Below are 56,297 nucleotides of genomic sequence, written 5' to 3'. Positions count from 1 at the left end.
TCCACCACCCGACCGTGCTCGTCCAGCACGGTGCAGCGCGACGCGTCGTCGTCGAGCACCAGGCCGGCCCGGGCACCGTGCTGCAGCACGGCACCGCGCACCTGGTCGACCCCGGGCCCGTCGGTGCGCACCAGAGCGACGCCCACGGTCACCAGCACGGCCTCCACCAACGCCGGGCTCAGCGGCCCCGCCGCACCCACCACGACGAGGAGACCCTCGGCCGCCACGGGGGCCAGGTCGCGCAGCTGGCGGGCGTAGTCGGCCAGGGTGTCGTCGGCGCCGAGGCTGCCGCGCGGCTCCAGCTCCACCAGGCCGTCGGCCAGGAACTGCTCGATGCGCTCCACCACCACCGCCGTGGTGGCCGGGTCGGCGGGCGTGGCATCGGGCAGCAGGAAGGTGAGCCCATTGCTCTGCTCGTCGCCGCCCGGAGCGCCGACATGCACGCCGTGCACCTCGAGCAGTCCGGCGTCGAAGGCCAGATGGTCCAGGCTCGCCAGCCCCATGTCGACGACGTGGGCACCGCGCGATCGGGCGCCGTCGGCGACGGCACGGGAGAGTTCCTGCCCGCCGGCCCGGGTGTCATGGGCCAGGACGAGGCTCTGGCCTGCCAGCCGGGCGACATCGGCATAGGCGGCGCCCGCCAGGCGGGCGAGGTCTGCGTCCAGTTCTGGCTCGGCACCGGTGGTCCGGCCGCGCAGCCCGCCGAGCACCAGCAGCGGCGCCACCGCGCGGGCGTGCTGGACACCCGTCCTGATCCCCGTGGACGACGTCAGTGAACTGTTCCCCATGGCCCATCCCCCGATTGGCGTGGTCGTTGCGCCCGGCTCCCCAGCCGGTCGTCTGTCTGATCTTGGCAGGCATCGCCCGTTTGCAGAAGTCAAGACCCCGGATCGGACGGCTCTTCAGCAGATCCGCTGCCTGTTGCGGGGCCGTTCAGCGCGCCTGCGGATCCGCGTCCGCGATCATCCTCAGGTGGCGCCGCTCGGCCAGCACCACCACCTCGGCGCCCTCCGGCTGCGGCACCGAGGCGGGCAGCACCTCGTCGTGGCGCAGCCCCACCGCGCGTACCGCGTCGGCCAGGGCCATCAGGTCGTCACCGCTGGCAGCCGGCGGGACGTCGGTGATGTCCGGCAGCCGGATCACCTCCCAGCCGCGCGGCACGCCCATCGCCTCGCAGTGCACGTGGCACAGGTCGTAGGAGCCGGGCACGTGCTCGGGCGCCAGCGGTCCGAGCACGGCGGTGGAGTCCGCGTAGACATAGGTGAGGGTCGCCACGGCAGGGGCATTGCAGCCGGTCTTGGTGCAGCGTCTCGACGTCACCGGGCGAGGCTATCAAGACGCGTACAGTGTCGGGCATGCCTCGCCGACGTGACCGCCATGACCGTGGCCTGCGCGGACCCATCGCGCTGCCCAATCCCTACACCGGCAGGGTGGTTCCGCTGCGTCGCAGCATGGGCCGGCAGGACTTCTTCACCGGCGCGGTGACCGAGGCCGTGGCCCGGATCGGGCGCACCTACCCGGGCGGTCTGGACGGCGTCGACGTGGGCGTCGAGGAGGTCCCCTACCTGGCCACGATGTGGTCGGGCGACCGGGTTCCGTTGGGGGTCTGCGTCGAGGCCACCAGCCTGCGCCCCGCCCAGATCGTGGTCTACCGACGGCCGCTGGAGCACCGCGCAGCCACCCGCGGCGAGCTGCGGGACCTGGTGCATCGCACCCTGGTGGAGCAGTTGGCCGCGCTCACCGCGCAGCACGTGCGCGACATCGACCCCGAACTGGACGACGAGGACTGGTAGGACTCAGCGCAGCCCCGGCTCGACCTGCAGCGGCTCGCGCTGGCGCACCGCGCCGACGCCCTGGGAGCCGCCCATCGCCAGGCCGCCCTGTGTCCAGGAGGCCGCGGCCTGCACCGGGCCCTCGGCGCTCCAGCGCACCAGCACCGGCTGGTTCGGCAGCGCCACCGGGACCGAGCTGCCGCCCGGCAGCTGGACGCTGCGCTCGATCCCCCCGGCCAGCGTGACCGTGGTGGCCTGCTCGGCAGGATTGGACAGCAGCAGCGTGCCGGCGCCCGGGGAGACCAGTTGGCCAGCGGTCGCGGTCGGATGAGCGGCACCGGCGGCCAGGTCCTTGCCCTGCTGGGCCACGGCGGCCATCGCGACGTCCTGGTCGCTGCTGAAGCCCAGTGAGACCTGCTCGCCGGCCTGGGCTGCACTGATGTCCACCATCTGGCTGGTACCGGCCTCCAGCACCACGCGCTCGGCGCCACTGGGCACCACGGGACCGTGCGCGGTGTACATCACCAGCCTGGCCGTGGCGCGCTGCTCGCCGGGATTGGCCAGCAGCACCAGGCTGCGCTCGGCGGCGGGGAGCGCCCCCAGCACACCGTTGCGGCCGGCCTCGGTGGAGCCGGCGTAGTCGCGCCCGGTCTCGCCCTCCATCACACCCCAGGCGGAGACCCGGCCCTGGCTGGCCACCACCCGCGCCGCGAAGGGCGTCTGCTGGGGCACCTGCACCGACAGCGGCACGACCCGCTGGCCGTGCGCCGGGACCGTGATGCCACTGGTGCCGACGGCCTGCACCCGCCCCTCGGTGGCCAGCAGCGTGATGTCGACGCGGGCGTCGTCGTCGCCGGGGTTGGCCAGCAGCAGGCTGGTTCCCTGCGAGTCGGGCAGCAGGACGAGCTGTTCCTGGGCGGGCGCCTGGCACTCGCCCCACCAGCGGATCGCCCCGGCCGAGGCCTGCACGCCGCCGGCAGGCTGTGGGTCTCCGGCCGGCAGGGCGCTGGCCTGTGCGGGGGCCGCGGCGCTGCTGGTCGCACCGCCCTTCGCGGTCACCAGCAGGGCGTCGCTGGTTCGGCGTGGGGCCGACGGGCAGGCGAGCGTCCGGCTCACCATGGTGCCGCCGGGGTCGGGTGCGGGCACGCGTGGTGCCTGGTACAGGCCAAGGCTTGCGGCAGCCAGGCCGCCGATCGCCAGCGCGGCCACGGTGGCGGCTCGTCTCATCGGGCCACTCCCCTCGTCGGGCGGCTGTCCTCACGGGCCCGGCGCGGTCCCGCGGCCGGCTGTGAGCTGGGTGCGGCGAGCAGCAGCAGTGCGGCGCTGCACAGTCCCAGCAAACCGGCAGGCCACCAGGCCCGGGGGCCGTACCAGTCGTGCTGGCGGGTCACCGGACCCACCACGGTCCAGGTGGTGTCACGGCCCACCTGCTCGGCCGGACCGAGCCCGGGGCTGTCGGAGATGGCCGCCACCAGGTCCTCGTCCGCTCCGCGGATCCACAGGTGACCGATGTCCAGCGCGGTGGCACGGCGGGCCAGCTGGTCGGAGCTGGCGCCGGAGAGCAGTTCGTGCACCAGGGACTCCAGCTCGCCACGGGCGCCGGCCTCCGGGACGACGGGCTGCTCGGCGCTGCCCCACCGCGGTTGGTCGTCGGCCACCAGGTTCCAGCCATGCCGGTCCAGGTCGATGGCCAGGGCCCGGCTGCGGCGCACGGAGTCCTGCACGGCGACGACGTGGGCCGGGAGCTCGCTGCCGCTGCGGTGCACCCCGGCACCTGCCCAGCCGGCCCACCACAGCGCCGCCAGGGCGACGAACAGGGCCAGCAGGGCCGCGACGGCCTGCCCCAGCCGCGCCACCAGCGGCAACAGTCCGCCGTTGGGCAGCGCGCTCCAGCCCTGCAGCGCCATGGCCAGCAGGGTGAGGCAGGCGATCAGCAGCCAGCCGTCGCCATCGGGACGCAGGTCGGCGGCGCGACCGGGCAGCCACAGCTTCGGCAGCACCGTTCCCAGTGCCCAGGCGACCACGGCCAGCGCCACCAGCCAGGGCTGGGGGCGGCGCCAGCTGCCGGCCAGCGCGGCCAACCAGAGCAGCAGGGCGCCGGGCAGCAGCACCCACCACGGGGCGCCGTCGGCCACCAGCCGCGGGTCGCTGCCGGTGAGCAGCCGGGCAGGCTCGCCGGCGCAGCGCACCAGCCAGGGCGCCAGGGCCAGCAGCGGCACCAGCAGCACCGCCAACCGGCTCCACTCGCCACGGCGACGGGCGACCACGACGGCTGCCACCAGGGCGACCAGCCACAGCACGGGGACGGCGGCGCTCGCCAACAGGGTGCACAGCGCCAGCCCGGCCGGGGCGCGCCAGGACTCGACGCCGGAACTGTCCTGCTGCCACCAGGCCAGCAGGCAGGCCGCGGCGAGCGGCAGCACGACGGCCAGCAGCAGCGAGCTGGGGCGCCCGCTGCCGGTCAGGCCCAGCACGGGCTGCACCAGGCCCCAGGCGGCGGCGAGCAGGGCGAGCTGTTGGCTGCGGCGGCGGCGCAGCAGGGTGGGGGTGCGCTCCGCGTCGGGCTCACGGCGCGGCAGCAGGCGACGCCACAGCGGGAGGCTGGCCAGCATCGCCAGCGGCACGGCCAGCAGCTGGCCGGCGACGGCGAACCAGTCGGGGCGGCCCAGCGCGAGCAGCGAGCCGAGCGCGCCGATCCCCAGCCAGGTGGGGTTCGCGCCCTGCGCGCCGTGCGGGCTGCGCAGCCAGGCATCCAGGGCGCCGGTGAGGTGCGCTGGCGCGGGGGCCAGAGCGGGACCGCTCAGCTCCCCCAGGCCGAAGAGCCGACGCCCGGCCACGGCGGTGAGCAGCACGACGGCGGCCACCAACCAGGCCAGGGCATGGCTGCGCCGGTTCTCGTGCACCACCGCGTCCTCGCCAGCAGTGAGCTCGTCGAGGCTCACCTCGTTCTCCGCTTCCGGCAGCAGCCGGTCGGCCACCCATCCGGCCAGCCGGTCGGTGCGGTGGCGCAGCATGTGCCACCGCGGTGGACGCAACGCATCCACGGGGAGCACCTCGCCGCGGGCGGCCAGCCGCTGGTGCAGCGCCGCGGTCTCGCGTCGGCTGGAGAGCAGGTCGCGCACGGCCCCCAGGGCATCGGCGCTGGCGCCGGGCGCCTTGCCGAGCAGGTGACCCAGGGCGTCCAGCAGGCCACCCAGCGCGAGGCGCAGGGTGGTGAGCGCAGGCCGGGCGCTGTGGGCCGCCACCAGCCGGTGGCCGAGCATGCGGTCGGTACGGTCGGGCCGCGGGGCCAGGGCGGACTCGCGCACCTGGGTGCGGCCCGCGCGTCGATGGTGGATGGCCGCGGCGGGGCAGGTCACCACGCGCAGGCCGGCCTCGTTGGCGCGCCAGCCCAGCTCCACGCCGTCGCGGAAGAGCGGGATCGCGGGGTCCATCCCGCCCAGCTGCTGCCAGGCGCTGCGACGCACCAGCAGGCCGGCGCTGGAACCGCCCAGGACCTCGGTGGCCGTGGTCTGCTGCTGGTCCAGGTCGCCGTCGTCGACGGCCAGCACGCGGTGTCCCCCGGCGGAGATGGTCTGGCCCACCTCGGCGATCCGGTCGGGATGGTTGCGGCGGCGCGGCTGCAGCAGCTTGGGGATGACCAGGTCAGGGGCGGGCTCGGTGGTGGTGCAGCGCAGCAGCTCGTCCAGGCTGCTGCGCTGGGGCTCCACGTCGTCGTGGAGCAGCCAGAGCCAGCTGCGGTGCTCGTCGAGCTGGTCGACGGCCTCTTGCACGGCCCGGCCGAAGCCCCAGCTGGCGTCGCCGGTGAGGATCGCGCTCACCAGGCCCTCGGCCCGCGCCTTGTCGAGCAGCTCGCGGCTGCCGTCGGTGGAGCCGTTGTCCACGGCCACCAGATGGCGAAGGTTCTCCAGCCGGCCCAGCGCCACCAATGTGCGGGCCAGCCATTCCTCGGCGTTGTGGACCACGAGGATGGTGGCCAGGATGTCCGGGTCGATCGGTCTCGGGTCGATCGGTCCGTCCTGGTGCGCCCAGCTCCAGTCCTGCTCGCTGAGGGTCACGGATCAGGCGCGACGCTTGAGCTTGCGGCGCTCGCGCTCGGACAGCCCGCCCCAGATGCCGAAGCGCTCGTCATTGGCCAGCGCGTACTCGAGGCACTCCGCCTTGACCTCACAGGTCTGGCAGACCCGCTTGGCCTCGCGGGTGGAGCCACCCTTCTCCGGGAAGAAGGCCTCCGGATCGGTCTGGGCGCACAGCGCTCGTTCCTGCCAACCGAGGACGCCGTCCTCGACGTCCGCGATCAGTGTCAGCAGCTCACCCATGCTCAATCCTCTCGACCCCGCACCTGTTCGGTGCAACGAAAAAGGGGCGCCAACAACGCGTCCCCCTGCGAGAATTACACGCGTGTAACTGGCTGGGAGTCAAGCCGGAGTGTTCATTTGACAAACACCATGGACACGGTTCAGCCGCCCTTCAGGTTGGGCCGCCGCGTCGTTCAGTTGGATTCAGTTGCGCGGGGCCGGATCCCAGCCACCACGGGGCTTCTGGACATCTGCCTGTTCATCCGCCCCGATCTCGGCCTCGGGAGCGATCTGCTCGGCCTTCGACGGGTCGGTGGCGAGCTCGCCGGCGGTGGCCCACGGGCCGCGAGCAGCGGGCTTGGCGGGAGCCTCCAGCTCGGGCTGCTGCAGGGCGGCATCCCAGCCGGAATGCCTGCCGGACTGGCCGTAGCCACTGGCCTGGGCCCCGCTGGCGGCATCTCCGGCGCGGGTCCAGACCGCACCCACCGCATCCTCGGCATCCCAGCTGGCCCGGCGCGCGGGCGCGGGGGGCGTCTCGGCGACAGGCTCGACGGCGGCACGCTCCGGTTCCGGCGTGGAGCGGGCGGCCCGCCACAGCAGGCTGGCCGCCAGGGCCTTGAGGGCCACCTCCAGCGCTCCGCCCAGCACCTCCAGCACCAGCCCGAAGATCCCCTTCGGGGCGCCGAACAGACCGGCCAGCAGGAAGATGGCCTGCAGCAGGGCAGCCAGGCCCACCAGCAGGGCGGCGGTGCGCACGATGGTGCGGGCCCGCCCGGTGGCCGGGCGGATCAGGGCGCAGGCCAGGGCCGCGACCAGGCAGATCAGCACCAGCGGGATGCTCAGCGAGCTGCCCCCGACGCCGCGGGAGGCCTCCGCCAGACCGGCTCCACGGCTCAGCGCATGGCCCCAGCGCACCAGGGAGATCACGATGTAGAGGGCGCTGACGCCCAGCACCAGCCAGGCCGCGCTCTCGCGGTGCCGCTTCAGGGTTTCTGCCATGGCACAAGACTAGGGCCGGCGCCCGACAGTTCCGGGCAGCCGGACCGGCGCGGGTCCCAGCCCGTTCTCAGGCCAGTTCGGGACCGACCTGCTCGGCCACCAGCCCCACCAGCTCCTTGACGCGCTGGGACTGCTCCAGCGGCACCACCAGGGTGGCCTGCGGCGTGACGCAGACCACCATCCGGCTGATGCCGGCCACGGCCACCACGGAGCCCGGGTTGCCCCGGTTGATGACCAGGTTGTTGCTGGCGTCCAGCGCGACGGTGACGCCCTCGCGGGCATTGCCGTGCTCGTCGGTGGCGATCTGCTCGGCCAGGGCGGCGAAACCGCCCAGGTCGTACCACTCGATCTCCAGCGGCACGGCCACGACGTGCGCGCTGCCGCGCCCTTGGCTGACCGGCTCCATGATCGCGTAGTCCACCGAGGTCTTCTCAAGCACCGGGTAGATCTCGTCGAGCAGCTCGGGACGCTCGGCCAGCTCCAGCACCTGGCGGTGGGTCTCGGGCAGCAACAGGCGCAGCTGCTCCAGCACGGTGGTGGCCTGCCAGACGAACATGCCGGAGTTCCACCAGTAGTTGCCGCTGGCCACATAGCTGGTGGCCACCTCGAGCGAGGGCTTCTCCTTGAACTCCACCACCTCGCTGGCCTGCGGGAAGGCGGCCAGCGCCTCGCCCCGCTTCAGGTAGCCGTAGCCGGTGTGCGGGCTGTCGGGCACGACGCCGAAGGTCACCAGCGCACTGGCATCGGCCTCGGCCACCCGGAAGGCCTGCTCCAAGGCGTCGGTGAAGGCCTCGACGGGGGTGATGATCTGGTCCGCGGTGAGCACCGCCACCACGGCCTCGGGATCACGGCGGGCCAGCACCGCGGCCGGCCAGGCCACGGCATTGAGCGAGTCCCGTCCCACCGGTTCGCCCAGCAGGTTCTCGACGGGCAGCTCCGGCAGCTGCCGGGCCACCACGTCGGTATAGCCGGCGCCGCAGCAGACCAGGATGTTGGCATCGTCCACCATCCCGGCCACGCGCTCGTAGGCGAGCCTGAGCAGGCTCTTGCCGTCGACCAGGTCGAGCAGCTGCTTCGGCTCCCCCTTGCGGGACAGCGGCCACAGCCTGGTCCCCGAGCCTCCGGCCATGATCACCACATGTCTCATGGCCACGAGACTAGTGGACCCCGGCTGTACGCAGGCTGTGCCGACGGCCCCACCGCCCCCTACCATGGGGTGAATGCGGACCCCCAACGATCCCGTCGCCGCGCTGGAGCGCCGCGTCGCCAGCGACGGGGCGCAGCCCCTGCTGACCTGCTACGACACCGCCGACGGTTCCCGGGTGGAGTTCAGCGCCCGCACCTTCGCCAACTGGGTGGACAAGACCGCGAACCTGATCGGCTCGCTGGGCCTGGAGGACGGCGGCGACGTGGCGCTGCCCCTGCTGCTCACCCACCCGGGCCATTGGGTCTCGCTGGTGTGGACCATGGCCGTGTGGCAGTCCGGCGGCACCGTGATGGCGCTCTCCCGTGACGAGCTGGACCGCGTCGAGCTGGCGGTGACCGGCCCGCAGCAGTCCCATCCCGTGCCGGGCGTGGAGACGGTGGTCTGCTCGCTGCACCCGCTGGGCGCCGGCCTGCAGCAGCCGGTGGCAGGGGTCACCGACTACGCCGAGGTGCTCAGCCAGCCCGACGTGCACTGGCGCAATGATCCGCCGGAGACCTGGCTGGACGATGCTCGCTCCCCGCGCGGCGCCGAGGCCCTCGACGCGGTGGGCCCGAGTGCGGCCCGCCTGCTGCAGGTGCCCGGCGAGGACCCGTGGGCCACGGTCTGCGACCTGCTGGTGGCGCCCCTGCTGGGCGGCGGCTCCACGGTCGTGGTGCGTGGTGAGGCCTCGCTCGAGGAGCTGGCCCGGATCGCCGCCGATGAGCGGGCCACCCTGCTCTGAGCCGTCGGCGCGGCCCCGCGCCGCTCAGGCGTCGGGGTCGGTGGCAGCCTCGCGCTCGGCCACCGGGAGGCCGCGCAGCGCCCCGGTACCCCAGGCCATGTGCATCACGGTGAGCACCAGCGGCAGGCGTGCTCGGACCGCGGGCTCCATCTCACGTCGCATCAGGGCGGCCGCCCCGGTCACGCCGGCCAGGTAACCGGCCGGGGCGGCCAGGCCCCAGCGCAGCCAGCGCGGGCCACCGGCCAGGCCGGCCGCGCCCGCCAGGCTGCCACCGGCGATCAGCAGCACCGCCACCGGCGGCGCCAGGTAGCGGGCGCTGACGGTGTCGCGATTGCGCCGCATCACCTCACGGCGCCACTGGCCGGTGCGGAAGAACTGTCGGGCCAGGGCCTTCACGTCCGAACGGGGCCGGTAGGTGACCTGGAGCTCCGGGGAGAACCAGACGGTCTCCCCCATCTTGCGCAGCCGGTAGTTGAGATCCCAGTCCTGGGCGCGCAGCAGGCTCGGGTCGTAGCCACCCACCGCCTCCAGCGCGTCGCGACGGAAGACGCCCAGGAAGACGGTCTCGGCCGGGCCCTCCTTGGAGTTCTCCAGGTGGAAGCTGCCCCCGCCCAGGCCCACCGGCGAGGTGTAGGCCACCGCCACCGCCTTCTCGAAGGGGGTGCGTCCGCGGGCGGCCATGTGACCGCCCACATTGGCGGCACCGGTGCGCTCCAGCAGGTCCACGGCGGTGCGGATGTAGCCAGGCCCCAGCTCCCCGTGCGCGTCCACTCGCACGATGATCTCGTGGTGGCTGGCCGCGATGGCGAGGTTGAGCGCGTCGGGGGTGGTGCCGCTGGTATTGCGCAGCACGTGGATCCGCTCGTCGGCGGCGGCCAGCTGCTGCGCGATCTCCCAGGTGCGGTCGGTGCAGGGCCCCACGGCGAGGATGATCTCCATCGGGTGGTCCTGGTCCAGCACGCCGGCCACCGAGGCCGCCAGGTGCCGCTCCTCGTTGAGCACCGGCATCACCACACTGACCGGGCGCCGGTGGTCCGCGACGCTGACCGGGCGCCGGACGTCGGCGGAGGGGGCTGGCGAAGTCATGGCCCCGATTCTTCCAGCCCCGCACCTCGGGGGCGTGTCGGCTCGCCGCACGTCCTCAGCCGGGGCTTGGCCCCTGATGGGTAGTTTGGTCGCCATGGACCCACGAGACGACCCGCGCCGTCAGGCGGACATGGACTGGCTCTACGGCTCCGAACGTCCGAATCCGGACCGCACCCGGATCCTCGACGACAAGGAGATGGCCGAGCTGGACCGGCGTCGCGCCAGTGCCGCGCAGACCGGCGCCCAGGCCGCCCAGGCGGCACAGGAGGCTTCCCAGGAAGCGGCCGCGGCGCCTCGTCGGGACCGTGTGGTGCACTCGGAGAAGGACTTCGCGCCCGCCGCAACCCCCTCCTCCTCCCGCAGCCTGTCCGACGACCTCTCGCGCCGCGCCGCCCCGTCGCCCTCCTCGCGCCCGGCGGCCGCCACGCCCCCTCCCCCGGTCCGCCCCACCGAGCGGCGGTCCGCCGCCGCCCCGAAGCCTCCCCGTCCGGTGCGCGCCCCGCGCGCCAGTCGCAGGCGCGGCTGGCTGCGCTGGCTGGTGCTCGCCCTGGTGGCCTGGCTGGTCTGGCTGGCCGTGGTGCCCATGCTGGCGCTGGCACGCACCGCACGGCTCGACGAGCAGCCGTCCGCGGACCGGCCGCCCGAGCAGCCCGGCACCACCACCCTGCTGGTGGGCTCGGATGCCCGCGAGAACCTGAGCGCGGAGCAGCAGAAGGAACTGGGCACCGGCACCGAGGGGGGCAAGCGCACGGACACGATGATGCTGCTCTACACCCCGCCCTCGGGAAAGCCCGCCCTGGTGAGCCTGCCGCGTGACTCCTATGTCTCCATCCCGGGCCACAACAAGAACAAGCTGAACGCCGCCTATTCCATCGGCGGCCCGGAGCTGCTGGTGCAGACCGTGGAGCAGGACACCGGGCTGCGGATCGACAACTACATGGAGGTGGGCTTCGACGGCTTCGCCAACGTGGTGGACGCGGTCGGCGGCATCAAGGTCTGCCTGGACAACCCGATCAAGGACAAGGACTCCCACCTGGACCTGCCCGCGGGCTGCCAGACGCTGGACGGCACCGACTCGCTGGGTTACGTGCGGATGCGCAAGGCCGATCCCACCGGCGACCTGGGCCGCACCAAGCGGCAGCGCCAGGTTATGGGCCTGATCGCCAAGAAGGCGGCCAGCCCGATGACCTTCATCAACCCGATCCGCTACTGGCGGCTCAACATGGCCGTCGGCAGCGCCGTGACCCGCGGCCAGGAGACCGGCGCCGGCGACGTGGCCGGCGTGGCCAGCGCCATGCTCAAGATGTCGAGCGGCGACGGCCACACCCTGGCCGTGCCGGTCACCACCACCAACACCACCACCGCGGCCGGCTCCTCGGTGCTGTGGGACGAGCAGGCCGCGGCCGACATGTTCGGCCAGATGGCGCGCGGCTCCACCGACGGCCTGGAGAAGTACGCCAAGTAGACGCTGACCTGCGCTGACACGGCCCGGGCCCCTGCTGGGGTGCCGGGCCGTGCCATGTCACGGGGAGCCTGTGGTGTAACACCCGCGGGGGCCGCGACATCTCTGGGTGTCAGCACGATCGACGGACCGCAGGGCCCGTGGTCGCCAGCCGTGAACCCAGGAGAGACCATGAACACCAGCACCCAGCACGACAGCCTCACCGACGCCTCCGGCCTGGTCGGCGCCCCGGCGACCCCACGCCGCTCGCCGCTGGCGCGGCTCGGCGTCGGCGCCCTGGCGCTGCTCGCCGTCGGCGGCCTCGGCTACGGCGCCATGACCGCGCAGCAGGACCAGACCACCCCCGGCGCGGCCCCGGCCCACATCGCCCCGGCCCGCACCGAGGTCACCGCGGTGCGCTCCATCCCGCAGGGCCGCTTCCTGGTGGAGTCGGTGCGCGAGGTGCAGAAGGCGGACCAGGGCGCCATCACCGGTGCCCCCAACGGCAGCCACCAGACCCGCGACGTCACCCGCACCACCGCCATCGACTCGTCGAAGCGGATGACCATCCGCTTCGACGGCAAGGGCTTCGACGGCAGCGACGTCTCCGGCAACGCCAGACCCGCCCCCGCCGCCCCGGGCCGTGACTACGCCGCCGCCCCCACCGATCCCGCCGCGCTGCGCGCGTGGCTGCTGGCCTCCCGGCAGAAGGGCAACGAGCGCGGCGACGCCGACGTGGTCTTCACCGCCGCCACCGACGCGATGCGCGACCCCTTCACCAGTACCCAGTTCCGCCAGCTGCTGGCGGCGAGCCTGCGCGAGGACCCGCAGACCACCACCAGCCAGGTCACCCTCGCCGGCCGAGCAGCGGTGCGCCTGTCCAACACCGTGACCTGCGCCGCGGACGGCGCCCACCCGGCCAGCGTGGAGGTGCGGACCATGACCCTGGACGCCAGCAGCATGGCGGTGCTCGGCGAGACCAGCACCGTGCGCACCGCCGACGGCCAGCTGGTGAGCGAGTACCACGCCACCGCCACCAGGCCCCTCACCCTGGCCGCCACCGCCCAGGGCTGAGCAGGACGACGACGGCCCCGGACCAGCAGGTCCGGGGCCGTCGCACGCGTGGGGCTCAGTGGTTGTGCTGGCGCACCGTCTCGCCCTTGGCCAGCGCGACCTCGCGCAGCGAGGCCTGGAAGTCGAGCATCCGCTGGGTCAGCTCGGCATCGCCCGCGGCGATCATCCGGGCCGCCAGCAGGCCGGCATTGCGGGCATTGCCGATGCTCACCGTGGCCACCGGCACACCGGCCGGCATCTGCACGATGGACAGCAGCGAGTCCATCCCGTCGAGGTACTTCAGCGGGACCGGCACGCCGATCACCGGCAGCGGCGTCAGGGCGGCCAGCATGCCGGGCAGGTGCGCCGCTCCCCCGGCACCGGCGATGATCGCGCGCAGCCCTCGGGTGTGGGCCTCGCGGCCGTAGGTCACCATGTCCTCCGGCATCCGGTGGGCGCTGACCACGTCGGCCTGCCAGGCGATGCCGAACTCGTCGAGGGCCTGGGTGGCGGCCTGCATGGTGGGCCAGTCGGAGTCGGAACCCATCACGATTCCCACCAGGGGCTGCTCAGGCATTGGGGTCTCCCATCAGGTAGCCGGCGGCGTGCCGGGCGCGCTTGGTGACCTCGTCGAGGTCCTCGCCACAGGTGGTGACATGGCCCACCTTGCGGCCGGGCTTGACGTCCTTGCCGTAGAGCTCGACGCGCAGCCGACGGTCCCGCGCGAAGCAGTGCTGCAGGGCACCGGTGAGGTCCTCCTCGGTGCCGCCCAGCACATTGGCCATCACGACGTACGGGGCGCGCAGTCCGGGATCGCCCAGCGGCAGGTCCAGCACGGCGCGCAGGTGGTTCTCGAACTGCGAGGTGTTGGCCCCGTCGATGCTCCAGTGCCCGGTGTTGTGCGGGCGCATGGCCAGCTCGTTGACCACCACGGAGCCGTCGGTGCGCTGCATCAGCTCCACGGCGAGCAGGCCCACCACGCCGAGTTCCTGCGCGATCCGCAGCGCCAGCTGCTGCAGCTCGCTGGCCTGCTCCTCGGCCATGCCGGGGGCAGGGGTGGTGGTCTCGGTGCAGATGCCGCCGGTCTGGACGGTCTCGCTGATCGGGTAGGCGACGGCCTGGCCGGCGGGGCTGCGCACCACCAGGGCGGACAGCTCACGGGCGAAGTCGACGAACTCCTCGCCGATCACCACGGTGCCCTGCCGCTCGATCACGCCACCGTCGACGGTGGTGGCCTGCTGGGCCAGCGCCGCGAAGGGTTCGCCGGCCTGCTCGGGCCCGTCGATCTTCCACACGCCCTTGCCGTCGTAGCCGCCGCGCGAGGTCTTGGCGATCACCGGCCAGCCGATCCGCTCGCCGAAGGCCACCAGGGCGGCCTCGTCATCACAGACCTCGAAGACCGGGTTCGGCGCGCCGAGCTCGGCCATCCGGCGTCGCATCACGGCCTTGTCCTGGGCGTGCTCCAGGGCGTCGGGCCCGGGGCGCACGGCGATCCCCTCGGCCTCCAGGGCGCGCAGCAGGTGGGTGGGCACGTGCTCGTGGTCGAAGGTGATCACGTCGCAGCCGCGGGCGAAGTCGGTGAGCACCTGCGCGTCGGTGTAGTCACCGACGGTGACCTCGCGCACCACCTGCGCGGCCGAGACGTCGGGCCCCTCGGCCAGCAGCCGCACCCGGACACCCAGCCCGATCGCTGCCTGGTGCATCATGCGGGCCAGCTGTCCGCCGCCGACGATTCCGATGGTGTAGGAACGACTCACCCGAGTGACCCTACCGGTGTCCTGTGCTCAGCGGATCCAGTCCATCCCGGTGACGGTGGTGGGCGGGCTGACCACCCGGGTGGTGGTGGCCGAGGCGTACTCGTGGACCAGGCTGCCGCCGGCGACGTCCACCTCCACCATCCGCAGCAGGGCGTCGGTGAGGTTGTCGTAGTTGTTCTGCAGGGCGACGACGCGGTGCCCGGGGAAGTCCTCCACCAGGGCGCGGTCGACGCCGACGTGGCCGCACAGCACCAGCTTCACGTTGGGATGCGGTGCCACCAGCCGCTGCCGCACGGCGCTGACCGGCAGGTCGCCGTAGCCGCCGTTGTCGCTGGCCACCCGGCCGTCGCCGGCCAGGTAGTTGTGGGTGAGCAGGATGACGTTGTGCTGCGGGTGCTGGGCCACCACCTGCTCGGCCCAGGCCAGCTTGTCCTCGCGCGGCCACAGCTCCAGGGTGAGCACCAGGAAGTCGGCGCCGGCGGCACGGAAGGTGTGGAAGGAGTTGTCCTCGACGCCCGGGCTCTCGGTACCGCGCCGCAGCACGAAGCTGGAGGCGTCGAAGTAGCGGTTGTAGACGGAGGTCTCGCGCAGGGCGGCACGGGTGTCGACGCCGGGCCGGGCGCTGCCGCCGGGCCCGGTGGCCTGGGCGTCGTGGTTGCCGATGGTGCCCACCCAGGGCAGGCCGGCGCGCTCCAGCACGGCCATCCCCTGCTCGGCGCGCTGGTACTGGTCATGCTCGGCGGTGTCCCAGTTGACGATGTCGCCCACCTGCAGCGCCACCCGCGTGTCACGCGAGGCCCGCTGGGCCAGGATCTGCTGGTTGCGCGCCACCATCCGCTGCAGCCCCGTGGCACTGGTGGTCTCGTTCTGGGTGTCGGGGATGACGGCCAGGCTGAAGCGACCGTCGGCATCCTGCGGCGCGAGCCCGGGATCGGCCGGGAGCGGCGCCGGGTCAGCGGCCGGCTGCGCCGCCGGTGAGCCGCCCTGCGCGGGCGCCACCCGGTAGCCGACGCCCTGGTCTGCCCAGCCAGCGGCCACCAGCAGGTCCAGCTCGTCGTCGGTGGCCTCGCGGGTGACACCGTCCTTGACGACGCGGTGCATGGCGGTGCCACAGCCGGCCGCCGCGGGGGCGGCATGGAAGCTGACGCCGTGGTCACGCCAGCCCTGCGCCACCAGCGCGGCCACCTCGGACTCGGCGGCGGTGCGGAACTGCGCCGTGCGCCACAGCCGGTGCACCGCCACCAGCCCGGAGGCGGGCCTGGTGGCGACCCGACCCACCGTGCCCTGGCCGACGTAGTGGTGCGCGGCCAACCCGTCGTACTCCTTCGGCCAGGCCGTCAGCAGGCTGTTGTGGCTGGTCTCCTGCAGGCCCTGGTAGAGAGTGCTGGACATGGCCTCGCACGGCGTTGCCGCCCGGGCCACCGGAGCGGTCAGCGATGTCACCGAGGCGAGCACGCCGGCGGCGACCGGAAGGGCGAGCAGCCGCACTGCGGTGGGGTGGATCATGGTGGCTCCCGGTGGGTGGGTGGTGGCCCGGCGGCCACCCGCGACACGCTAAGGGCCCGGCCCAGGCCTCCAGGCCACCTGTCGGGACCTGACACCAAGAGTTCATCCAGACGATGCCGCGATGGGTCGCGCCACGAGGCTGGCGCGGGGGTGTTCGGCACGGTGCCCCTGCCCCGCGCTGGCGCCCAGCTCAGCGGGTGAAGACGGCGTCCACCTCACGGATCCGGGAGCGGTAACCCTCCAGCAGCTGGCGACCCACCGGCACCGAGTCCACCAGCGGATGCAAGCTGAAGGCCGCCACCGCGTCGCGGACCGAGCCGGTGGTGGCGGCGCGGATGGTCAGTTCCTCCACGGCCTTCACCTGCTGCACCAGGCCGAGCATGGAACGGCCCACCGCCCCGTCATCGAGCGGGCGGGTCACCAGCGGCACCACGCCGCTGGCCGAGACCGCGCAGGGAACCTCCACCACGGCGTCATCGGGCAGACCCGCGACGGCGCCCTGGTTGCGCACGTTGAGCAGCATCTGGGAGCGCTCACCGCGGGCGATGGCGGCCATCAGGGCCAGCGCCACACCCTCGTAGCCGCCGGAGTCCATGTCGCTCTCGTCGCGCTCCTCGCCCTCGGCGCGGGCCTCGGCCATGTAGCTGGCCTCCCGCTCGGCGCGGGCCGCATTCCAGCGGGCCAGCGCGCTGCCCGGATCGGCGGCCACCTGCTGGTAGAAGGCGGTCTGCTGGTCCAGCAGGAATTCCCCGCGGGTGTGCGGGGCTCCCTTGATGGCGGCCACCGCCTCGCGCGTGCAGTAGTAGTAGTACAGGTACTCGTTGGGGATGGCGCCCAGGGTCTGGATCCACTCGGCGCCGAACAGCCGTCCCTCCTCCATCCGGTCGAGCGCCTCGGCATCGGCCACCAGGCCCGGCAGCAGGTCGGTGCCGCCCACCCGCATCCCCCGCAGCCAGCCCAGGTGGTTCAGCCCGACATAGTCCAGGGCCGCGCGGTCGGCGTCGACGCCGAGCAGCCCGGCGGCCCGTCGGGCCAGCCCGATCGGCGAGTCGCAGATGCCCACCACGCGATCGCCCAGCACCTGCTGCATCGCCTGGGTCACCATGCCGGCCGGGTTGGTGAAGTTGATCACCCAGGCCTGCGGCGCGAGCTCGGCCACCCGAAGGGCCACCTGCAGCGCCACGGGGATGGTGCGCAGGCCGTAGGCCAGGCCCCCGGGGCCGGTGGTCTCCTGGCCCAGCACGCCCAGGTCGAGGGCCACGCGCTCGTCGCAGGTGCGCCCGTGCAGCCCGCCCACGCGCATCGCGGAGAAGACGAAGTCGGCCTCGCGCACCGCCTCGTCCAGGTCCGTGGTGGTGCTGATCCGCACCGGGAGCGCCCCGGCGCGCACCGCGGCCTCGCCCTGCTGGCGCACCACGTGGCCCATCGCCTCCAGCCGGTGCGCATCGGCGTCGAAGAGCACCACCTCGTCAACCCGGTCAGCATGCTCGTCGCGCAACAGCGCGCCGTGCACCAGGGGGACCCGGAATCCACCACCACCAAGCAGAGCGAGCTTCATGGCCCCGACGCTAGGCCCCGCCATCGCCCGGGGCAAGCCCGCCGAGGTCCTTGTCAGCAGCCTGCCCGGCGGTGAGGATGGAGGCGTGACCACCACGCCCTACGACCCGCTGGCCGCGCTGCGCGGGCCCGACCAGCCGCCCTTCGACGTCTTCCTGCACGGGATGGTCTTCCTGGACATCATCTTCACCGGCATGGCGAAGATGCCGGGCGACGGGGAGGAGATCTGGGCCGAGGGGATGGGCTCGTGCCCCGGCGGCATCGCGAACCTGGCGGTGGCCGCCAGCCGGCTGGGTCTGCGCACCACGCTGGGCGCCGCCTTCGGCGACGACGACTACGGCGAGTTCTGCTGGCGCACCCTGGAGCAGCAGGAGCACGTGGACCTGTCCAGCTCGCGCCGCTACCCCGGCTGGCACTCGCCGGTCACCGTGTCGATGGCGATGGGCGACGACCGTTCCATGGTCACCCATGGCCACCAGGCGCCGGAGTCGGCGACGGCGATGATCGGCAGGCCACCGCTGGCCCGCGCCGTCCTGCTGGACCTCAAGCCGGACGTGCCGCTCACCGAGGACGCGGAGCTGACCTGGGCCGCCCAGGCCCGCCAGGCCGGCTCCCTGCTCTTCGCCGACGTCGGCTTCGACCAGTCCGGCCGGTGGTCCACCACGGTGCTGGACCAGCTGCAGCACTGCCACGCCTTCATGCCCAATGCCGTCGAGGCGATGGCCTACACCCGCACCGACACCCCGCAGGACGCGCTCTACGTGATCGCCGACCACGTGCCGCTGGCGGTGGTCACCGACGGCGCCCGCGGGGCACTGGCCATCGACTCCACCAGCGGTGAGGAGGCGCGGGTGCCCTCCTTGCGCGTGCGCGCGATCGACGCCACCGGCGCCGGTGACGTCTTCGGCGCCGCCATGACCCTGGGCACCCTGGCCGGCTGGCCGCTGGAGCACCGGCTGGCCTTCTCCGCGCTGTGCTCCTCGCTCGCGGTGCAGCAGGTGGGCGGCTCGCTCGCGGCCCCCGGCTGGGGCGACATCGCCGACTGGTGGCACACCATGCGCACCGCGACCGCCGACGAACAGCACCCGCGCGCCTACCTGGACTCGGTGCGTCGTCGCTACGCCTTCCTCGACGACATCGTGCCCCACGTCCCGCACGGTGCGGTGCGTCGCGCAGCAGCCACCATCGCCCGCCTCTCCGACGCCTGAGCGGAGCTGACCGGGGCCGCGGCTAGTCTGGCTGCATGGCACGAGTGGAGCGGCTGCTGGGCACCGACGAGGACCTGGTGCGCCAGATGCACACCCATGCGAAGGCGCTGGTGGGGCCGGTGATGCTGCTCCTGCTGTGCGCCATCGGGCTGGGTGCCGGACTGGCCGTGATGCCGGCCGGTTGGCAGCCGTGGGGCGGCTGGGTACTGGCGGCCCTGCTGGCACTGGTGGTGCTGGTGGGCGTGCTGGTGCCGGTGCTGCGCTGGCGGGCCAACACCTACATCCTCACCACCCGGCGCATCATCCACCGCGCCGGGATCCTGCGCCGCACCAGCCACGACCTGCCGCTGGGCCGGATCAACGACGTCGCCAGCGAACGCGGCCTGGTGGACCGGTTGTTCGGCTGCGGGACGCTGAAGCTCACCACCGCCGCGGAGGACCCGGTGCTGCTGCACGACGTGCCCGACGTGGAGCGGGTGCACCTGATGCTCTCCGAACTGCTCTTCGGCGATCCCTCCGGCCTGCTGGACCAGCGCGACGAGCGTCGCGACTAGGGGGCCTGCCGTCCTGAGGCCGCTGTGCCCGGGGACCGGACGTCGCCGGCTGGCCCTCCGGACCGGTCCTAGCCTTGCCGGGTGCGCAGACTCCCGGTCCACCCCGCCTGGTTCGTGGCCGGTGTCACGCTCTTCTCGCTGCTGGCCGCCGCGGCCTTCCGCTCCTCGATGGGTGTGCTGCTGGAGCCCTGGGAGCAGGACTTCGGCTGGTCGCGCGCCACCACGTCCGAGGCCGCCAGCCTGAACCTGGTGCTCTTCGGGCTGACCGCGCCGCTGGCCGCCGCCGTGATGGAGCAGTGGGGGCTGCGACGCACCGTCACCGCCTCGCTGGCCGTCGCCGGCTCCGCGGCTACCGCCTCGCTGTGGATGACCCAGGCCTGGCAGCTGTGGCTGCTCTGGGGCGTGGTGATCGGCATCGGCACCGGTGCCCTGGCGCTCACCTTCGGCGCCATCGTCGCCAACCGCTGGTTCGAGACCCACCGCGGTTTCGTCACCGGCCTGTTCTCGGCGGCCTCCGCGGCCGGCCAGGTGGTCTTCGTGCCGCTGGTGGCGCAGTCGGTGAGCCGGCAGGGCTGGCAGAGCGCCGTGGCCATCATCGCTGCCGCCTGCCTGCTGGCGGCCCTGCTCTGCCTGGTGCTGCTGCGCGACCGGCCCGAGCAGCTGGGCGTGCGTCCCCTGGGTGCCGCGCACCCGCATCCCGAACGGCCGGTGGTGGCGGGGCTGGAGGCCGACGTCGAGCCGTCCGTCGGGACCGCCGGCAGCCCGCTGCGCGCCACCCTCGCGGTGCTGGTCGCGAACTGGCGCACCCGTGCCCTGGTGGGTCTGCTGGTCACCTTCATGATCTGCGGCTGGTCCACCAATGGCATCATCCAGACCCACTTCGTGCCCGCCGCCCACGACCACCACATGCCCATGCACCTGGCCGCCAATGTGCTGGGCCTGATCGGGATCTTCGACGTGGTGGGCACCGTCGCCTCGGGCTGGCTCACCGACCGCTACGACCCCCGCCTGCTGCTGGCCACCTACTACGGCCTGCGCGGTCTCTCGCTGGTGCCGATCAACTACCTGCTCGACGCCCACATCACCCCCAGCATGTGGCTGTTCATCATCTTCTACGGCCTGGACTGGACCGCCACCGTGCCGCCCACCGTCGCCCTGTGCCGTGAGCACTTCGGCCTGAAGGACTCCGGCATTGCCTTCGGCTGGGTCTACGCCAGCCACATGGTGGGCGCCGGTCTGGGCGCCAGCGTCTCCGGCAGCCTGCGCGCCGCCGACGGCAGCTACACCCGCGCCTGGGTGCTCACCTGCCTGCTCTGCCTGGCCGCGGCCGCCGTCTCGCTGTGGATTCCGCGCCACCGGGCCGGAAGTCAGACCGTGGTGGCACAGGGCGACAGACCCTGAGCCGACGCGTAACGCTGGTCAGTCGACCTAGCCTGAGGTCGTGGACACCCCGACCGAGCCGCTGAGCGACGAGGAGTGGCTCGCCTGCCGCGACCGCCTCACCCCTCACGGCAGCACGCCCGCCCCGCGCCCCGACCGCGCGCGGCTGGACCGTCGCCACCTGCTCATCGGAGGTGCCGGTGCCCTCGGGCTGGGGCTGCTGGGCACCGCGGCCGCCCGCGCGGTGGAGCACGGCCTGCCGTCGAGCAGCGACTGGGTCCCGGGCGCCGGCGACGGCGGACCTGCCGGTCCCCATGCCTCCTGCGTCGACGCCTCCGCCCTGACGCCCAGCGCCCGGATCGGCCGCGCGAAGATCATCTACGAGCCCAGCCAGACCGCCAGGACGATGCGCTTCGACCCCGGCTTCCTGCGCCAGCTGGAGCGCTGGATGGCCGACTGGGACGCCACCTCGCGCTACGGCGGCGCCACCCAGCTCTGGAGCTATGGCGCCCACGTGCTCAAGGACGAGTGCCGCTCCTGGCATGCCAACGGCCGCGCCCTCGACATCTCCCGGCTCCGCTCCGGCGGACAGCTGCTGGTCAGTGCCCGCACCGACCTGTGGGCCCAGGCACCCGCCGCCCAGCAGGCCCGGCTGCGGCGCCGCTACTGGACCCTGGCAGCCTCACTGCACCTGCACTTCGCCTATGTCCTGACCCACCACTTCGACGACTTGCACCGCAACCACCTGCACGTCGACAACGCGCTGTCCGGCTCGGGGATGAGCCGCTTCGACCGCTCCTCACGGGTGCAGAACCAGGCGGTGCAGGCCATCTGCCAGACCATCTGGCAGCGTTCCGGCGAGATCAGCGGCGAGTGGGCCGACAGCCGAGCCCAGGTGGGCCCGGTGCTCGACCAGCTCGGCCTGTCCGACCTGCGCAAGCAGGCCACCTGGCAGGCCTTCCTGCGGGCCTCGGTGGAACGGGGCTGAGCTCAGGCCTGCTGCAGCCGCAGGTGGAAGACATCGCCCGCGCTGAAGGCCTGCAGCCCCTGCGGGGTGCGCACCACCAGCCGGCCGTACTCGTCCACCGAGTGCCCGGTGCCCAGCACCTGGGTCTGCTCGTCGACCATCACCCGCAGCGGCGCCCCCACCGAGGAGCAGCGCCACTGGTACTCGTCGTGCACCTCACCGTCACGCTCCCAGAGCTGGTAGAGCCGGGCGAACTCGGTGAGGATCTCGGCCATCAGGGTGGTCTTGTCCTGGTCCAGTCCGGCCAGCCGCAGCGAGGTGCCGGTGGGCACCGGGATCTCGTCGGCCTCCAGCGAGACATTGATGCCGAAGCCCACCACCGCGGCCGCCCCGTGCTCCGACTCGACGCGCTCGGACAGGATGCCGCAGATCTTCTTGCCGTCGAGCAGGACGTCATTGGGCCACTTCAGCTGCACCCGGCCCGGTTCGGCACCGGTGGCGCGCTCCACGCCGGTGGCCACCGCCATCCCGGTGAGCAGGCTCAGCCAGCCCCAGGCCAGCGACGGCTGACTGGGACGCAGCAGCAGGGAGCAGGCCACGCAGGCCCCGGCAGGGCTCTCCCAGCGACGGTCGAAGCGGCCCCGGCCGGCGGTCTGCTCCTCGCTGATCCGCACCACGCCCGTCTCGGCATCCGAGCGGGCCCGGGCGGCCAGGTCGGCATTGGTGGAGCCGGTGGAGGCCACCCATTCCACCTTCTCCCACAGGGGTTGGGAGGCCAGCAGGGCCTCCAGGCGGGCGGGCTCGAGCGGTGCGCTGCTGGGCATGGTGGACAGGCTAGTCCGAGGTGTGGAAATGCACACCTCGCCTCTCGGCAACACCCCCGCTGTGACGCTAGGGTTCCCCCATGGAGATCGACATCCACACCACTGCTGGAAAGATCGCCGATCTGGGACGCCGCATTGACGCCGCTGTCAATGCCGCTTCGCCGGCGGCCGTCGAGAAGCAGCATGCCAAGGGAAAAATGACCGCTCGCGAGCGTGTGCTCGCCCTGCTCGACGAAGGCAGCTTCGCGGAACTCGACGAGTTCAGCCGGCACCGTTCCACCGCCTTCGGGATGGAGAAGAACCGTCCCTACGGTGACGGCGTCATCATCGGCGTCGGCGCCATCCACGGCCGCCCGGTCTGTGTCTTCAGCCAGGACGTCGCCATCTTCGGTGGCGCGCTCGGCCAGGTCTACGGCGAGAAGATCGTGAAGATCATCGACTTCGCCATCAAGACCGGCTGCCCGCTGATCGGCATCAACGAGGGTGGCGGCGCCCGCATCCAGGAGGGCGTGGTCTCGCTCGGCCTGTACGGCGAGATCTTCCGCCGCAACACCCACGCCTCCGGCGTGATCCCCCAGATCAGCCTGATCATGGGCGCGGCCGCCGGCGGCCACGTCTACTCCCCCGCGCTCACCGACTTCACCGTCATGGTGGACCAGACCTCGCAGATGTTCATCACCGGCCCCGCGGTCATCAAGACCGTCACCGGCGAGGACGTCACCCTGGAGGAGCTGGGCGGCGCGCGCACCCACAACACCAAGTCGGGCGCGGCCCACTACCTGGCCGCCGACGAGAACGACGCCCTGGAGTACGTGCGCGAGCTGATCAGCTACCTGCCGCAGAACAACCTCGAGGACCCGCCGATCTACGACGACGAGGAGGTGGACCTGACCATCACGGACCACGACCGGCAGCTCAACACGCTGATCCCGGACTCCCCGAACCAGCCCTATGACATGCGCGAGGTGATCCGCTGCGTGCTGGACGACGACGAGTTCCTGGAGGTGCAGGAGCTCTTCGCGCAGAACATCATCTGCGGCTTCGGCCGGATCGAGGGCCGCTCCATCGGCATCGTCGCCAACCAGCCCACCCAGTTCGCCGGCTGCCTGGACATCGACGCCTCCGAGAAGGCCGCCCGTTTCGTGCGCACCTGCGACTGCTTCAACATCCCGGTGCTGACCTTCGTCGACACCCCCGGCTTCCTGCCGGGTGTCAGCCAGGAGCACACCGGCATCATCCGTCGCGGCGCCAAGCTGATCTACGCCTACGCCGAGGCCACCGTGCCGCTGCTCACCGTCATCACCCGCAAGGCTTACGGCGGCGCCTACGACGTGATGGGCTCCAAGCACCTGGGTGCCGACATCAACCTCGCCTGGCCCACCGCCCAGATCGCGGTGATGGGTGCCGAGGGAGCCGTCGACATCCTGTACAAGAAGGAGCTCGCCGGCATCGAGGAGGCCGACGCCAAGGCCTCGCGTCGCAAGGAACTGATCGACGAGTACAACGACGAGCTGGCCAACCCCTATGTCGCCTCCGAGCGCGGCTATGTGGACCAGATCATCTACCCGCACGAGACCCGTGCCGAGGTGATCCGCGTGCTGCGCCTGCTGCGCACCAAGCGTGAGGTCCTGCCACCCAAGAAGCACGGCAACATCCCGCTCTGATCGAGGAGACCAACATGGCAGAGCCCAGCACCGAACAGGGTGTCGAGGAGGTCGCCGAACCACTGCGCATCGAGGTGGTCGGCGGCAATCCCAGCGACGACGAGGTCGGCGCGGTGATGGCCGTGCTGCAGGCGGCGATGGCCGCCGGCGCCCCGGCCCAGAAGAACGACGACCGTCCACTGGCCGGTGGCTGGAAGTCGTACACCCGCACGATTCGTCGCCAGGTGATGCCCGGCCGCGAGGCCTGGCGTTTCAGCGGCCGTCCCTGAGGCCGCACCCGGTCGATCTCCGCAGCTCCCGCGCAGGACTTTCCTGCGCGGGAGCTGTACCTTTCGGGGCGTGTGTCCGCCATCGGCCGAAAACTGCCAGCCGGACACATGATCTGTGCCAGCCTTGTCCCGAACGCCGTGGCCGCCGGCCACGAACAGAAAGGACACGCATGAGCGCCCTGAACGACATCCTGAACACGCTGCCGATCAACCAGCTCGCCGAGCAGCTCGGTGCCGAGCCGCAGCAGGTGGAGCAGGCCGCGGTGCCCGCCGTGACCTCGATCCTCGGTGGCCTGACCCAGAACGCGCAGGACCCGCAGGGCGAGCTGTCGCTGGCGGAGGCGCTGAACCAGCACACCGAGAGCCCGCTGCAGGCCGGTGACCAGGTGGCCCTGGACCAGGTCGACACCAACGAGGGCGAGAAGATCCTGGGCCACGTCTTCGGCAACCAGACCGAGGGCGTCGCGCAGGCCCTCAGCTCGCAGGCCGGCGTCAGCGACGCGCTGATCAAGAAGATGCTGCCCATCCTGGCTCCCATCGTGCTGAGCTACCTGGCCAAGCAGCTGGGCGGCTCCAACAGCGCCGCCGGCAACATCCTCGGCCAGGTGCTGGGTGGCGCGGGCCAGCAGGCCGGCACCCAGGCCAACACCGGCATCCTCGGTGGCGTCCTGTCCCAGGTGCTGGGTCAGGTGCTGAACCCGCAGGCCGCCGGCACCGGCAACCCCTTCGACACCACCAATGCGCAGGCCACCACCCAGCAGGCGCAGACCCAGGGCGGCGACATCGTCAGCCAGATCCTGGGTGGCCTGCTGGGCAAGAAGTGACCTGCTGAGCCACACCGCACGACCACGCCCGGCTCGCCCGGGCACCGGCACCCGTCCGGCCTCCTAGGCTGGGCGGGTGCCTTCGCCATCTCTCCAGCTCGTGCTCGCCTCCGCCTCCCCCGCCCGGCTCGCCACCCTGCGCGCCGCCGGCCTGGATCCCAGCGTGCTGGTCACCGGCGCCGACGAGGACCAGGTCCGTGCTGACTCCCCCGTCTCCCTGGTGGCTGCTCTGGCCGAGCTGAAGGCGGATACCGCCACCGCCATGCTGGGCGCGCCGCAGCAGCGCACCCTGCTGCTGGCCTGCGACTCGATGATGGAGCTCGACGGCCAGGCCGTCGGCAAACCGGGTGACGAGCAGGCCGCGGTGGAGCTGTGGCGCCGGATGCGGGGCCGCAAGGTGCTGCTGCACACCGGCCACGTGGCCCGGCTGCTGGGCGCGGACCAGCCCACCTCGCTGACCCGGGTGGCCACCACGGTGGTCCGCTTCGCGGAGGTCGACGACGAGGAGGTCGCCGCCTACGCCAGGACGGGCGAACCCGCCCGGGTGGCGGGCGGGTTCGCGATCAATGGCCTGGCCGGGCCCTTCGTGGCCGGCATCGAGGGTGACCACCACAACGTGGTGGGCATCAGCCTGCCGCTGCTGCGCACCATGCTGGCCGAGCTCGGCGTGGCCTGGCCGACGCTGTGGGGGAACTAGTCGCGCTTGTGCGCCATGCCGCGCACGATGGCGTCGCCGATGGACTGGATCAGCTGCACGATGACGATCAGCACCACCACGCTGACCAGCAGCACCGGGGTGTTGAAGCGCTGGTAGCCGTAGCGGATGGCGAAGTCGCCCACGCCGCCGCCACCGATGGTGCCGGCCATGGCCGAGTAGCCGATCAGCATCACCAGGGTGAGCGTGGCGCCGGCCACCAGCGGGCTCATCGCCTCGGGCAGCAGCACCTTGCGCACGATCTGCGCGGTGCTGGCGCCCATCACCTGGGCCGCCTCCACCTTGCCGGGTGAGACCTCACGCAGTGCGCTCTCCACCACCCGTCCGAAGAAGGGGATGGCGCCCAGTGCCAGCGGCACGACCGCGGCGGTGGGGCCGTAGGCGGTGCCCACCACCAGCCGGGTGAGCGGGATCACCGCGATCAGCAGGATCAGGAAGGGCAGCGAGCGCCCGATGTTCACGATCGCGCCGAAGACCCGGTTGAAGGTGCGGTTGGGCGTCAGACCGTCGGGGGCGGTGAGGCGCAGCAGGATGCCGGTGAGCGTGCCCAGGACCAGGGTGATCAGGAAGCTCAGCAGCACCATCCAGGCCGTCTCGCCGAGGGCTGCCCACAGCTCGGGCAGCGAGTCGCGGATGCTGGTCTTGTTCATCGGCTCACCTTCACGCCTCGGCTGGAGAAGAAGTCCTGGATGATGGCCTCGTCCACCTCGCCGTGCGGGTGGTCGAAGGCGACGCGCAGGCGTCCCACCTTGTGGCCGGCGATCTGCTCCACCGAGCCGCCCAGGATGGCGACGTCGATGCCGGTCTGGCGGGTGAAGCTGGACAGCACCGGCTCGTTGACGCCGGAGTTGACGAAGCTGAGCAGCTGGCTGGGGCCGGTGACCGCGTCATTGGCGCGTCCCAGCGGGATCAGCTGGTCGGCGATCCGGGAGTCGGGGTCGGCCACCAGGTCGAGCAGGCTGCCCTGCTCCACAACGCGGCCGCCCTCCATCAGCGCGGCGGCATCGCAGATCCGGCGCACCACGTCGGACTCGTGGGTGATGAGCAGCACGGTGAGCCCCATCCGGTCGCGCAGGTCCTTGACCAGGTCCAGGATCTGCTCGGTGGTGGTGGGGTCGAGCGCGCTGGTGGCCTCGTCCATCAGCAGCACCGACGGGCGGGTGGCCAGCGCGCGGGCGATGCCGACCCGCTGCTTCTGGCCTCCGGAGAGCTGGGAGGGGTAGGCACCGGCCTTGTCGGGCAGGCCCACCAGGTCCAGCAGCTCGGTGACGCGGGGACCGATCTCGGCCTTGGGCGCGCCGGCGATCTCCAGGCCGAAGGCCACGTTGTCGGCCACGGTGCGCGAGGCCAGGAGGTTGAAGTGCTGGAAGATGGTGCCCATCCGGCGCCGTTGCTTGCGCAGCTCTTCTCCCTTCAGGCTGGTCCAGTCGACCCCGTCGACGGTGATGGTGCCCTGGGTGACGGGCTCCAGTGCGTTGAGGCAGCGCAGCAGGGTGGTCTTGCCGGCTCCGGAGCGGCCCAGGATGCCGAAGATCTGGCCCTGGGCCACCTCGAGGCTGACGTCGTCGAGGGCGACGACGGGGTCCGGCCCCGCGGCACCCTTGCGGGTGCCGCGGGGCTGGTAGACCTTGGTGACGTGGTCGAAGCTGATCATCAGGCCTTCTTGGCCGGCAGCACCGAACCGGAGTAGTTGCTCTCGATCCACGTGGCCAGCTCGGGGCTCTGCAGGGCCTCGGCCAGCTTCTTCACGCGGGGATCGTCCTTCTTGTCCGCCTTGACCACCAGCACGTTGGCATAGGGGTTGTCGGTGGCGCTCTCCAGCTGCAGCGCGTCGGTGGAGGGCTTCAGGCCGGCCTCGAGGGCGTTGGCGCCGTTGATCACGCTGACGGTGACCTTGGCATCGTCCAGGGTGGCGGGCAGCTGCGGGCGGTCGATCTCCACGAACTTCAGGTTCTTCGGGTTCGCGGTGATGTTCTTCTCGGTGATCTGCGCGTAGTCCAGGCCCTTGTCGGTGGACTTCACGTCGAGGGTCAGCAGCTTGGCGTCCTGCAGCAGCATCAGGCCACGGGCGAAGTTGGTGGGATCGGCGGCCAGCGCGAAGGTGGCGCCGTTGGGGACCTCGGTGAGGCTCTTGACCTTCTTGGAGTAGATGCCCAGCGGCTCGACGTGGGTGGTGGCCACGGCCTCCAGGTCGGTCACGCCCTTCTCCTTCTCCCAGGACTCCAGGTAGGGGACGTGCTGGAAGAAGTTGGCGTCGACGTCGCCGGACTGGACGAGCTGGTTCGGGTCGATGTCGCCGACGATGCCCTTGACCTCGATCTTGGTCTCGCCCAGCAGGCCGAGCTCCTGGACCTTGGTGAGGATCTCGGTGTGCGGGGTGGCATCGGCCATCACGACCAGCGGCTTGCTGTCGGAGGAGCCGGAACCGGCGCCGCAGGCGGTCAGGCCCAGGGTGAGGACGGCGAGGACGCCGGCGAGCAGGAGGCGGAGGTACTTGGTCATGGTGGTCTTTCGGTGTGGTGGCCCGAAGAGGGCACATTGGTCATGGGGAGAGTGCTGGTCCAAGCGGGATTCTCTGACAACACCATCCGGGAGCCGTGCTCGACCGGGACCTGCGGGCAGGTTTGGGTGGCGTTGTCAGCCGAGCATTCGCATCATGCGGGCGCAGACGACGACGGGCATGGTGTGCCCGGTCATGGTCTCGCACTTGCACGGCATGGCGCCCAATCTATCCGCGGAGCGGTTCAGCCCACAAAATCGCCCGGATGGCGGACCAGGCCCCGGCTCACTGGTTGCGCAGGGTCAGCGCGCAGCTGGTGCGGCTGCAGGTGAAGGCACCCTGCCAGGGCTCGCCGTCGACGTCGTCGTCGTGGAAGAGCATCGAGGTCTCCCGGGCGGCGTCCACGCTCCACCCGTTGGCGGGCAGGGTGCTGGTGAGCCACTCGGCCAGCTGCTCGCCCTGTCCGACGGGGAAGGTGAGGGTGACCACATTGGGCTGGTCGATCCGGCTGGTGGTGCTCACGTCGCCGGGCAGCACCAGGCTGCTGGGGCCGTTGACCAGCATCATCTCGCGCAGGGTGGTGGCCCCGGCGGGAAGAGAGAACGTGGTGGCGGGCGTCGGCGCGGTGGTGTTGGTGGAGGCCTCGGGGGCCGAGGAGCAGCCGGCGACGAGCGTTGCGAGCAGCATGGCCAGGCAGAGCGCGCGGGGCTCGGGTCGGGGGCTCACCCGCACCACCCTAGCCGTGAAAACTGTCGGAGGGCTGCCCTAGGCTCGGCGCCATGAATGATCGTCCCGTCCTGCTGGTCACCGGCGGCAGCCGCGGCATCGGCCGCGCCGTCGCCCTGCGGCTGGCCACCACGCACCACGTGCTGGTGGGTGGCCGCAGCGCCGAGTCCGTCACCCCGGTCGTGGAGGAGGTGCGCGCCCTGGAGGGCGGCAGTGCCGAGGGCTTCGTCGCGGACCTCGACGATGCGCAGGCCACCGCCCGCGCCGTGGCGGACCTGGGCCGGGTGGACGTGCTGGTGCACTCCGCCGGGGTGGCCTGGCACAGCAGCGTGGTGGAGGCCTCTCGTGAGGACTGGCGCGCCATGTTCGAGACCAATGTGGTGGCGGTGGCGGACCTGACCCGGTTGCTGCTGCCCACCCTGCGCGAGCACCGCGGGCAGGTGGTGACCATCAACTCCGGGGCGGGCTACAGCTCGGGAAGCGGCTATGCCCTGTACTCGGGCACCAAGTTCGCGCTGCGGGCCTTCACCGATGCGCTGCGCGAGGAGGAGCGAGGCGTGGTGCGGGTCAGCTCGATCCACCCGGGACGGGTGGACACCGACATGCAGGTGGCGCTGCAGGCGCAGCTCGGGCGTGACTACGTGCCGGACGAGCACCTGCGCCCCGAGTCGGTGGCCGAGGCGGTGGCGCTGGCGGTGCTGGCCTCGCCGGAGGCGACGGTCGAGTCGGTCAGCATCCGGCCCGCCTGATGAAGCTGCCCGAGGACCTCTCGCTGGCGCGGATCGTCGCGCAGCGGCTCACCGAGCCGTTGCCGGGGCCGCTGGAGGCGGTGCGGCACCTGGGCTGCGTGCAGGGCCAGGACCTGCCCGGGGCGATGGTCTCGGTGGCCCTGCGCACCTGGTCGCGGAGCCTGGCCGAGGTGGCCGACGCCTTCGAGCGCGGCGAGCTGGTGCGCAACTGGACCATGCGCGGCACGCTGCACGTGGTGGATGCCCGGCACAACGGATGGATCCTGGGGCTGACCGGGCCACGGATGGAGTCGGGGCAGGCGGCGCGCCACCGGCAGCTCGGCATCGACGAGGCGCTGGTGGGCCAGGCTCGCACCGTCGCCGAGGAGCTGTTGGCGAAGCAGTCACGGGTGACCCGGCAGGAGCTCTTCGCGGCCTGGGACCGCCACGAGCTGCTCGAGGAGGTCGCGCAGCGCGGCATCCACCTGCTCAGCCTGCTGTGCCGTCGTGGGGTGCTGGTGCTGGGGCCGCTGCGGCCCACCCGCACCGGCTGGGAGCAGCTGGTGGTGCTGGCCGAGGGATGGTTGGGTCCCCAGGATCAGCCCGATCTGGAGGAGGCGCTGGTGGGCTGGGCGCAGGCCTTCTTCTCCGGCCACGGGCCTGCCACCGAGGCCGACCTGGCTCGCTGGACCGGCCTGGCCCTGGGGCGGGTGCGTCGAGCCATGGCAGCCACCACGGGCCTGCTGCGCGTCGAGCAGGACAGGGAGGTCTGGCTGATGGATGCGTCGCTGCCCGACCGGCTGGCCGAGCAACGACAGGCAGCACGCGAGGTGCTGCTGCTGCCCGGTTTCGACGAGCTGGTGCTGGGCTACAAGGACCGCTCCCCCGTCGTGCCGCCACAGCATGCCGAGGCCATCGTGCCCGGCAACAACGGGATGTTCCGCGCCACCGTGGTCCGTGACGGCCGGGTGGTGGGCACCTGGCGCAGGGGCACGCCCCGCACCAAGGACCCGCATCCTTCGCCCGTCGTGACCTGGATGACCGAACCGGATGCCGACCTGCTCGCCGGTGTGGAGGTTGCTGCCCGCGCCCTGCCGCGGTAGGACGGGCACCACGGCTCCGGGCTGCGAGACTGGCCCGATGAGCGAGGTCGAGCTGGTCAGCTTCACCCCGGACGAGGACGAGCAGTGGCAGGCGCACGGGCCCGCGGCCAATGCCGTGCTGCGGGAGACCTTCGGCCCGCACAGCCCCGCCGTCGACGCCGACTCCCTGCGGGAGGCGCTGGCCGGGGAGGCGAATCGCCGACGGCTCCGCCGCGACTCCGAGGCCTTCGTCAAGCAGGTGGACCTTCCGCTGGCCGCCTGTCCGTCCACGTCGGAGGGCTACCGGATCGAGGTGCTGAGCGGCGAACCTGACCCGTCGCTCTTCGACGACCTGCGCACCCTGAAGCAGGCGATGAACAGCGACATCCCCCGGGGCGAGGCCGGCCTGCCCGTGCAGCACTGGAGCGACAAGCGGCTCCGTGCCGCCTACCGGGTGCGTTCCGGCGACCGGCTCTGGCTGGCGCTGGCCCGCGACCACCAGGGACGCATCGCCGGCTTCACCGAGCTCCGCAACCACGACGACGCCGACAACCGGGAGTTGCTGCTGCAGGGCGACACCCTCGTGCTGGCCGAGCACCGCGGTCACGGTCTGGGCCGCAGCCTCAAGATCGCGGCCATGACCCAGGCCTGTGCAGATGCGCCGTGGATGGTGCGCGCGGAGACCTCCAACGACGCCACGAACCTGCCGATGGCGCGCGTGAACGAGGAACTGGGCTTCCGCTCAGTCTGCCGCGTGGAGACCTGGATCCGGGAGCTGTAGGGGTCGGGGCTGCTCACCCGCCGGCCCAGCGCCGATGCCGACCCGTCTCAGCCTCCGGGAGGTCTGAGGGAGCGCGGCCGTGGGCTGGGCCTGTCCGTCTCCGATGCTCGCGTTCCTTCGTGACAACGGCGAGCTGCTCAAGGGGCGTGCCAGGCGGCTCGACGGCTCACGTCCGACCCCGAACCCGCGCAAGCGCGAGCACGTTCCCGCTCGAGAACGCCCGCGAAAGCTCCGGTTAGACCGGATCCACTCCGCCCTGCCGCTCCTCCCCCGCTCGCGCCAAGACGCAGCGACATCCCCATTTCGAACGACCGAAAATCGTATCCCCACCCCTTGCCAGAGTCGAGATCGCGAACTAGAATTAGAACACAGATTCGACAACGGAGAGGCGACGCGAGGGGGCGAGCATGACCAGCACAGTGATCGGTCAGGTCGTGCCGCTGGCTGCGCATCCGGCGGAGCTGGTGTCCTCCGCGCAGACCGTCGACGCGATGATGACGGCGCGGCGCCGCGCCTGGATGGCCGAAGCGGAATCGTTCATGCTGGCTGCTCACTTCGCCGACCTGCACGCCGTGGTCGACGCCAGCGGCATCGCGCTGCCCGGCGCGGAACGCCTCGTCCGGCTGGGCGGTGATGGGACGCCGGAGGTGGCGGAGTTCGCGCCCCTGGAGATCGCCGCCGCCCTCACCATCAGCGTCGAGGCGGCCCGGGTGATGATCGGCGACGCGCTCGACCTGCGCCACCGCTTCCCCGCGCTGTGGAACCTGCTCGGCGACGGGCAGCTGCGCGTCGGCACCGCCCGCCAGATCGTCAACCTCGCCCGACAACTCCCACTGCCCCAGGCCCGCGAGTTGGATGCCCGCCTCGCGCCGCTGGCCGGTGGCATCAGCACCACCCGGCTGCTGACGATCACCGAGGGTCTGGTGCTGGAACTGCTGCCCGCCGACCTGGCCGAAGCCCGACGCCTGGCCGCTCTCGACGCGCGGCGGGTCGATGTCGGCTCCTCCCGCGACGGGGTCACCGACGTGTGGGCCGTGCTCGATGCCGGCGATGCCAGGTTCCTCGACGCGCAGGTGGACCGGCTCGCCGCCATCCTCGCCGACGGCGGCTCCACCGACAGCCTCGATGCCCGACGCGCCCTGGGCCTGGGGCTGCTCGCCACCCCGGCGAGGGCGCTGCAGCTGCTGCAGGCCAGCCTGCTCGACCAGATCCCCACCCTCACCGCCGATGGTGACCTGGATGCTGGGTGCCCGGCGCGCGGTCAGCGCGGCCACACCTGCGGCACCATCACCGTCGAGCCCGACAAGCTGCTGCCCAAGGCCGACCTCGTGGTGCACATCTCGGCGAACACGGCCTGCGAACTGGACGGGATCGCCCGGATCGAGAAGCTCGGGCCGGTGATCGCCGAATCCCTCGCGGTGCTGCTCGCCGACACCCGCCTCACCATCCGCCCGGTGATCGACCCGGCCACCATCACCGCCTGCGACCGCTACGAGGTCCCCACCCGGATGCGTGAACTCGTCCAGCTCCGCCACCTCATCGAGGCCTTCCCCGGCTCCCACCGATCGGCCACCGGCTGCGACCTCGACCACACCATCCCCTGGCCACGAACGAAAACCGGGCACGGAACCGGGCACTCCGGGATGGAGCACCGCCCTGGCGTTGAACAGCGGGAGACCGCGGGCCCTCCCGGGCCACCGGGGTGGGAATCCTCCGACCCGCCCGGACCGCCGGGTGGCACCCGGCCCGACAACCTTGCGCCCTTGTCACGCACCGTCCACCGCGCCAAGACCCACGGCGGCTGGCGCTACCAGACCCTGCTGCCCGACTGCCACCTGTGGCGATCACCCGACGGCTTCGCCTACCTCGTCACCCCACAACGCTCCTGGATGGTCCACAACCCCGTCGCCGCCTGACCACGGGGCCCGGAGCCTGCCCGGGAGAGCCCAGTGGCGAGCCGGAGCATCAGACCTGCAGGGCTCAATCCCAGCTCTCGACGCCCCGCCCTGGACGTGAGCACCTGCTCCTGTCACTCCTCAGCCGCCCAGGTGGGAAACCGCGAATCGCGTCCGGAAGCCGCGGATGGAATCCAGCGGGCCGGTCTGGAGTGCGCAGCACGGCCCCGGAGACCGAAACCTCCATGCCAGCATCGGCCGACGACTCCAGACAACCAGCGGCCGACTCGCATCACCGCTGCCGCAGCCGTTCGGCCGCGGTGCGGATCCCGGCCGGATCCTCGCGACGCGACGGATCGGGCGGCAACTCGGCCAGCACCCGCGCCGCCTCGTCCACCGAGGCGTCGGAGAGCAGGGCCACCAGGGCGGGGCGGATCTGGCCATCGGCCTCGGCGAGCGCCCGCTCGGCGGCCTGCTCGTCGGCGCCACTGGCCTGCTGCAGCATGGTGACCATCCGGCGTCGCAGCTTGGCATTGGTGGCCACCACGTCGATCATCAGGTTCGAGTAGGTCTTGCCCATCCGCACCATGGTCGCGGTGGAGAAGGTGTTGAGCACCATCTTCTGCGCGGTCGCGGCCTTCATCCGGGTCGATCCGGTGACCACCTCGGGCCCCGTGTCCACCAGGATCGCCACGTCCGCCAGCTCGGCCAGCGGCGCCTGGGGATTGGCGGAGACCAGCGCCGTCGCACACCCCAGCTCCCGCGCCGCGGCCATCGCCCCGCGGACATAGGGCGTGCGCCCACTGGCCGCCAGGCCCACCACCAGGTCCTTCGGCGTCATCCCACCTGCCAGTTCTCGCCCGGCTTGCTCGTCGTCCTCGGCACCCTCGGCGGCCCGCATCATCGCGGGCATTCCGCCGGCCAGGTGCGCCACCACCATCTCGTCGCCCACCCGGTAGGTGGGGAAGAGCTCCACCGCGTCCAGCACCCCCAGCCGCCCCGACGTGCCCGAGCCGACGTAGTGCACCCGCCCACCGGCGGCCAGCGACCGCACCGCAAGCTCCACGGCCTCACCGATCCGCTCCTGCACCGCCTGCACCGCCGCGGCCACGCGGGCATCCTCGGCCAGGATCCGCGCCACCAGCTCCCCGGCATCCAACTGGTCCAGGTCCATGGTGCGCGGATTGCGTTGCTCGGTGCTCCAGCTCAGCGGGCCCACCACCTCGTCGCGCCTGTCGTCCCTGCCCTCACCCTCGCCCATCGTCTCCTCCTCGTCCGCACAGCAGCTCCACTGCTGTCCGTGCCATCGCCCGGCCGGCGTCGTGCGCCAGCACCAGTCTGTCCACCGCGGGTGCGGCATCGGCCTGACCGCAGTGCACCACCACCGCATCCGGCCTCGCCCGCAGCAGCTGCGCCAGCAGCTCCCCTTCCGGGGCCAGCAGCGGCTCGCGCACCTGCAGCACCAGCGGCAGCTCACCCAGCGATTCACCCGCCTGCAGCGGCTCCACCTCACGCACCCGCGCCAGTTCCTCGGCCAGGGTCGGCGGCTGCTCCCCGGCCGCGTGGTTCAGCCGCGCCCGCAGGTCCAGGAAGGCCACCCGAGGCCCGACCCTCACGTCGCCGCGCGCGGACACCGCCCGACGGGCCAGCTCCAGCCCTTCACGCTGCAACACCTGCTCGTCCTGCGACGCCACCGGCACCAACTCCCGGCCGAGCGCCCGGTTCCGCTCGCCACTGGCCTCCAGCGCGGCCGGGTCCAGGAAGCCGTCGGCCAGCGCGGCCTCCACCGCTCGCCTGGCCTGCTCGAAGGTGGTGCGGCCGTCGCGCTGCATCGGCGCGTCCAGGCAGCACAGGTCGGCACCGGCGGCCAGCGCCTGCACCACGGCCGGGCCGATGTCCGCGCCACTGACGGCGCGCATCCCCAGCGCATCGGTGAGTGCCACCCCCTCGAAGCCGGTCTCGCGCAGCAGGGCGTAGCACCAGCTCGACAGCGAGGCGGGCCCCTCCCCCAGTGCCGGCACCAGCAGGTGTCCGGTCATCACGGCATCCAGCACGCCCGCCAGGGCGGCGAAGGGCGCCACATCGCGCTCCAGCACCACCTGCCGCGGGGCGTCGATCACCGGCAGCCCCACATGGGAGTCGACCGTGGTGTCGCCGTGGCCCGGGAAGTGCTTGCCGCAGGCGGCCACGCCGTGCTCGTGCAGCCCGCTCACCAGCGCGGCACCCAACCGCGCCACCTGATCCGGCGAGGCACCGAAGGAGCGGCTGCCGATCACCGGGTTGGCGGGCTCGCTGGCCACGTCGAGCACCGGCGTCAGGTCGAGCGTGATGCCGCAGCCGGCCAGATCGGCGCCCAGCAGGCGCCCCGCCCGACGGGCAGCCTCTTCGTCGTCGACAGCGCCCAGCGCCCCGAGGCCGGGCAGCGGCGAGCCGGTGGCGGCGTGCAGCCGGGTGACATCGCCACCTTCCTCGTCGATACCGATCACGACCCCCGGCGAGAGCTCACGCAGCTCGCAGCACAGGGCCGTCGCCGCCGCCCGGTCGGCCACATTGGGCGCGAACAGGCAGACCGCCGCCAACCCGTCGGCCAGCGGCCCGCGCAGCCAGTGGGGCACCCGGCTCCCCTCGAAACCGGGCATCAGCACCCCGAGCGCCAGCCGCTCCACTAGATCCAGTCCTTGTGCCGCAGGAAGAGATAGAGCCCGACGGTGGCCAGCAGGATCAGCAGCACCGACTGGTGCAGTCCCCCGGACGAGTTGAAGCCGGGATAGGGCACGTTCTGGCCGTACCAGCCGGTGATGGCCGTCGGCACGGCGATCACCGCGGCCCAGCCGGCCAGCTTCTTCATCACCGTGTTGAGCCGGGCGTCCTGCAGCGACAGGTTGGTCTCGAAGACGCTGGTCACCATGTCGCGCAGGCTCTCGGTCCACTCCCCGGCCCGCAACACGTGGTCGTAGAGGTCCTCGTAGTGGCCGCCCAGGGCGGACGGGTCGTGCGGGCCGCGCAGATCGGGCTGACGCATCAGCGAGCTGACCACCTCGCGCATCGGCAGGACGACGCGGCGCAGTTCCACCAGCTCCTTGCGCATCCGGTAGCTGGAGCGCTGCACCTGCGCGGGTTGCGGGCTCTCGGCGAAGAGCACGTCCTCCAGCTCCTCGATCGCGTCGTCGAGCTGCTGGATGGTCTCGAAGTGCCCGTCCACCACCACGTCCAGCAGTCCGTGCAGCAGACCCGCCACCCCGCCCTGCACCAGTTCGGGGTCGTCGTCCCAGCGGCGCAGCACCTGGCCCATGGCGAAGCGGTCGTCCCGACGCACCGTCACCAGGCCACGCGGCAGCACGAAGGCCGAGACCCGGGAGGTGACCAGCCGCGACTCGTGGCCTCCGGCCGGCTCACCCGGCAGCGCGGTGGCGTAGACGGTGACGAAGGTGTGCCCGCCGTGCCGCGAGGTCTTGGGGCGCTCCCCAGGGGCCACCGCGTCTTCGACCGCGTGGCGGTCCAGGCCCAACTCGTCGGCCAGCCCGGCCAGGGTGTCGGGGTGCACCTCGCCCGCCAGGCACAGGTCCAGCCAGACCAGACTGCTCTCCTCGGCCAGATGGCGCCGGAGCTCGTCGAGGGCGACGTCCTCACTGACCACACGCCCGTCGCGCCACAGCCGGGAGCGCAGGCCCACGGTCAGTCCTCGCCCAGGAAGGCCTTCGCCGCCGCGACCCCCAGCAGGACGTGCGGCGGGTTGGCCGCCGCGACGCGGATCCGACGGCGCTGCAGCTCGCTCATCGGGCTGGGCAGCTGGTCAAGGTCGAACCAGCCCACCTCGCTCGACTCGTCATCGCCGACGGCCGCCTCTCCGGAGACCCAGCGGGCCCGGAAGGTGTGGTCCAGGTAGTCGTTCTGGTCGCCGTTGCCGTAGGTGATCAGCCCGGTGGGGCTCATCCACACCAGGCGCTCCACCTCGATCTCGACGCCGGCCTCCTCCATCGCCTCGCGCACCGCGGACTCGTGCGGGTCCTCTCCCGGCTCGACGATGCCGCAGATCGGCGTCCAGCTGCCGTCGTCGCTGCGCCGCACGCAGAGCACCTGTTCGCCGGCTTCGCCGGGTCGCAGCACCACCGCGGTGGTGCCGGGCAGCCACAGCAGGCGGTGGCCGATGTCTCGTCGCAGGTCCAGGATGAAGTCCGGTGTGGGCATGGCCCGAGACTATGACCGCAGGCCCCCGGCGTCACCCACCACCGCCCGCGTGCCCGCTCGTCGAGCCCGTCGCCGAGCCCCGTGAGCGCTGTCGTGAACAACACATTCCACACTGTGGTTGTCCGGCGCGTGAGGGTGTCCAAGGCCCTCGTCTTGCCCCTAGACTCCAGCCATCAAGGCCCGTTCAAGGAGGAACCCCGTGGGAGACAAGGCCCAGATCACCAAGGTGTTGGTGGCCAACCGAGGAGAGATCGCCGTTCGCGTGATCCGAGCCGCCGCAGATGCCGGCATCGGGAGCGTCGCGGTCTACGCAGACAGCGATGCCGATGCGCTCTTCGTCAAGCTGGCCGACGAGGCCTTCGCCCTCGACGGCGCCACCCCCGCCGAGACCTACCTCAACGTCGGCAAGCTGCTCGAGGTGGCCCGCACCGCCGGCGCCGATGCCGTCCACCCCGGCTACGGCTTCCTCGCCGAGAACGCCGACTTCGCCCAGGCCGTCATCGACGCCGGTCTGATCTGGATCGGCCCGCCGCCCGCCGCCATCGAGGCCCTGGGTGACAAGGTCAAGGCCCGCCACATCGCGCTCAAGGTGGGCGCCCCGCTGGTTCCCGGCACCCCGGACCCGGTGGCCAATGCCGACGAGGTGGTCGCCTTCGCCGAGGAGCACGGCCTGCCGATCGCCATCAAGGCGGCCTTCGGCGGCGGTGGCCGCGGCCTCAAGGTGGCCCGCACCATGGAGGAGGTGCCGGAGCTCTTCGAGTCCGCCACCCGTGAGGCCGTGACCGCCTTCGGTCGCGGCGAGTGCTTCGTGGAGCGCTACCTGGACAAGCCGCGCCACGTCGAGACCCAGTGCCTGGCGGACCAGCACGGCAACGTCGTGGTGGTCTCCACCCGCGACTGCTCGCTGCAGCGCCGCCACCAGAAGCTGGTCGAGGAGGCCCCCGCACCCTTCCTGAGCGAGGACCAGCTCGAACGCCTCTACTCCTCCTCCAAGGCCATCCTCAGGGAGGCCGGCTACGTGGGCGCCGGCACCTGCGAGTTCCTGGTGGCCCAGGACGGCCTGATCAGCTTCCTCGAGGTGAACACCCGCCTCCAGGTTGAGCACCCCGTCTCCGAGGAGGTCACCGACCTCGACCTGGTGCAGCAGATGTTCCGCATCGCCAACGGCGAGGAGCTCGGCTTCGACGACCCGGAGATCCGCGGCCACTCCATCGAGTTCCGCATCAACGCCGAGGACGCCGGCCGCAACTTCATGCCGGCCCCCGGCACCCTGGTCAAGTGGCAGGCACCCGGCGGCCCGGGCGTCCGCGTCGACGAGGGCTACCACGCCGGCATGACCGTGCCCGGCTCCTTCGACTCGCTGGTGGCCAAGGTCATCGTGACCGGCGCCACCCGCGACGTGGCGCTGACCCGCGCCCGCCGCGCGCTGAAGGAGATCGTGCTGGAGGGCATGCCCACCGTGATCCCCTTCCACCGCGCCGTGCTGGAAGATCCCGCCTTCACCGCCGCCGACGGGAAGTTCGGCGTCTACACCAACTGGATCGAGACCGAGGCCGACCTCAAGGTGGCCCCCTACACCGGTGAGCTCGGCGAGGCCGAGGATCCGGTGCCCTCGCAGACCGTCGTGGTGGAGGTCAACGGACGTCGTCTGGAGGTCAAGCTGCCCGGCGGCCTGGCCACCTCGGCCCGTCCCTCCAGCAGCAAGGCCAAGCGCCCCAGCAAGCGCGACCGGGGCGGGGCCAAGGCCTCCGCTCCGTCGGGCAACTCGCTGACCGCCCCGATGCAGGGCACCGTGGTGAAGGTGGCCGTGGAGGAGGGCGCCACCGTGGAGGAGGGCCAGCTCGTCGTCGTCCTGGAGGCCATGAAGATGGAGAACCCGGTCAACGCCCATCGCTCCGGCGTCATCAAGTTGCTGGCGGCGGAGTCGGGTGCCACGGTGAACGCCGGGGCCGTCCTGTGCGAGATCGTCGATCCCGAGTGAGCTGAGATTTTTTCAGGCCGAAGCCCCGCTCAGGCGGGGTGCCGGTTAGGAATGAGCTGAGAGCGGGCCCACGGAGTTGGGCCCGCTCTTCGCATGCTCCACACTGGAGACCATGGGCTTTGAACTTCTCATCCTGCTGATGGTGGTCGTCACCGGCGCCGCCATGTTCAGCAGCATGCGCCGCCAGCGCACCCTCCAGACGCAGCAGACCGCCGAGCTGGAAGCCGCCCTGACCACCAGCCGTCGCGCCGCCGACGAGGACGTCACCCGCTTCGGTGAGGAGCTGCAGCGCCTCGACACCGAGGTGGCGGGCCACCCGCTCGACACCGCGATGCGCCAGGACTACGAGCGCGCGCTGGACGCCTACGAGAACGCCAAGAGCTCGCTGGACGCGGTCACCAAGCCCGACGAGATCCGCCACGTCACCGAGATCCTCGAGGACGGCCGCTATGCCATCGCCTGCGTGAACGCCCGCGTGGCCGGCGAGCCGCTGCCCCAGAAGCGCCCGCCGTGCTTCTTCAACCCCGCCCACGGCCCCTCCACCCAGAACGTGGAGTGGACTCCCCCGGGCGGCGCCCCGCGCGACATCCCGGCCTGCGCCGCCGACGCCGAGCGCGTCCTGGCCGGCGCCGATCCCTACATCCGCACCGTGCAGGTGGGCGCCCAGCGCGTCCCCTACTGGCAGGGTGGCCCCGCCTACGCCCCGTGGGCGCAGGGCTACTACACCGGCTGGCAGGGCTCCAACCTGATCCGCGACATCGCCATCGGCTCCATGATCTTCCACGGCATGTCGGGACTGCCCTACATGATGGACGGCATGGGCGAGGGCTTCGGCGAACTCGGCGAGGGCATGGGCGACATGTTCGGCGGCATCGGCGAGGGCTTCGAGTCCATCGGCGACGGCATCGGTGACGCCTTCGGAGACCTCTTCGACTTCTGAGCCACCCGCTCACGACGAAGCCCCACCGCCCTGAGGCGGTGGGGCTTCGTCGTGTGGTCCCCGGCTCAGACCTGGGTGTTCGAGGCCTGCTCGCTCTCCGGGTGGGAGTGCAGGTGCAGCATCCGGGCGGCCTCCGCGATAGAGCCGGACATCGACGGGTAGACGGTGAAGTCGTCGCTGAAGTCGTCGACGGTGATCTTCTCGGCCACGGCCAGCGAGATGGAGTGGATCAGCTCGGAGGCCTGCGGGGCCACCACCACGCCACCCACGATGATGCCGGTCACCGGCAGGCAGTAGAGCTTCACGAAGCCGTCCTGCAGGCCCTTCATCTTGGCGCGCGCATTGCCGGCCAGCGGCAGCGTCGCCTGGGCCACCTTCACCTCACCCTCGGCGATCTGCTTGGCGGTCATGCCCACCGTCGCGATCTCCGGGGCGGTGAAGACGTTCGAGCTGACCGAGCTGAGCTCCAGCGGCTGCACCGCATCGCCCAGCGAGTGCCACATCGCGATCCGACCCTGCATGGCGGCCACCGAGGCCAGCGCGAAGACACCGGTGCAGTCACCGGCGGCGTAGACGCCGCGGGCGGTGGTGCGCGAGACCCGGTCCACCTGGATGTGGCCGCCCTTGCCGAGCTGCACGCCGGCCTCCTCCAGGCCGATGCCGGCGGTGTTCGGCACGGAGCCCACGGCCATCAGGCAGTGCGAGCCGCGCACCTCACGACCGTCCTCCAGGCTGACCACCACCTCGTCGCCCTCACGTCGGGCGGCGGTGGCGCGGGAACGGGACAGGATCTCCATGCCCTTGCGCTCGAAGACCTGCTGCAGCACGGCGGCCGCGTCGGGATCCTCCCCGGGCAGCACCTGGTCGCGGGAGCTGACCAGCACCACGTCGACGCCCAGGGCGTCGTAGGCGGAGGCGAACTCGGCGCCGGTGACGCCCGAGCCCACCACGATCAGCTTCGTGGGCAGCTCGGTGAGGTTGTAGACCTGCTTCCAGTTCAGGATCCGCTCGCCGTCACAGCGGGCGCTGTCCAGCTCGCGGGGCGCGGTGCCGGTGGCCAGCAGCACGATGTCGGCCTCCAGCCGCTGCTCGCCCTGCTCGGTCTCGACGACGACGGCCTGCGGGCCGTCGAGACGGCCGGTGCCGTTCAGCACGCTCACCCCGGCGGTCTGCAGTTTGGTGGCGATCGAGGCGGACTGCGCGCCGGCCAGGTCGAGCACGCGACGGTTCACGGCGGCCAGGTCCACGTGCACCGAGGAGGCGACGTTCTCGTCGTCGCCGCTGAAGATCTTGAGCCCCAGCTCGGCCGAGTTCTCGATCATCGTCATCACCTCGGCGGTGGCGATCAGCGTCTTGCTCGGCACGCAGTCGGTGAGCACGGCGGCACCGCCCATGCCGGTGCGCTCGACCAGTGTCACCTCCGCTCCCAGCTGGGCCGCCACAAGGGCAGCTTCGTAGCCTCCGGGGCCTCCACCAAGGATCACGACTCTGGTCACGCGGTCATTGTTCCACAGGCGGCGCCCCGCCAGCGGGCGCCGAGGTTCCACAGGCGGCGCCCCGCCAGCGGGCGCCGAGGTTCCACAGGCGGCGCCCCGCCAGCGGGCGCCGAGGTTCCACAGGCGGCGCTCCGCAAGCGGGCGCCGAGCTTCCACAGGCAACCCTCCCCCAGCCCGTTGATGCGTGGCCGGGGCCGCTGCCCGTATGGTGGGACGGTGACTACTTTCGAGGTCGACGACCCCTTCGAGGCGGCCCGGCTGGCCGCGGACCACGTCCGTTCCGAACTGCTCTCCCCCTCCGGGATCGAGCGGATCGACCTGGCCCTGGTGCTGGGGTCGGGCTGGAACCAGGGCGTGGAGCAGCTCGGCGAGGAGCTGGCCACCGTCGCCCTGGAGACCGTGCCCGGCTTCAGCAAGCCCGTGGTGGCCGGCCACGGCGGCGCGCTGCGGCTGGCCCGCACCGCCAACGGCAAGGTGGCCATGGTGCTCACCGGCCGCACCCACTACTACGAGGGTCGCGGCGTCGACCCCGTGGTGCACGGCGTGCGCACCGCCGCCGCCCTGGGCGCCACCACGCTGGTGCTCACGAATGGCTGCGGCGGTCTCGACCCGGCCTGGGCTCCCGGCACCCCGGTGCTGATCCGCGACCACATCAACCTCACCGGGGACACCCCGCTGCGCGGCGCCACCTTCATCGACATGGGCGACGCCTACAGCCCCCGGCTGCGCGCCCTGGCCCAGGAGGTGGCGGGCCCGATGCCGGAGGGCGTCTACGTGCAGTTCCGCGGCCCGCAGTACGAGACCCCCGCCGAGGTGCGGATGGCCGGCATCCTGGGCGGTGACCTGGTGGGCATGTCGACCACGCTGGAGACCATCGCCGCCCGCGAGGCAGGCCTGGAGGTGCTGGGCATCTCCTTGGTCACCAATGCCGCCGCCGGTGTCACCGAGGAGGCACTGGACCACTCCGACGTGATCGCCGCCGGCCGCGAGGCCGGTCCCCGCCTGACCACCCTGCTCACCCAGCTCCTCGAACGCCTGTAGGAAGTAGACGACCATGATCGACGCCGAGCTGCGCCGCCAGGTGCTCACCTGGATCGCCGAGGACCCCGACACCGCCACCCAGGCCGCGCTCACCGCGCTGCTGGCCCGCTCCGACGCGGGCGAGGCGGAGGCCACCGAGGAGATCCGCTCCGCCTTCGCCGGCCCGCTCACCTTCGGCACCGCCGGTCTGCGCGCCGCGCTGGGTGCGGGTCCCGGCCGGATGAACCGCGTCGTGGTGAGCCAGGCCGCCGCCGGCTTCGCCGCCTGGCTCGCCGCCCAGGGCCACCAGGGCGGCAAGGTGCTGATCGGCTACGACGCCCGCTACAACTCCGACGTCTTCGCCCGTGACACCGCCGAGATCTTCGCCGGGGCCGGCTTCGAGGCGCTGCTCACCGACCACAACGTGCCCACCCCGGTGGTGGCCTTCGGCATCCGCCACCTGGGCTGCGTCGCCGGCATCGTGGTGACCGCCTCCCACAACCCGCCCAATGACAACGGCTACAAGGTCTACCTGGGCGACGGCTCGCAGATCGTGCCGCCCACCGACGCCGAGATCGCGGCCCTGATCGCCGAGGCCGCAGCGAGGCCGCTGGCCGCGCTGCCCCGCAGCGAGGCCTGGCAGCCGGTGGGCCAGGAGCTGGTGGACGCCTATGTCGAGGTGGCCGCATCGCTGGTGCCGGCCGAGGCCCCGCGCCAGGTGGACTGGGTCTACACCGCCATGCACGGCGTCGGTGCCCGCGTCGTGGAGCAGGCCGTGCTCGCGGCCGGCTTCACCCCGGCCCTGCCGGTGCCGCAACAGCACGACCCGGACCCGGCCTTCCCCACCGTCGCCTTCCCCAACCCCGAGGAGCCTGGCGCCATCGACCTGGCCCTGGAGCTGGCCGAGCAGACCGACGTCGACCTGGTGATCGCCAACGACCCCGACGCGGACCGCTGCGCCATCGCCGCCCCCTTCCCCGGCACCGGCTGGCGAATGCTGACCGGCGACGAGCTGGGCTCGCTGCTGGGTGATGACGCGCTGCGTCGCGGCGTCGAGGGGACCTATGCCAATTCCGTGGTCTCCTCCACCCTGCTGGGCACCATGGCCAAGGCCGCCGGACGGCCCCACACCACCACACTGACCGGCTTCAAGTGGATCGGCCGGGTGCCCGACCTGGCCTTCGGCTACGAGGAGGCGATCGGCTACTGCTGCGACTCGCACCACGTGCCCGACAAGGACGGCATCACCGCCTGCCTCACCATCCTGCGGCTGGCCGCCGAGCTGAAGGCCCAGGGCTCCACCATCGCCGAGCGGCTCGACGAGATCGCCCGCACCCACGGCGTGCACGCCACCAGCCAGCTCAGCGTGCGCGTCGCGGACCTGCAGCTGATCGCCGACGCCATGGCCCGGCTGCGCGCCAACCCCCCGGCCACCCTGCTGCGCGAGCCGGTCACCGTCACCGACCTGTCCACCCCCTCGGGGCACCTGCCGGCCACCGATGCCGTGGAGCTCACCGGCGCCCGGGTGCACGTCGTGGCCCGCCCGTCGGGCACCGAGCCGAAGCTGAAGTGCTACCTGGAGTGCCGGGTGGATGCCGAGGCCTCCGCCGCGGACCTGAAGGCGGCTCGCGCCGAGGCCGCCCGGATGCTGACCGTGGTCCGAGACGAAATGGCCGCCGCACTAGGCGTTTGAGCCCCGCGGGGCCGTACCGTGGAGGCATGAGAACCGTGCGCTCCCTGCTGGTCGGTCTGCTGGCCGGACTGCTCCTGGCACTGTCCGGCGTCGCCGCGCTGCCGGCCCACGCCGATGACGACGACGAGCATCCCGACTGGCGGATCACGCGCTGGACCACCGATGCCACCTTCGGCCAGGACGGCCAGGCGCGGGTGAGCACCACCTTCGACTTCGACTTCGCCGCGGACCCGGGCCACGGCCCCTACCTCACCTTCGTCACGCGCCACACGATCCCCGATGACCGGGACCACTACCGCGCGATCGACATCACCGACGTGGAGGTGAGCAGCCCCACCGGCGCCCCCGCCAGGATCGACAAGAGCGAGGAGTCCGGCGGCGTGCTCAGCCTGCGGATCGGCAAGCAGAACCGCACCGTCAGCGGTGTGCAGACCTACACCGTGACCTACACGCTGCACGGCGTCGCAGACCCGGACAATGCGATCAGCCACCTCGACGAGGTGAACTGGACCGTCCTCGGTGACGGCTTCACGGTGCCGATCTCCAATGCCACCGTGAACCTCACCCTGCCGCGTGCTGCGGACAAGGTGGCCTGCTTCACCGGCCCTTCGTTCAACGAGCAGTGCCGCACCGCCAGCCACAGCGGGAACCGGGCCACCTTCTCCCATCCCTACCTGCCCACCGGCCAGCCGCTGCGTGTGGTGGCGGGCATGCCGGTGGGCAGCCTGGTGGGCGCCGAACCGCGGCTGACCCCCCGCCCCAACCCGGCGAAGGCGCTGAGCCCCAGCCCGGTCAACGGCGGGATCGCCGGCGCGGTCCTGCTGCTGGGCGCGCTGGGCCTGGGTGGCGTGGTGCGTCGCCACGGCCGCGACCAGGCCTACGCCGGCCTGACCCCGGGCCTGACCCCCGTCGAGGGCGCTCCCGCTGCGGTGGGACGGGCCGAGCGTCGCGCCAATGTCGCGGTGCAGTTCACCCCACCGGTGGGCACCACGCCCGGCGAGGTCGGCACCCTGATCGACGAGAAGGCGGACCACCGCGACGTGGTGGCCACCATCATCGACCTGGCCGTGCGCGGCCACCTGACCGTCGAGCAGCTGGACCGCAAGCAGTGGCGCTTCACGCGCCAGGAGAAGGGCACCGACAACGTGCCGCTGCTGGGCCACGAGAAGCTCGCCATGGCCAAGCTCTTCGCCCATGGCGACAGCGTCACCACCAAGCAGCTCGGCAAGGCGAAGTACGCCGAGCTCTTCCCCAAGAGCCGCGAGAAGCTCTACGACCAGGTCACCAAGGAGCGCCACTGGTTCCGGCAGAACCCACGCAGCGTGCGGATCGGCTGGCTGGCGATCAGCCTGGTGGTGGCGGGCCTCGGCGTGATGGGGACCATCCTCGGCATGGCCCTGAACCTGGCCCTGCCCGGCATCGCGCTCACCCTGGTGGGACTGGCGATGCTGGCCTGCACCACCCTGATGCCCGCCCGCACCGCCGACGGCTCGGCCGTGCTGGCCCAGGCCCGTGGCTTCGAGCTCTACCTGCGCACCGCCGAGGCCGACCAGCTCAAGTTCGAGGAGGGCGTCGACATCTTCAGCCGCTACCTGCCCTGGGCGATCATGCTGGGCGTGGCGGACCGGTGGAGCAAGCTCTTCGAGAAGCTCGCGGCCGAGGGGCGCTACGACGTGCAGCCCACCTGGTACGTCGGTGACGTCGGCTTCGCGCATGGCTACATGTGGGGCTCGATGTCCTCGATCGGCGACTCCATGAGCCAGGCGATGCAGTCCTCCCAGGCGGCTGCGGCCGCGGCCTCCGCCGGCTCCGGCGGAGGTGGCGGGTCGGGCTTCTCCGGCGGAGGTGGCGGCTTCGGCGGAGGCGGTGGCGGCGGCTGGTGAGCCGTTGTGGCCCATCGGGGCCGGTGCCGTAGGCTGTGCGGGCACACCCCGAGGAGAGCCATGACATCCGCCACGCCCGGTGACCGACCGCGCACCGTGATCCTGCTGGCGGGTCCCTCCGGAAGCGGCAAGTCACGCCTGACCCGCGCCACCGGCGCGCCCCAGCTGCGTCTCGACGACTTCTACCGCGCCGACACCGACGAGCACCTGCCGATGGTCGACGGCCGGATCGACTGGGACGACGTGCGTTCCTGGGACACCGGCGCCGCCGCCCGGGCCGTCGACGCCCTGGTGCGCTGCGGACGCACCGAGGCACCGCTCTACTCGATCCAGCTCAACCGGGCCACCGGCAGCCACGTCGTCGACCTGGAAGGCTCCCCCGTCGTCGTGGCCGAGGGGATCTTCGCCCCGGACCTGCTGGCCACCTGCCGCGACCAGGGTGTCGAGGTGACCCCGCTCTGGCTGGACCGCTCCCGCCATGCCAACTTCGCTCGCCGGCTGCGCCGCGACCTGAAGCAGCACCGCAAGCCGCCGGCGGTGCTGGTGCGCCGCGGCCTGCAGCTGTGGCGCGAGGAGCGCGCGAAGCGCACCCGCGCCCTGGAACTGGGCTTCCGTCCGATGGGCATGGCCCAGGCGGTCACGTTGGTGCGCGAGCTGCAGCAGCGATGAGCCATCCCTCGCCCGCCGCGCTGCGCCCGGCCCCCGACCAGCCCTTGCCGGCGCCGGGCTGGACGCGCTCTCCACTGCTGCGGGCGATCGCCTTCTTCGCCATCCTGCTGCTGGGACTCCAGGCGGCCAACGACTTCGTCACCGCGGAGTCCACCCCGCTGTGGCTGTCCACGCTGGTGCCGGTGGTGCTCTCGGTGGCCGGCTACCTGCTGGTCTGCACCATCCTGGAGGGCAGAGGGCGGCCGCACGAGCTGGCACCGCGCAGGATCGGAGGCCTGGCGGCCGGCTTCGCGCTGGGCGGCGGGGTCTGCCTGGTGGTCTTCGGCCTGTGCTGGGTGATGGGCTGGCAGCAGGTGCTCGGCATCCGACCCGACGCCCCGCTGCTGGGCCCGGTGCTGGCGCTGGGGCTGGCGGTGGGGATCATCGAGGAGATCATCTTCCGCGGGGTGCTCTTCCGCACCGTCGAGCTGGGGCTGGGCACCTGGGGGGCGGTGCTGGCCTCCGCGGTGGTCTTCGGGATGGCCCACCTGGCCAATCCCGACGCCACCATGACCGGGGCTGTGGCGATCGCGCTGGAGGCCGGCGTCGCACTCGGCCTGCTCTACGCCTGGTCACGCAGCCTGTGGCTGGTGATCGGGGTGCACGCCGGCTGGAATGCGCTGCTGCACCCGGTGCTGGGCTCGGCCCTGTCCGGGGCGCTGCCGGCCGGCGACGGGCTGGTGGTGAGCCGCCCCTCGGGCCCCGAGCTGCTCTCCGGCGGCGCCTTCGGCCTGGAGGCCTCGCTGGTCTCGGTGTTGGTCTGGCTGGCGGTCTCGGCCTGGGTGGCGCTGCGGCTGCGTCGCGACGGGACGGTGGTGGCGCCCTGGTGGGTGCGGCGCCGCGCCGAGACCTACTGAGTCGAGGCCTACTGCGACAGGACCGCGGGCAGCGCCTCGGAGGTGTTGGCGTCGATCCGCACCGTCGCGATCTCGTCGGCGCGGGTGGCGCCGTGGTTGATGACCACCACCGACTTGCCCTGCTTGTGCATGTGGCGGGCGAAGCGCAGCCCGCTCATCACGGTCAGTGAGGAGCCGGCCACCAGCAGTGCGTCGGCCTGGTCGCACCAGGCGAAGGCCTGCTCGACGCGAGAGCGCGGCACCGGCTCGCCGAAGAAGACCACGTCGGGCTTCAGCACCCCGCCGCAGGCCAGGCACTCGGGCACCTGGAAGTCTCGCCAGTCCTCCACCTCGGCGTCGGCATCGGGGCGCAGCTCGGCATGGCCCATGTCCTCGCGCAGTGGCACCTCGGGGTTCAGCTCGGCCAGCCGCTGCTGCAGGTCCAGGCGACGGGTGAGCTGCCCGCAGGACAGGCAGACCACGTCGGCGGAGCGGCCGTGCAGCGTGACCAGCCGGCTGCTGCCCGCGGCCTCGTGCAGACCGTCCACATTCTGCGTCACCAGCCCCACCAGCCGGGTGGGCAGGTCGGTGGCCTCCCAGGTGGCCAGCGCCCGGTGCCCGGCATTGGGGTCGGCCTGGCCCAGGTGGGCCCAGCCCTGGTAGTTGCGGGCCCAGTAGCGGCGGCGGCTGAGCGGCTGCGAGACGAACTCGTCGTACATCATCGGGGTGGCCCGCACCGCCTGCGGCCCGCGGTAGTCCGGCACCCCGGAATCGGTGGAGATCCCGGCCCCGGTCAGGGCCACCACCGCATCCATCTCCTCCAGCAGCTCGCGGGCGTCGTCGAGATCCCCGCGCAGCACCTGCGTCGGCTCCCAGGCGCGGGTGGCGGCACGGACGTTCACGACGGGTTTCACGCCGCGGAGTCTACGCGGCGCCACCAAGACACAGAGCCCGCGAACTGAGCTCAGCGCAGCTGGATGGTCTGGCTCCCGTCGGCACCAGTCAGGGTCACCGAGACCGGGCCGGCGGAGACCCGGAAGGGCACCATCTGCTGCTCGTAGATCCAGCGGCCGTGCTCCACCGTCGCCGGCAGCGGCCCGTCGGGGGTGTTGAAGACCACGTGGCTGACGCCCTCGGGCAGCAGGCCCGCGGCGTAGAACATGCCGGCACCGTTCTCCCGCCAGCTCTTGCCCACGTGGAAGGCCTTGGCGGTGCGCTGCCGGCTGGTGTCCGCCTCGACGGTGTAGGAGAAGCCGGCGCCGGCATGGCAGACCAGCGGCGCGCCAGCGGTCTCCACCCAGACCACGTGCCCCGGGCCCGAGACGGCCACCACCCGGCGGTCCGCCGACGTGCTGCAGGCCCTGGCCAGCTGCTGACCCGTCCACTGCGCGGGCAGCCGGGAGGAGACCGAGGTGCGGTCGCCGGGAGCAGTGTGCCAGTCCAGCCAGAAGCCCTGCGGTCGCGAACCGGTCATCTGCACCCAGACCTTCTGCGGGTCGAGGCCGCGCTGCGCCGGGCTTGCCTGGTCCTCCGCCACCCACAGCCCGTCGCGGACCGTGGCCTGCCGGGCGCCGCGCGGGGTGCGCAGCTGCACCCCGGTCACGCCCTGCGGCAGCCGACCCGCGACGACGGTGGTGGTGGCCCGGCCGGAAGCGCGCAGCACCACCGGCTGCGAGACGGCTCCGGCCGGGACCGGGTCCGTGGTCACGGCGGCCTCGCCGTCGGCGGTGCAGGCCTGCAGGCTGCCGTCGGCGAGCACCTGCAGCAGGCCGTGCCCCTCAGGGCTGGCCAGGCTGGCGGACAGGCTGCCCTCCTCGGGCAGGTGCGCCTGACGGCAGGCCTCCTCCAGGGGTCCGCCGGTCAGCCCCCAGGAGCGTTGGATGCCGGGCCAGGGGATCAGCATCTGGGCAGCGGAGACACCGTCGGGCCCGTCGAGCACCACCTCCAGGGCGTCCGGCTCGGCGGCCAGCGCCTCGGTGGGCACCACCCGGTCTGCGACCCACCAGCCGTCCTGCACCCTCACGCCGTCCTCCCCCAGCCGCCCGCGGTCGGCCCCGCCGACGGCCTGGCCACCGGCAGCCAGCAGGTGGTGGTCGCCGATGGTGGTGTCCAGGGTGGCGACGCCGTCGGCGTCCATCCGCCCGGTCCCGACCGCCTGCTCGCTGGCCGAGCAGAGCAGAAACTGCTCCCCGCTGCTGAAGGCCAGCGCGGTGCGTCCCGAGGGGCTCAGCACGACACCCTGAGCAGCCAGGCCCAGCTGCTCCTCATGGCGCACCCGGCAGGACCAGGCCAGGGCATCGCCCACCAGTCCCTCCTCGGGCGTCGCGCTCAGGGCATTCGCCGGCCCTGGCAGCCCGACGCCGTTCATCACCGCCGCACCACCGGCGAGGGCGGCGAGCAGGCCGGCGGCCACCACCGGGGCCAGCCAGCGACGTGGCCGGCCCCGCTGGTCATCCTCGTCGCGGCCGTCGAGCACGTCCTGCTCCACCTCGGCCAGGATCCTGGCGCGTAGCCGTTCGGGTGCCGGGCGAGGTTCGGGAGGGGTGAACAGGTTCATCGCACAGCCTCATCGGTGAGCCGCAGCGCCTGGCGCACGCGGGAGAGACGGGAACGGACGGTGCCCACCGGACAGTCGAGGGCGGCGGCAACCTGTTCGTAGGTCAGCCCTTCCCAGGTCACGAGCCAGAAGACGTCCTGGTGACTGCGCGGGAAGTCGGCCAGCCGGTCCAGGGCGGCCCGGACCCGCTCGTCGGCAGACATCCGCTCCACCACCTCGTCGGCGGGAGCAGCCTCCGCGGGCGGGTCAAGGCGCAGCACGGCCGCATGGCCACGACGGCGGGAGCGGTCATGGTTGCGCAACAGGTTGGTGGCGATGGCGTAGAGCCAGCAGAGCAGCTCCTCAGGGCTGCCGTGCGCCTTGTGGTGGATCCGCCAGGCGGTGAGGAAGACCTCACTGGTGAGGTCCTCGGCCTCGCTCCACGAGACGGTGCGCCGGTAGCAGTAGTTGTAGATCCGGTCACCGAAGCGGTCGTAGAGGTCCGCCATGGCGGCCGCGTCCCCGGCGCGCAGCCGAACGGCCAGGTCGTCCGCGCTGCTGCGCCTCGCCGCGGTGACCGGCTGGGGACCCACCATCGCCACTCCCCCGCTCGTGCGCCGCCGGGGCAGCACCTGGATGCTCGTCATGCCCGGTTGCTGTCCGCAGGCAGCGGATGGTTCCCGGCCCATGGCAGGAATTGTGCCGCTTCGGGCATCCGGATGCTCTTACTGGCGAGCCAGTTCTGCCCGCAGGGCGAAGCTGACCAGCCAGTGGGTGCTCATGAAGTCGCCGTGGTTGATCTGCTCACGGGCCCAGTCCGCCTGCTGGTCGGCAGCGGCCAGCGCCCGCTCCCGACGCGGCGGGACGAGCACCGGGGCCAGTTCGCGCAGCATCCAGGCCCGGACGAGTGCCAGGCCGTAGAGGTGCACCAGCTTGCCGTCGGTGGTGTCGATCACCTGCGGGGTCTCCAGCAGGACGTCGCCCTCCTCCGCGAGCTCGGGCAGGAAGCGCTGCAGCCAGGCCCGGAAGTCCTCGGCCCGGAGCACCTGCTGCACCAGGGCTGCCTCGCACAGCGCCGGTGAGAGGAAGTCGTTGCCGCCCGGCTCGTAGCGCGAGGGATAGTCGGTGTCCTTGCCGTACCAGTGCAGCACGGCTCGCTCCACGGCCACCACGACGTCGGCCCGTCCCAGCTCTCGGGCGGCCTCGAGGCAGAGTGCGACACCGAAGGCCGTGTTGTCGTGCTGCCCGTTGCGCACCGGACGAGTGAGCTTGGGCAGCCAGGCCAGCAGGTTGTCGAAGGCGGCCTGGGCCACCAGCATCACGGCCGGCTCCCAGGCCGGGGCGTGGGGGTGGCCCGAACGGTGCACCGCCACCGCCAGTTGCGTGGCCCAGCCCCAGCCGTAGGGCCGTTCGAAACCGGGATGGGCCCGCAGGTACTGCGCCTCCACGCCACATGCCTCGGGCGTGAGGCGGGCGTCGAGCTCAGCGGTCAGCTCGTCGCGCGTCTGCTGCGAGACGGCCTGCGGGCACAGCTCCATGAGCAGCACGCCTGAGGCCTGCATGTGCACCGACGAGTGCCAGTCGAGGCAGCCGTGGAAGGCCGGGTGCAGCCGCCAGGGTGTGACGTCGCAGTCGTCCGGACCGGTGGACATGTGGGCGGAGGCCCACGGGAACCGGGTGCGCAGGCCGTGGACGACGGTCCTGGCCCAGCCCTCCGCCTCCCGGTCGATGGCGGGGTGGGGGCAGGGCGGGCTGCTCGGCTGGGCCTGGGTCATGGCACCACCCTGCCACCCCGGCGGCCACGCCGCCGGCCTGGCTTGACAGCGGTGCGGCGGTGAACGAGTGTCGGCTCCATGAGCCGCGTGATTGACCTCAATGCCGACATGGGCGAGTCCTTCGGCGCCTGGCAGATGGGGCAGGACGAGGACCTGCTGGAGGTGGTCACCTCGGCGAACATCGCCTGCGGCTTCCATGCCGGCGACGCCTCCACCATGGTGCGCACCTGCTCCGCCGCAGCCCGCCGTGGCGTGCGCATCGGGGCCCACGTCGCCTACCGCGACCTGGCCGGTTTCGGACGCAACTTCATCGACGTCCCGCCCGCGCAACTGCGCGACGAGCTGGTCTACCAGATCGGGGCGCTGTGCACGATCGCCCGCACCGCCGGGACCCGGGTGGACTACGTCAAGCCCCATGGCGCGCTCTACAACGCCATCGTGCACCATGAGGGCCAGGCCGGCGCCGTGGTGCAGGCCGTTGCCGCGGTGAACCAGACCCTGGAGCAGCCGCTGGCGATCCTGGGCCTGCCCGGCTCTGCGGTGCTGGCCGAGGCCGAACGGACCGGGATCCGTGCGGTCCGCGAGGCCTTCGCCGACCGCGCCTACACCGCCGACGGCACGCTCGTCTCGCGCCGGCTGGAAGGGGCGGTGCTGCACGACCAGGACCAGGTGGCCGCACGGATGGTGGAGCTGGTCCGCTCCGGCACGGTCACCGCCGTCGACGGCAGCACCGTCACCATCGACGTGGAGTCGGTCTGCGTGCACGGGGACTCCCCCGGCGCCGTGGCGATGGCGCGGGCGATCCGCACCGCCCTCGAGGCCGACGGCATGGACCTGCGAGCCTTCGCGTGACCCAGGGCCAGTGGTACCGGCTGCGACCGCTGGGGCCCGCGGGCCTGCTGGTGGAGCTGGACGAGCCCGGCATGCGTCGACGCCTGCACCAGGCACTACTCGCAGACCCCGTGGAGGACGTGGTCGAGCTGGTGCCCGCCCAGCACACGGTCGCCGTGCAGTGTCGCGACGAGGCCGCACTGGAACGAGCGGCAAGTCACATCGAGCGGCTGCTGGTCACGGGCCTCGACGAGGCGGACCGGACGGCCTCCGAACCGGTGACCATCGAGGTGCGCTACGACGGCGCGGACCTCGCCGAGGTGGCCCGGATCGTGGGGATCAGCCCCGCCGAGGTGGTGGCCCGCCACACCGGACAGCTGTGGACCGTCGAGTTCGCCGGCTTCATGCCGGGCTTCGGCTACCTGTCCGGCGAGAGCGGCGGCCTGACAGTGCCCCGGCACGAGACCCCACGCACCCGGATCCCGGCCGGCAGCGTCGCGCTCGCCGGTGACCTCACCGGCATCTACCCGCAGGCCTCCCCCGGCGGCTGGCAGCTTGTCGGCACCACCGATGCGCGCCTGTGGGATGTCGAACGCCAACCCCCGGCCCTGCTGGTGCCGGGTGCGCGGATCCGCTTCGAGGCGGTGTGATGTGAGACTGCTGGTGGAACGGCCCGGACCCCGAACCCTCTTGCAGGACGGCGGCCGGCCGGGCCTGGCGCACCTCGGGGTGAGCGCGGGCGGCGCCTTCGATCGGGCCGCCTGGCACCTGGGCAACCGGTTGGTGGGCAACCAGGCGGGGGCGGCCTCGCTGGAACTGCTGATGGGGCAGCTGGCGCTGCGCGCCGTCGACGGTGACATGCTGGTGGCGCTCACCGGCGCCGAGGCGCCGCTCACTGTCGCCGGACGAGGCGTGGACGTGCTGTCCCCCGTGCTGCTGCGCGAGGGGGAGCTGCTGGAGGTGGGCGTGCCGGTCCGCGGCCTGCGCAGCTATCTGGCGGTGCGCGGTGGCCTGGAGGGCCGACGCGTCTTCGGCAGCCTGTCCAGCGACCCGACGCGACAGATGGGCCCTGCGCCGCTGCAGGCCGGGCAGGAGCTGCTGGTCGGGACTGCGGGCCGCGAGGCGCTGCTGGGCACCGACCTGGCGGTGGCAACCGGAGGCCCGAGCGAGCACCTGGAGCTGGGCGCCACCTGGGGACCCCGCGAGGACTGGTTCGCCCCCGAGGCCCGCGCCCTGCTCGCACGTGGCACCTGGCAGATGACCTCGGAGTCGGACCGCGTCGGCGCACGCCTCGACGGCCCCCGCCTCACCCGCGCCGTCACCGAGGAACTGGCCAGCGAGGCCGTGGTGCGCGGCGCGGTGCAGGTGCCCACCTCGGGGCTGCCGTTGGTCTTCGGACCCGACCACCCCACCACCGGGGGCTACCCGGTGATCGCCGTGGTGGACGGGCCCGATGCCGACCGCCTGGCGCAGGCCAGACCGGGCTGCACCGTGGGCTTCAGGCCCCGCCGCTCCCGTCTGGAGCTGCGCGGGGATCGCGGTCCGCTCAGCCCTGCTGCGCGGGGCTGATCGGTGCCCACTCCGGGCCGGTCTGGCCCAGCGACTCGTCGAGCTTGCGGAAGAGCGGCGAGGGCTTGGACAGCGGGGTGCCGGCCACGATCGGCTCGGAGCGCCAGGCGGCCTTCTCCGCGGCATAGTTGCCCATCAGCACCGGGTAGCTCTTCTCACCCTCGCTGACCTCCACCAGGTCGGGCTGCGCGGCCCAGATGCCCTCGCCACCCAGCGCCTCGTAGATCTTCTGCGCGGCGTGCGGCATGAAGGGGGTGAGCAGGGTGTTGCAGTCGCTGACCACCTGCAGGGCGACGTGCAGCACGGTGTCGCGTCGCTCCGGCTGGTCCTTCAGCTTCCACGGCTCCTGGTCGGAGATGTACTTGTTGGCCAGGCTGACCACGCGCATCGCCTCGGTGATGGCGGCCTTGAACTTGCAGTGCTCCAGCAGCTCCCCGACGGTGGTGAAGGCGGCCTTCGAGGCCTCCAGCAGGGCGGTGTCCTGCTCGGTCAGCTCGCCGGCCTGCGGGATGGCGCCCACATTCTTGTGCGCCATCGAGATGGAGCGGTTCACCAGGTTGCCCCACTCATTGGCCAGCTCGAAGTTCACCCGGCGGACGAACTCCTCCCAGGTGAAGTCGGTGTCCTGGTTCTCCGGCCCGGCCACGGCGATGAAGTAGCGCAGCGCGTCGGGACCGAACTCGGCCAGGAAGTCGCCCACGAAGATCGAGGCGCCACGCGAGCTGGCCACCTTGGAACCCTTCATGGTCAGGAACTCCGAGCTCACCACCTCGGTGGGCAGGTCCAGCGCCCCGAACCAGTCCGAAGGCTGTCCGCCCTTGTTCCCCTCGCCATTGGCACCCAGAAGCATCGAGGGCCAGATGACGGAGTGGAAGACGATGTTGTCCTTGCCCATGAAGTAGTAGCTCTTCGCCTGGCCCTCGGTCCACCAGGTCTTCCAGGCCTCCGGGTCGCCGGTGCGACGGGCCCACTCGATGGAGGCGCTCAGGTAGCCGATCACTGCGTCGAACCACACGTAGATGCGCTTCATGTGGTTGTCGCTCCAGCCCTCCAGGGGGATCTGGATGCCCCAGTCGAGGTCACGGGTGATGGCGCGCGGCTGCAGCTCCTTGGCGAAGTTGGCGCTGAAGCGCAGCACATTGGGACGCCAGTCCTGGCGGGTCTCCAGCCAGGCGCCGAGCGCCTCGGCGAAGGCCGGCAGGTCGAGGAAGAAGTGCTCGGTCTCGACGAAGTCGGGCACCTCGCCGTCGATGCGCGAGTGCGGGTTCTTCAGGTCGGCCGGGTCGAGCTGGTTGCCGCAGTTGTCGCACTGGTCACCGCGCGCGCC

At 72.2% G+C, this 56,297-nt stretch carries 53 protein-coding genes (2 of these 53 cut by a window edge); 26 read left to right on the top strand and 27 right to left on the bottom strand.

The window, feature by feature from the left end; genetic code table 11:
* Both ABD073_RS02080 and ABD073_RS02075 read right to left on the bottom strand, forming a co-directional pair.
* A protein-coding gene (locus ABD073_RS02080) for a phosphohexomutase domain-containing protein (RefSeq protein ID WP_343872065.1) crosses the window boundary here: on the bottom strand, positions 1–788 show its 5' portion. 457 nt of this gene lie to the left of the window's left edge; only the first 788 of its 1,245 coding nucleotides appear in the window; the start codon lies at positions 786–788; its stop codon lies beyond the left edge, outside the window.
* 145 nt (positions 789–933) lie between these two features.
* Positions 934–1,320, bottom strand: a complete 387-nt coding sequence (locus ABD073_RS02075) for a DUF3499 domain-containing protein (RefSeq protein WP_343872064.1) — start codon at positions 1,318–1,320, stop codon at positions 934–936.
* A gap of 35 nt (positions 1,321–1,355) precedes the next feature.
* Between ABD073_RS02075 and ABD073_RS02070 the strand changes: the two genes are divergently transcribed.
* Positions 1,356–1,793, top strand: coding sequence for a metallopeptidase family protein (locus tag ABD073_RS02070; RefSeq protein ID WP_343872063.1), 438 nt, complete (start codon positions 1,356–1,358; stop codon positions 1,791–1,793).
* Between the two features lie 3 nt (positions 1,794–1,796).
* Here the strand turns inward: ABD073_RS02070 and ABD073_RS02065 are convergent, their stop codons facing one another.
* The 5 genes from ABD073_RS02065 to ABD073_RS02045 form a co-directional block, all read right to left on the bottom strand.
* Positions 1,797–2,999, bottom strand: a complete 1,203-nt coding sequence (locus tag ABD073_RS02065; protein ID WP_343872062.1) for a DUF5719 family protein — start codon at positions 2,997–2,999, stop codon at positions 1,797–1,799.
* Positions 2,996–5,830 (bottom strand): glycosyltransferase, encoded by a 2,835-nt coding sequence (locus ABD073_RS02060; protein ID WP_343872061.1) that lies wholly within the window; start codon positions 5,828–5,830, stop codon positions 2,996–2,998. The genes ABD073_RS02065 and ABD073_RS02060 overlap by 4 nt, the downstream gene beginning before the upstream one ends.
* A 3-nt stretch (positions 5,831–5,833) precedes the next feature.
* Positions 5,834–6,091: a WhiB family transcriptional regulator gene (locus ABD073_RS02055; RefSeq protein WP_343872060.1), complete on the bottom strand. Its 258-nt coding sequence runs from the start codon at positions 6,089–6,091 to the stop codon at positions 5,834–5,836.
* Between the two features lie 183 nt (positions 6,092–6,274).
* Positions 6,275–7,069 (bottom strand): hypothetical protein, encoded by a 795-nt coding sequence (locus ABD073_RS02050; RefSeq protein ID WP_343872059.1) that lies wholly within the window; start codon positions 7,067–7,069, stop codon positions 6,275–6,277.
* Positions 7,070–7,136: 67 nt separating this feature from the next.
* Complete coding sequence (locus ABD073_RS02045) at positions 7,137–8,216, bottom strand: mannose-1-phosphate guanylyltransferase (RefSeq protein WP_343872058.1); 1,080 nt, start codon at positions 8,214–8,216, stop codon at positions 7,137–7,139.
* A 73-nt stretch (positions 8,217–8,289) separates the two neighbouring features.
* On the opposite strand from ABD073_RS02045, the gene ABD073_RS02040 reads away from it, so the two are divergent.
* Positions 8,290–8,997, top strand: coding sequence for a TIGR03089 family protein (locus ABD073_RS02040; RefSeq protein ID WP_343872057.1), 708 nt, complete (start codon positions 8,290–8,292; stop codon positions 8,995–8,997).
* Positions 8,998–9,021: 24 nt separating this feature from the next.
* Here the strand turns inward: ABD073_RS02040 and ABD073_RS02035 are convergent, their stop codons facing one another.
* Complete coding sequence (locus ABD073_RS02035; protein ID WP_386751272.1) at positions 9,022–10,083, bottom strand: glycosyltransferase family 2 protein; 1,062 nt, start codon at positions 10,081–10,083, stop codon at positions 9,022–9,024.
* Positions 10,084–10,177: 94 nt separating this feature from the next.
* On the opposite strand from ABD073_RS02035, the gene ABD073_RS02030 reads away from it, so the two are divergent.
* Together ABD073_RS02030 and ABD073_RS02025 are read left to right on the top strand one after the other, a co-directional pair.
* A complete protein-coding gene (locus tag ABD073_RS02030) occupies positions 10,178–11,548 on the top strand; it encodes an LCP family protein (protein WP_343872056.1) in 1,371 nt (456 codons plus the stop codon).
* A 168-nt stretch (positions 11,549–11,716) separates the two neighbouring features.
* A complete protein-coding gene (locus tag ABD073_RS02025) occupies positions 11,717–12,598 on the top strand; it encodes a hypothetical protein (protein ID WP_343872055.1) in 882 nt (293 codons plus the stop codon).
* Positions 12,599–12,653: 55 nt separating this feature from the next.
* Here ABD073_RS02025 and purE read toward each other — a convergent pair whose 3' ends face one another.
* The 4 genes from purE to ABD073_RS02005 all read right to left on the bottom strand — a co-directional run bounded on the left by purE (position 12,654) and on the right by ABD073_RS02005 (position 17,398).
* On the bottom strand, positions 12,654–13,154 hold the full coding sequence (purE, locus tag ABD073_RS02020; RefSeq protein WP_343872054.1) for a 5-(carboxyamino)imidazole ribonucleotide mutase: 501 nt from the start codon (positions 13,152–13,154) through the stop codon (positions 12,654–12,656).
* Positions 13,147–14,283, bottom strand: a complete 1,137-nt coding sequence (locus tag ABD073_RS02015; protein WP_386751284.1) for a 5-(carboxyamino)imidazole ribonucleotide synthase — start codon at positions 14,281–14,283, stop codon at positions 13,147–13,149. The genes purE and ABD073_RS02015 overlap by 8 nt, the downstream gene beginning before the upstream one ends.
* Positions 14,284–14,361: 78 nt before the next feature.
* A complete protein-coding gene (locus tag ABD073_RS02010; RefSeq protein ID WP_343872052.1) occupies positions 14,362–15,840 on the bottom strand; it encodes a metallophosphoesterase in 1,479 nt (492 codons plus the stop codon).
* Positions 15,841–16,030: 190 nt separating this feature from the next.
* A complete protein-coding gene (locus tag ABD073_RS02005; protein ID WP_343872051.1) occupies positions 16,031–17,398 on the bottom strand; it encodes a 6-phospho-beta-glucosidase in 1,368 nt (455 codons plus the stop codon).
* An 85-nt stretch (positions 17,399–17,483) separates the two neighbouring features.
* On the opposite strand from ABD073_RS02005, the gene ABD073_RS02000 reads away from it, so the two are divergent.
* The 4 genes from ABD073_RS02000 (at position 17,484) to ABD073_RS01985 (ending at position 21,527) form a co-directional block, all read left to right on the top strand.
* On the top strand, positions 17,484–18,605 hold the full coding sequence (locus tag ABD073_RS02000; RefSeq protein ID WP_343872050.1) for a carbohydrate kinase family protein: 1,122 nt from the start codon (positions 17,484–17,486) through the stop codon (positions 18,603–18,605).
* A 35-nt stretch (positions 18,606–18,640) separates the two neighbouring features.
* Positions 18,641–19,159 carry a PH domain-containing protein gene (locus ABD073_RS01995; RefSeq protein WP_343872049.1) on the top strand — a complete coding sequence of 173 codons (519 nt, stop codon included), beginning with the start codon at positions 18,641–18,643 and terminating at the stop codon, positions 19,157–19,159.
* 81 nt (positions 19,160–19,240) lie between these two features.
* On the top strand, positions 19,241–20,560 hold the full coding sequence (locus ABD073_RS01990) for an MFS transporter (RefSeq protein ID WP_343872048.1): 1,320 nt from the start codon (positions 19,241–19,243) through the stop codon (positions 20,558–20,560).
* A 40-nt stretch (positions 20,561–20,600) separates the two neighbouring features.
* Positions 20,601–21,527 carry an extensin family protein gene (locus ABD073_RS01985; protein WP_343872047.1) on the top strand — a complete coding sequence of 309 codons (927 nt, stop codon included), beginning with the start codon at positions 20,601–20,603 and terminating at the stop codon, positions 21,525–21,527.
* A gap of 2 nt (positions 21,528–21,529) precedes the next feature.
* On the opposite strand, the gene ABD073_RS01980 is transcribed toward ABD073_RS01985, so the two are convergent.
* Positions 21,530–22,330: a biotin--[acetyl-CoA-carboxylase] ligase gene (locus ABD073_RS01980; protein ID WP_343872046.1), complete on the bottom strand. Its 801-nt coding sequence runs from the start codon at positions 22,328–22,330 to the stop codon at positions 21,530–21,532.
* An 80-nt stretch (positions 22,331–22,410) separates the two neighbouring features.
* On the opposite strand from ABD073_RS01980, the gene ABD073_RS01975 reads away from it, so the two are divergent.
* From ABD073_RS01975 to ABD073_RS01960, 4 genes are all read left to right on the top strand, one after another.
* Positions 22,411–23,994, top strand: coding sequence for an acyl-CoA carboxylase subunit beta (locus ABD073_RS01975; RefSeq protein ID WP_343872045.1), 1,584 nt, complete (start codon positions 22,411–22,413; stop codon positions 23,992–23,994).
* Between the two features lie 14 nt (positions 23,995–24,008).
* On the top strand, positions 24,009–24,263 hold the full coding sequence (locus ABD073_RS01970) for an acyl-CoA carboxylase subunit epsilon (protein WP_343872044.1): 255 nt from the start codon (positions 24,009–24,011) through the stop codon (positions 24,261–24,263).
* Between the two features lie 170 nt (positions 24,264–24,433).
* The gene (locus tag ABD073_RS01965; protein ID WP_343872043.1) at positions 24,434–25,087 is read left to right on the top strand and encodes a DUF937 domain-containing protein; all 654 of its coding nucleotides are present in this window, start codon (positions 24,434–24,436) and stop codon (positions 25,085–25,087) included.
* Positions 25,088–25,163: 76 nt separating this feature from the next.
* Positions 25,164–25,784, top strand: a complete 621-nt coding sequence (locus ABD073_RS01960; protein WP_343872042.1) for a Maf family protein — start codon at positions 25,164–25,166, stop codon at positions 25,782–25,784.
* Here ABD073_RS01960 and ABD073_RS01955 read toward each other — a convergent pair.
* The 4 genes from ABD073_RS01955 to ABD073_RS01940 all read right to left on the bottom strand — a co-directional run bounded on the left by ABD073_RS01955 (position 25,781) and on the right by ABD073_RS01940 (position 29,028).
* A complete protein-coding gene (locus tag ABD073_RS01955) occupies positions 25,781–26,452 on the bottom strand; it encodes a methionine ABC transporter permease (RefSeq protein ID WP_343872040.1) in 672 nt (223 codons plus the stop codon). The two genes, ABD073_RS01960 and ABD073_RS01955, sit on opposite strands and share 4 nt — an antisense overlap.
* Positions 26,449–27,456: a methionine ABC transporter ATP-binding protein gene (locus ABD073_RS01950; RefSeq protein ID WP_343872039.1), complete on the bottom strand. Its 1,008-nt coding sequence runs from the start codon at positions 27,454–27,456 to the stop codon at positions 26,449–26,451. Before ABD073_RS01950 ends, ABD073_RS01955 begins: the two co-directional genes overlap by 4 nt.
* A complete protein-coding gene (locus ABD073_RS01945) occupies positions 27,456–28,304 on the bottom strand; it encodes a MetQ/NlpA family ABC transporter substrate-binding protein (RefSeq protein ID WP_343872038.1) in 849 nt (282 codons plus the stop codon). The genes ABD073_RS01950 and ABD073_RS01945 overlap by 1 nt, the downstream gene beginning before the upstream one ends.
* A gap of 283 nt (positions 28,305–28,587) precedes the next feature.
* Positions 28,588–29,028, bottom strand: a complete 441-nt coding sequence (locus ABD073_RS01940; RefSeq protein WP_343872037.1) for a hypothetical protein — start codon at positions 29,026–29,028, stop codon at positions 28,588–28,590.
* A 53-nt stretch (positions 29,029–29,081) separates the two neighbouring features.
* Here ABD073_RS01940 and ABD073_RS01935 point away from each other — a divergent pair, with 53 nt between their 5' ends.
* The 4 genes from ABD073_RS01935 (at position 29,082) to ABD073_RS01920 (ending at position 33,535) form a co-directional block, all read left to right on the top strand.
* A complete protein-coding gene (locus tag ABD073_RS01935; RefSeq protein ID WP_343872036.1) occupies positions 29,082–29,777 on the top strand; it encodes an SDR family oxidoreductase in 696 nt (231 codons plus the stop codon).
* A complete protein-coding gene (locus ABD073_RS01930; RefSeq protein WP_343872035.1) occupies positions 29,777–30,859 on the top strand; it encodes a winged helix DNA-binding domain-containing protein in 1,083 nt (360 codons plus the stop codon). The genes ABD073_RS01935 and ABD073_RS01930 overlap by 1 nt, the downstream gene beginning before the upstream one ends.
* A gap of 37 nt (positions 30,860–30,896) precedes the next feature.
* Complete coding sequence (locus ABD073_RS01925; protein ID WP_343872034.1) at positions 30,897–31,619, top strand: GNAT family N-acetyltransferase; 723 nt, start codon at positions 30,897–30,899, stop codon at positions 31,617–31,619.
* 407 nt (positions 31,620–32,026) lie between these two features.
* Entirely contained in the window at positions 32,027–33,535 is a 1,509-nt protein-coding gene (locus ABD073_RS01920; RefSeq protein ID WP_343872033.1) for a DUF222 domain-containing protein, read from the top strand.
* Between the two features lie 271 nt (positions 33,536–33,806).
* On the opposite strand, the gene murQ is transcribed toward ABD073_RS01920, so the two are convergent.
* Genes murQ through ABD073_RS01900 form a run of 4 tightly spaced genes read right to left on the bottom strand, consistent with a single transcriptional unit; the run spans position 33,807 to position 37,702 of the window.
* Positions 33,807–34,775, bottom strand: coding sequence for an N-acetylmuramic acid 6-phosphate etherase (gene murQ, locus ABD073_RS01915; protein ID WP_343872032.1), 969 nt, complete (start codon positions 34,773–34,775; stop codon positions 33,807–33,809).
* Complete coding sequence (locus ABD073_RS01910; protein ID WP_343872031.1) at positions 34,762–36,180, bottom strand: glycoside hydrolase family 3 N-terminal domain-containing protein; 1,419 nt, start codon at positions 36,178–36,180, stop codon at positions 34,762–34,764. The genes murQ and ABD073_RS01910 overlap by 14 nt, the downstream gene beginning before the upstream one ends.
* Complete coding sequence (locus ABD073_RS01905) at positions 36,180–37,187, bottom strand: magnesium transporter CorA family protein (RefSeq protein WP_343872030.1); 1,008 nt, start codon at positions 37,185–37,187, stop codon at positions 36,180–36,182. The genes ABD073_RS01910 and ABD073_RS01905 overlap by 1 nt, the downstream gene beginning before the upstream one ends.
* Before the next feature lie 2 nt (positions 37,188–37,189).
* Positions 37,190–37,702, bottom strand: coding sequence for an NUDIX hydrolase (locus ABD073_RS01900; RefSeq protein ID WP_343872029.1), 513 nt, complete (start codon positions 37,700–37,702; stop codon positions 37,190–37,192).
* 199 nt (positions 37,703–37,901) lie between these two features.
* Between ABD073_RS01900 and ABD073_RS01895 the strand changes: the two genes are divergently transcribed.
* The gene (locus ABD073_RS01895; protein WP_343872028.1) at positions 37,902–39,683 is read left to right on the top strand and encodes an acetyl/propionyl/methylcrotonyl-CoA carboxylase subunit alpha; all 1,782 of its coding nucleotides are present in this window, start codon (positions 37,902–37,904) and stop codon (positions 39,681–39,683) included.
* A gap of 112 nt (positions 39,684–39,795) precedes the next feature.
* Positions 39,796–40,623 (top strand): hypothetical protein, encoded by an 828-nt coding sequence (locus ABD073_RS01890; RefSeq protein ID WP_343872027.1) that lies wholly within the window; start codon positions 39,796–39,798, stop codon positions 40,621–40,623.
* Positions 40,624–40,688: 65 nt separating this feature from the next.
* On the opposite strand, the gene ABD073_RS01885 is transcribed toward ABD073_RS01890, so the two are convergent.
* A complete protein-coding gene (locus tag ABD073_RS01885; protein ID WP_343872026.1) occupies positions 40,689–42,119 on the bottom strand; it encodes an NAD(P)H-quinone dehydrogenase in 1,431 nt (476 codons plus the stop codon).
* A gap of 216 nt (positions 42,120–42,335) precedes the next feature.
* Between ABD073_RS01885 and ABD073_RS01880 the strand changes: the two genes are divergently transcribed.
* Genes ABD073_RS01880 through ABD073_RS01860 form a run of 5 tightly spaced genes read left to right on the top strand, consistent with a single transcriptional unit; the run spans position 42,336 to position 48,280 of the window.
* Positions 42,336–43,160 (top strand): purine-nucleoside phosphorylase, encoded by an 825-nt coding sequence (locus ABD073_RS01880; RefSeq protein WP_343872025.1) that lies wholly within the window; start codon positions 42,336–42,338, stop codon positions 43,158–43,160.
* Between the two features lie 13 nt (positions 43,161–43,173).
* Positions 43,174–44,832 (top strand): phospho-sugar mutase, encoded by a 1,659-nt coding sequence (locus ABD073_RS01875; RefSeq protein ID WP_343872024.1) that lies wholly within the window; start codon positions 43,174–43,176, stop codon positions 44,830–44,832.
* Between the two features lie 26 nt (positions 44,833–44,858).
* Positions 44,859–46,715: a DUF2207 domain-containing protein gene (locus ABD073_RS01870; RefSeq protein WP_343872023.1), complete on the top strand. Its 1,857-nt coding sequence runs from the start codon at positions 44,859–44,861 to the stop codon at positions 46,713–46,715.
* Positions 46,716–46,775: 60 nt separating this feature from the next.
* Positions 46,776–47,384 (top strand): uridine kinase family protein, encoded by a 609-nt coding sequence (locus ABD073_RS01865; protein WP_343872022.1) that lies wholly within the window; start codon positions 46,776–46,778, stop codon positions 47,382–47,384.
* Positions 47,381–48,280 (top strand): CPBP family intramembrane glutamic endopeptidase, encoded by a 900-nt coding sequence (locus tag ABD073_RS01860; protein WP_343872021.1) that lies wholly within the window; start codon positions 47,381–47,383, stop codon positions 48,278–48,280. Before ABD073_RS01865 ends, ABD073_RS01860 begins: the two co-directional genes overlap by 4 nt.
* 8 nt (positions 48,281–48,288) lie before the next feature.
* Here the strand turns inward: ABD073_RS01860 and ABD073_RS01855 are convergent, their stop codons facing one another.
* The 4 genes from ABD073_RS01855 to ABD073_RS01840 all read right to left on the bottom strand — a co-directional run bounded on the left by ABD073_RS01855 (position 48,289) and on the right by ABD073_RS01840 (position 52,570).
* On the bottom strand, positions 48,289–49,173 hold the full coding sequence (locus tag ABD073_RS01855; protein WP_343872020.1) for a Sir2 family NAD-dependent protein deacetylase: 885 nt from the start codon (positions 49,171–49,173) through the stop codon (positions 48,289–48,291).
* 50 nt (positions 49,174–49,223) lie between these two features.
* A complete protein-coding gene (locus tag ABD073_RS01850; protein ID WP_343872019.1) occupies positions 49,224–50,816 on the bottom strand; it encodes a hypothetical protein in 1,593 nt (530 codons plus the stop codon).
* Positions 50,813–51,442 (bottom strand): RNA polymerase sigma factor, encoded by a 630-nt coding sequence (locus ABD073_RS01845; RefSeq protein WP_343872018.1) that lies wholly within the window; start codon positions 51,440–51,442, stop codon positions 50,813–50,815. Before ABD073_RS01845 ends, ABD073_RS01850 begins: the two co-directional genes overlap by 4 nt.
* Before the next feature lie 78 nt (positions 51,443–51,520).
* Positions 51,521–52,570, bottom strand: a complete 1,050-nt coding sequence (locus tag ABD073_RS01840; RefSeq protein ID WP_343872017.1) for a DUF2891 family protein — start codon at positions 52,568–52,570, stop codon at positions 51,521–51,523.
* 78 nt (positions 52,571–52,648) lie between these two features.
* On the opposite strand from ABD073_RS01840, the gene ABD073_RS01835 reads away from it, so the two are divergent.
* From ABD073_RS01835 to ABD073_RS01825, 3 genes are read left to right on the top strand one after another with little or no spacing between them, the layout of a single operon-like run.
* Positions 52,649–53,422: a LamB/YcsF family protein gene (locus tag ABD073_RS01835; protein WP_343872016.1), complete on the top strand. Its 774-nt coding sequence runs from the start codon at positions 52,649–52,651 to the stop codon at positions 53,420–53,422.
* Positions 53,419–54,051 (top strand): 5-oxoprolinase subunit B family protein, encoded by a 633-nt coding sequence (locus tag ABD073_RS01830; protein ID WP_343872015.1) that lies wholly within the window; start codon positions 53,419–53,421, stop codon positions 54,049–54,051. Before ABD073_RS01835 ends, ABD073_RS01830 begins: the two co-directional genes overlap by 4 nt.
* A gap of 1 nt (position 54,052) precedes the next feature.
* Positions 54,053–54,970 carry a 5-oxoprolinase subunit C family protein gene (locus ABD073_RS01825; protein ID WP_343872014.1) on the top strand — a complete coding sequence of 306 codons (918 nt, stop codon included), beginning with the start codon at positions 54,053–54,055 and terminating at the stop codon, positions 54,968–54,970.
* On the opposite strand, the gene metG is transcribed toward ABD073_RS01825, so the two are convergent.
* Positions 54,948–56,297: the 3' portion of a methionine--tRNA ligase gene (gene metG / locus ABD073_RS01820; RefSeq protein WP_343872012.1), read on the bottom strand. It continues 450 nt past the right edge of the window; only the last 1,350 of its 1,800 coding nucleotides appear in the window; its start codon lies off the right edge, out of view; it ends in the stop codon at positions 54,948–54,950. The genes ABD073_RS01825 and metG overlap by 23 nt on opposite strands.

The sequence above is a fragment of the Luteococcus peritonei genome, from assembly GCF_039526385.1.
Lineage (GTDB): Bacteria > Actinomycetota > Actinomycetes > Propionibacteriales > Propionibacteriaceae > Luteococcus > Luteococcus peritonei.
Note: the sequence above shows the minus strand (reverse complement) of the source record. Positions and strands in the feature narration are given on the sequence as shown.

Bases quoted from the DNA above. Each gene is read 5' to 3' on its own strand.
- ABD073_RS02070 (WP_343872063.1), top strand. From the start codon at position 1,356: ATGCCTCGCCGACGTGACCGCCATGACCGTGGCCTGCGCGGACCCATC.
- ABD073_RS02065 (WP_343872062.1), bottom strand. From the start codon at position 2,999: ATGAGACGAGCCGCCACCGTGGCCGCGCTGGCGATCGGCGGCCTGGCT.
- ABD073_RS02055 (WP_343872060.1), bottom strand. From the start codon at position 6,091: ATGGGTGAGCTGCTGACACTGATCGCGGACGTCGAGGACGGCGTCCTC.
- ABD073_RS02050 (WP_343872059.1), bottom strand. From the start codon at position 7,069: ATGGCAGAAACCCTGAAGCGGCACCGCGAGAGCGCGGCCTGGCTGGTG.
- ABD073_RS02045 (WP_343872058.1), bottom strand. From the start codon at position 8,216: ATGAGACATGTGGTGATCATGGCCGGAGGCTCGGGGACCAGGCTGTGG.
- ABD073_RS02040 (WP_343872057.1), top strand. From the start codon at position 8,290: ATGCGGACCCCCAACGATCCCGTCGCCGCGCTGGAGCGCCGCGTCGCC.
- ABD073_RS02035 (WP_386751272.1), bottom strand. From the start codon at position 10,083: ATGACTTCGCCAGCCCCCTCCGCCGACGTCCGGCGCCCGGTCAGCGTC.
- ABD073_RS02030 (WP_343872056.1), top strand. From the start codon at position 10,178: ATGGACCCACGAGACGACCCGCGCCGTCAGGCGGACATGGACTGGCTC.
- ABD073_RS02025 (WP_343872055.1), top strand. From the start codon at position 11,717: ATGAACACCAGCACCCAGCACGACAGCCTCACCGACGCCTCCGGCCTG.
- purE (WP_343872054.1), bottom strand. From the start codon at position 13,154: ATGCCTGAGCAGCCCCTGGTGGGAATCGTGATGGGTTCCGACTCCGAC.
- ABD073_RS02015 (WP_386751284.1), bottom strand. From the start codon at position 14,283: ATGATGCACCAGGCAGCGATCGGGCTGGGTGTCCGGGTGCGGCTGCTG.
- ABD073_RS02010 (WP_343872052.1), bottom strand. From the start codon at position 15,840: ATGATCCACCCCACCGCAGTGCGGCTGCTCGCCCTTCCGGTCGCCGCC.
- ABD073_RS02005 (WP_343872051.1), bottom strand. From the start codon at position 17,398: ATGAAGCTCGCTCTGCTTGGTGGTGGTGGATTCCGGGTCCCCCTGGTG.
- ABD073_RS01995 (WP_343872049.1), top strand. From the start codon at position 18,641: ATGGCACGAGTGGAGCGGCTGCTGGGCACCGACGAGGACCTGGTGCGC.
- ABD073_RS01980 (WP_343872046.1), bottom strand. From the start codon at position 22,330: ATGCCCAGCAGCGCACCGCTCGAGCCCGCCCGCCTGGAGGCCCTGCTG.
- ABD073_RS01975 (WP_343872045.1), top strand. From the start codon at position 22,411: ATGGAGATCGACATCCACACCACTGCTGGAAAGATCGCCGATCTGGGA.
- ABD073_RS01970 (WP_343872044.1), top strand. From the start codon at position 24,009: ATGGCAGAGCCCAGCACCGAACAGGGTGTCGAGGAGGTCGCCGAACCA.
- ABD073_RS01965 (WP_343872043.1), top strand. From the start codon at position 24,434: ATGAGCGCCCTGAACGACATCCTGAACACGCTGCCGATCAACCAGCTC.
- ABD073_RS01955 (WP_343872040.1), bottom strand. From the start codon at position 26,452: ATGAACAAGACCAGCATCCGCGACTCGCTGCCCGAGCTGTGGGCAGCC.
- ABD073_RS01950 (WP_343872039.1), bottom strand. From the start codon at position 27,456: ATGATCAGCTTCGACCACGTCACCAAGGTCTACCAGCCCCGCGGCACC.
- ABD073_RS01945 (WP_343872038.1), bottom strand. From the start codon at position 28,304: ATGACCAAGTACCTCCGCCTCCTGCTCGCCGGCGTCCTCGCCGTCCTC.
- ABD073_RS01935 (WP_343872036.1), top strand. From the start codon at position 29,082: ATGAATGATCGTCCCGTCCTGCTGGTCACCGGCGGCAGCCGCGGCATC.
- ABD073_RS01930 (WP_343872035.1), top strand. From the start codon at position 29,777: ATGAAGCTGCCCGAGGACCTCTCGCTGGCGCGGATCGTCGCGCAGCGG.
- ABD073_RS01925 (WP_343872034.1), top strand. From the start codon at position 30,897: ATGAGCGAGGTCGAGCTGGTCAGCTTCACCCCGGACGAGGACGAGCAG.
- ABD073_RS01920 (WP_343872033.1), top strand. From the start codon at position 32,027: ATGACCAGCACAGTGATCGGTCAGGTCGTGCCGCTGGCTGCGCATCCG.
- murQ (WP_343872032.1), bottom strand. From the start codon at position 34,775: ATGGGCGAGGGTGAGGGCAGGGACGACAGGCGCGACGAGGTGGTGGGC.
- ABD073_RS01900 (WP_343872029.1), bottom strand. From the start codon at position 37,702: ATGCCCACACCGGACTTCATCCTGGACCTGCGACGAGACATCGGCCAC.
- ABD073_RS01890 (WP_343872027.1), top strand. From the start codon at position 39,796: ATGGGCTTTGAACTTCTCATCCTGCTGATGGTGGTCGTCACCGGCGCC.
- ABD073_RS01875 (WP_343872024.1), top strand. From the start codon at position 43,174: ATGATCGACGCCGAGCTGCGCCGCCAGGTGCTCACCTGGATCGCCGAG.
- ABD073_RS01870 (WP_343872023.1), top strand. From the start codon at position 44,859: ATGAGAACCGTGCGCTCCCTGCTGGTCGGTCTGCTGGCCGGACTGCTC.
- ABD073_RS01865 (WP_343872022.1), top strand. From the start codon at position 46,776: ATGACATCCGCCACGCCCGGTGACCGACCGCGCACCGTGATCCTGCTG.
- ABD073_RS01860 (WP_343872021.1), top strand. From the start codon at position 47,381: ATGAGCCATCCCTCGCCCGCCGCGCTGCGCCCGGCCCCCGACCAGCCC.
- ABD073_RS01850 (WP_343872019.1), bottom strand. From the start codon at position 50,816: ATGAACCTGTTCACCCCTCCCGAACCTCGCCCGGCACCCGAACGGCTA.
- ABD073_RS01845 (WP_343872018.1), bottom strand. From the start codon at position 51,442: ATGACGAGCATCCAGGTGCTGCCCCGGCGGCGCACGAGCGGGGGAGTG.
- ABD073_RS01840 (WP_343872017.1), bottom strand. From the start codon at position 52,570: ATGACCCAGGCCCAGCCGAGCAGCCCGCCCTGCCCCCACCCCGCCATC.
- ABD073_RS01835 (WP_343872016.1), top strand. From the start codon at position 52,649: ATGAGCCGCGTGATTGACCTCAATGCCGACATGGGCGAGTCCTTCGGC.